At 37.3% G+C, this 56,634-nt stretch carries 58 protein-coding genes, 1 tRNA gene and 1 pseudogene; 16 read left to right on the top strand and 44 right to left on the bottom strand.

Features of this window, described 5'->3' with window-relative positions; translation table 11 throughout:
- Positions 1 to 75 precede the first annotated feature (75 nt).
- Positions 76 to 2,442, bottom strand: coding sequence for a hypothetical protein (locus tag ACK4R1_RS07960; protein WP_409685545.1), 2,367 nt, complete (start codon positions 2,440 to 2,442; stop codon positions 76 to 78).
- 350 nt (positions 2,443 to 2,792) lie between these two features.
- Entirely contained in the window at positions 2,793 to 3,590 is a 798-nt protein-coding gene (locus ACK4R1_RS07955; RefSeq protein WP_409685542.1) for a hypothetical protein, read from the bottom strand.
- A 350-nt stretch (positions 3,591 to 3,940) separates the two neighbouring features.
- Here ACK4R1_RS07955 and ACK4R1_RS07950 point away from each other — a divergent pair, with 350 nt between their 5' ends.
- Entirely contained in the window at positions 3,941 to 4,129 is a 189-nt protein-coding gene (locus ACK4R1_RS07950; RefSeq protein ID WP_187660885.1) for a hypothetical protein, read from the top strand.
- 309 nt (positions 4,130 to 4,438) lie between these two features.
- On the opposite strand, the gene ACK4R1_RS07945 is transcribed toward ACK4R1_RS07950, so the two are convergent.
- From ACK4R1_RS07945 to tpx, 8 genes and pseudogenes are all read right to left on the bottom strand, one after another.
- Positions 4,439 to 4,768: a YegP family protein gene (locus ACK4R1_RS07945; RefSeq protein WP_409685539.1), complete on the bottom strand. Its 330-nt coding sequence runs from the start codon at positions 4,766 to 4,768 to the stop codon at positions 4,439 to 4,441.
- A 527-nt stretch (positions 4,769 to 5,295) separates the two neighbouring features.
- Positions 5,296 to 5,380: transfer RNA gene (locus ACK4R1_RS07940), tRNA-Ser, on the bottom strand.
- A 232-nt stretch (positions 5,381 to 5,612) separates the two neighbouring features.
- A complete protein-coding gene (ribB, locus tag ACK4R1_RS07935; protein ID WP_409685536.1) occupies positions 5,613 to 6,755 on the bottom strand; it encodes a 3,4-dihydroxy-2-butanone-4-phosphate synthase in 1,143 nt (380 codons plus the stop codon).
- A 476-nt stretch (positions 6,756 to 7,231) separates the two neighbouring features.
- Positions 7,232 to 8,641, bottom strand: a pseudogene (locus ACK4R1_RS07930) (LptF/LptG family permease); the annotation flags it as partial.
- Positions 8,642 to 8,648: 7 nt separating this feature from the next.
- On the bottom strand, positions 8,649 to 9,290 hold the full coding sequence (locus tag ACK4R1_RS07925; protein WP_409685533.1) for a LolA family protein: 642 nt from the start codon (positions 9,288 to 9,290) through the stop codon (positions 8,649 to 8,651).
- 1 nt (position 9,291) lies between these two features.
- Entirely contained in the window at positions 9,292 to 11,673 is a 2,382-nt protein-coding gene (locus ACK4R1_RS07920; protein ID WP_409685979.1) for a DNA translocase FtsK, read from the bottom strand.
- Positions 11,674 to 11,806: 133 nt separating this feature from the next.
- Positions 11,807 to 12,181, bottom strand: coding sequence for a diacylglycerol kinase (locus ACK4R1_RS07915; protein ID WP_409685530.1), 375 nt, complete (start codon positions 12,179 to 12,181; stop codon positions 11,807 to 11,809).
- Positions 12,182 to 12,190: 9 nt separating this feature from the next.
- On the bottom strand, positions 12,191 to 12,688 hold the full coding sequence (gene tpx / locus ACK4R1_RS07910; RefSeq protein WP_409685527.1) for a thiol peroxidase: 498 nt from the start codon (positions 12,686 to 12,688) through the stop codon (positions 12,191 to 12,193).
- Positions 12,689 to 12,837: 149 nt separating this feature from the next.
- On the opposite strand from tpx, the gene ACK4R1_RS07905 reads away from it, so the two are divergent.
- From ACK4R1_RS07905 to ACK4R1_RS07865, 9 genes are all read left to right on the top strand, one after another.
- Positions 12,838 to 13,161 (top strand): ArsR/SmtB family transcription factor, encoded by a 324-nt coding sequence (locus tag ACK4R1_RS07905; RefSeq protein WP_409685524.1) that lies wholly within the window; start codon positions 12,838 to 12,840, stop codon positions 13,159 to 13,161.
- Between the two features lie 68 nt (positions 13,162 to 13,229).
- On the top strand, positions 13,230 to 13,706 hold the full coding sequence (locus ACK4R1_RS07900; protein WP_409685522.1) for a DUF6428 family protein: 477 nt from the start codon (positions 13,230 to 13,232) through the stop codon (positions 13,704 to 13,706).
- A gap of 25 nt (positions 13,707 to 13,731) precedes the next feature.
- Positions 13,732 to 14,163 carry a DoxX family protein gene (locus ACK4R1_RS07895; RefSeq protein WP_409685519.1) on the top strand — a complete coding sequence of 144 codons (432 nt, stop codon included), beginning with the start codon at positions 13,732 to 13,734 and terminating at the stop codon, positions 14,161 to 14,163.
- Positions 14,153 to 15,283, top strand: coding sequence for a chromate efflux transporter (chrA, locus tag ACK4R1_RS07890; protein ID WP_409685516.1), 1,131 nt, complete (start codon positions 14,153 to 14,155; stop codon positions 15,281 to 15,283). The genes ACK4R1_RS07895 and chrA overlap by 11 nt, the downstream gene beginning before the upstream one ends.
- A 4-nt stretch (positions 15,284 to 15,287) precedes the next feature.
- Positions 15,288 to 15,896, top strand: coding sequence for a protein-tyrosine-phosphatase (locus ACK4R1_RS07885; protein WP_409685513.1), 609 nt, complete (start codon positions 15,288 to 15,290; stop codon positions 15,894 to 15,896).
- Between the two features lie 15 nt (positions 15,897 to 15,911).
- Positions 15,912 to 16,370, top strand: a complete 459-nt coding sequence (locus ACK4R1_RS07880) for a DinB family protein (protein WP_409685510.1) — start codon at positions 15,912 to 15,914, stop codon at positions 16,368 to 16,370.
- Between the two features lie 33 nt (positions 16,371 to 16,403).
- A complete protein-coding gene (gene arsB / locus ACK4R1_RS07875) occupies positions 16,404 to 17,444 on the top strand; it encodes an ACR3 family arsenite efflux transporter (RefSeq protein WP_409685507.1) in 1,041 nt (346 codons plus the stop codon).
- Positions 17,445 to 17,449: 5 nt separating this feature from the next.
- The gene (locus ACK4R1_RS07870) at positions 17,450 to 18,061 is read left to right on the top strand and encodes a class I SAM-dependent methyltransferase (RefSeq protein WP_409685504.1); all 612 of its coding nucleotides are present in this window, start codon (positions 17,450 to 17,452) and stop codon (positions 18,059 to 18,061) included.
- A gap of 2 nt (positions 18,062 to 18,063) precedes the next feature.
- Positions 18,064 to 18,483, top strand: a complete 420-nt coding sequence (locus ACK4R1_RS07865; protein ID WP_409685501.1) for an arsenate reductase ArsC — start codon at positions 18,064 to 18,066, stop codon at positions 18,481 to 18,483.
- A gap of 51 nt (positions 18,484 to 18,534) precedes the next feature.
- Here ACK4R1_RS07865 and lpdA read toward each other — a convergent pair whose 3' ends face one another.
- The 4 genes from lpdA to ACK4R1_RS07845 all read right to left on the bottom strand — a co-directional run bounded on the left by lpdA (position 18,535) and on the right by ACK4R1_RS07845 (position 21,048).
- Positions 18,535 to 19,938, bottom strand: a complete 1,404-nt coding sequence (gene lpdA, locus ACK4R1_RS07860) for a dihydrolipoyl dehydrogenase (protein WP_409685498.1) — start codon at positions 19,936 to 19,938, stop codon at positions 18,535 to 18,537.
- An 82-nt stretch (positions 19,939 to 20,020) separates the two neighbouring features.
- Positions 20,021 to 20,311 (bottom strand): type II toxin-antitoxin system RelE/ParE family toxin, encoded by a 291-nt coding sequence (locus ACK4R1_RS07855; protein ID WP_409685496.1) that lies wholly within the window; start codon positions 20,309 to 20,311, stop codon positions 20,021 to 20,023.
- Positions 20,301 to 20,546 (bottom strand): hypothetical protein, encoded by a 246-nt coding sequence (locus ACK4R1_RS07850; protein ID WP_409685493.1) that lies wholly within the window; start codon positions 20,544 to 20,546, stop codon positions 20,301 to 20,303. Before ACK4R1_RS07850 ends, ACK4R1_RS07855 begins: the two co-directional genes overlap by 11 nt.
- 43 nt (positions 20,547 to 20,589) lie before the next feature.
- Positions 20,590 to 21,048, bottom strand: coding sequence for an Lrp/AsnC family transcriptional regulator (locus tag ACK4R1_RS07845; RefSeq protein WP_409685490.1), 459 nt, complete (start codon positions 21,046 to 21,048; stop codon positions 20,590 to 20,592).
- A 225-nt stretch (positions 21,049 to 21,273) separates the two neighbouring features.
- On the opposite strand from ACK4R1_RS07845, the gene ACK4R1_RS07840 reads away from it, so the two are divergent.
- Positions 21,274 to 22,497, top strand: a complete 1,224-nt coding sequence (locus ACK4R1_RS07840) for an aminotransferase class I/II-fold pyridoxal phosphate-dependent enzyme (RefSeq protein WP_409685487.1) — start codon at positions 21,274 to 21,276, stop codon at positions 22,495 to 22,497.
- A gap of 64 nt (positions 22,498 to 22,561) precedes the next feature.
- On the opposite strand, the gene ACK4R1_RS07835 is transcribed toward ACK4R1_RS07840, so the two are convergent.
- Both ACK4R1_RS07835 and ACK4R1_RS07830 read right to left on the bottom strand, forming a co-directional pair.
- A complete protein-coding gene (locus ACK4R1_RS07835; protein WP_409685484.1) occupies positions 22,562 to 23,005 on the bottom strand; it encodes an SRPBCC domain-containing protein in 444 nt (147 codons plus the stop codon).
- A gap of 4 nt (positions 23,006 to 23,009) precedes the next feature.
- Positions 23,010 to 23,321: an ArsR/SmtB family transcription factor gene (locus ACK4R1_RS07830; protein WP_409685481.1), complete on the bottom strand. Its 312-nt coding sequence runs from the start codon at positions 23,319 to 23,321 to the stop codon at positions 23,010 to 23,012.
- Positions 23,322 to 23,487: 166 nt separating this feature from the next.
- On the opposite strand from ACK4R1_RS07830, the gene ACK4R1_RS07825 reads away from it, so the two are divergent.
- Positions 23,488 to 24,414, top strand: coding sequence for a T9SS type A sorting domain-containing protein (locus ACK4R1_RS07825; RefSeq protein WP_409685478.1), 927 nt, complete (start codon positions 23,488 to 23,490; stop codon positions 24,412 to 24,414).
- A 12-nt stretch (positions 24,415 to 24,426) separates the two neighbouring features.
- Complete coding sequence (locus ACK4R1_RS07820) at positions 24,427 to 25,776, top strand: M28 family peptidase (RefSeq protein ID WP_409685475.1); 1,350 nt, start codon at positions 24,427 to 24,429, stop codon at positions 25,774 to 25,776.
- A gap of 3 nt (positions 25,777 to 25,779) precedes the next feature.
- Here the strand turns inward: ACK4R1_RS07820 and ACK4R1_RS07815 are convergent, their stop codons facing one another.
- Positions 25,780 to 26,808 carry a hypothetical protein gene (locus ACK4R1_RS07815; RefSeq protein WP_409685473.1) on the bottom strand — a complete coding sequence of 343 codons (1,029 nt, stop codon included), beginning with the start codon at positions 26,806 to 26,808 and terminating at the stop codon, positions 25,780 to 25,782.
- 227 nt (positions 26,809 to 27,035) lie between these two features.
- On the opposite strand from ACK4R1_RS07815, the gene ACK4R1_RS07810 reads away from it, so the two are divergent.
- The 3 genes from ACK4R1_RS07810 to ACK4R1_RS07800 all read left to right on the top strand — a co-directional run bounded on the left by ACK4R1_RS07810 (position 27,036) and on the right by ACK4R1_RS07800 (position 30,003).
- Positions 27,036 to 27,308: a DUF4242 domain-containing protein gene (locus ACK4R1_RS07810; RefSeq protein ID WP_409685470.1), complete on the top strand. Its 273-nt coding sequence runs from the start codon at positions 27,036 to 27,038 to the stop codon at positions 27,306 to 27,308.
- A gap of 242 nt (positions 27,309 to 27,550) precedes the next feature.
- Positions 27,551 to 28,585 carry a hypothetical protein gene (locus ACK4R1_RS07805; protein ID WP_409685467.1) on the top strand — a complete coding sequence of 345 codons (1,035 nt, stop codon included), beginning with the start codon at positions 27,551 to 27,553 and terminating at the stop codon, positions 28,583 to 28,585.
- 2 nt (positions 28,586 to 28,587) lie between these two features.
- Entirely contained in the window at positions 28,588 to 30,003 is a 1,416-nt protein-coding gene (locus ACK4R1_RS07800) for an MBOAT family O-acyltransferase (RefSeq protein ID WP_409685464.1), read from the top strand.
- A gap of 290 nt (positions 30,004 to 30,293) precedes the next feature.
- Here ACK4R1_RS07800 and ACK4R1_RS07795 read toward each other — a convergent pair whose 3' ends face one another.
- From ACK4R1_RS07795 to ACK4R1_RS07665, 27 genes are all read right to left on the bottom strand, one after another.
- A complete protein-coding gene (locus ACK4R1_RS07795) occupies positions 30,294 to 30,707 on the bottom strand; it encodes an OsmC family protein (RefSeq protein ID WP_409685461.1) in 414 nt (137 codons plus the stop codon).
- A gap of 64 nt (positions 30,708 to 30,771) precedes the next feature.
- Positions 30,772 to 31,002 carry a 4a-hydroxytetrahydrobiopterin dehydratase gene (locus ACK4R1_RS07790; protein WP_409685458.1) on the bottom strand — a complete coding sequence of 77 codons (231 nt, stop codon included), beginning with the start codon at positions 31,000 to 31,002 and terminating at the stop codon, positions 30,772 to 30,774.
- 226 nt (positions 31,003 to 31,228) lie between these two features.
- Entirely contained in the window at positions 31,229 to 31,981 is a 753-nt protein-coding gene (locus tag ACK4R1_RS07785; RefSeq protein WP_409685455.1) for an Asp/Glu racemase, read from the bottom strand.
- Positions 31,982 to 32,102: 121 nt separating this feature from the next.
- Entirely contained in the window at positions 32,103 to 33,017 is a 915-nt protein-coding gene (locus ACK4R1_RS07780; protein ID WP_409685452.1) for a fumarylacetoacetate hydrolase family protein, read from the bottom strand.
- Positions 33,014 to 34,207: a retropepsin-like aspartic protease gene (locus tag ACK4R1_RS07775; RefSeq protein WP_409685449.1), complete on the bottom strand. Its 1,194-nt coding sequence runs from the start codon at positions 34,205 to 34,207 to the stop codon at positions 33,014 to 33,016. The genes ACK4R1_RS07780 and ACK4R1_RS07775 overlap by 4 nt, the downstream gene beginning before the upstream one ends.
- A gap of 27 nt (positions 34,208 to 34,234) precedes the next feature.
- Entirely contained in the window at positions 34,235 to 34,408 is a 174-nt protein-coding gene (locus ACK4R1_RS07770) for a hypothetical protein (RefSeq protein ID WP_409685446.1), read from the bottom strand.
- 133 nt (positions 34,409 to 34,541) lie between these two features.
- Positions 34,542 to 35,645, bottom strand: a complete 1,104-nt coding sequence (locus tag ACK4R1_RS07765) for a cupin domain-containing protein (protein ID WP_409685443.1) — start codon at positions 35,643 to 35,645, stop codon at positions 34,542 to 34,544.
- 32 nt (positions 35,646 to 35,677) lie between these two features.
- Positions 35,678 to 36,664, bottom strand: coding sequence for a carbon-nitrogen hydrolase family protein (locus ACK4R1_RS07760; RefSeq protein ID WP_409685440.1), 987 nt, complete (start codon positions 36,662 to 36,664; stop codon positions 35,678 to 35,680).
- The gene (locus ACK4R1_RS07755) at positions 36,661 to 37,104 is read right to left on the bottom strand and encodes an acyl-CoA thioesterase (RefSeq protein WP_409685438.1); all 444 of its coding nucleotides are present in this window, start codon (positions 37,102 to 37,104) and stop codon (positions 36,661 to 36,663) included. The genes ACK4R1_RS07760 and ACK4R1_RS07755 overlap by 4 nt, the downstream gene beginning before the upstream one ends.
- A 57-nt stretch (positions 37,105 to 37,161) precedes the next feature.
- Entirely contained in the window at positions 37,162 to 38,751 is a 1,590-nt protein-coding gene (locus ACK4R1_RS07750) for an AMP-binding protein (protein ID WP_409685436.1), read from the bottom strand.
- 41 nt (positions 38,752 to 38,792) lie between these two features.
- Complete coding sequence (locus ACK4R1_RS07745) at positions 38,793 to 41,120, bottom strand: bifunctional salicylyl-CoA 5-hydroxylase/oxidoreductase (RefSeq protein WP_409685433.1); 2,328 nt, start codon at positions 41,118 to 41,120, stop codon at positions 38,793 to 38,795.
- Between the two features lie 91 nt (positions 41,121 to 41,211).
- Positions 41,212 to 41,817 (bottom strand): flavin reductase family protein, encoded by a 606-nt coding sequence (locus ACK4R1_RS07740; RefSeq protein ID WP_409685430.1) that lies wholly within the window; start codon positions 41,815 to 41,817, stop codon positions 41,212 to 41,214.
- Between the two features lie 177 nt (positions 41,818 to 41,994).
- Entirely contained in the window at positions 41,995 to 42,651 is a 657-nt protein-coding gene (locus tag ACK4R1_RS07735) for a DUF2238 domain-containing protein (protein WP_409685428.1), read from the bottom strand.
- Positions 42,652 to 42,717: 66 nt separating this feature from the next.
- Complete coding sequence (locus ACK4R1_RS07730; RefSeq protein WP_409685426.1) at positions 42,718 to 43,281, bottom strand: DUF4256 domain-containing protein; 564 nt, start codon at positions 43,279 to 43,281, stop codon at positions 42,718 to 42,720.
- A gap of 203 nt (positions 43,282 to 43,484) precedes the next feature.
- The gene (locus ACK4R1_RS07725; RefSeq protein ID WP_409685423.1) at positions 43,485 to 45,275 is read right to left on the bottom strand and encodes an acyl-CoA dehydrogenase family protein; all 1,791 of its coding nucleotides are present in this window, start codon (positions 45,273 to 45,275) and stop codon (positions 43,485 to 43,487) included.
- Between the two features lie 61 nt (positions 45,276 to 45,336).
- On the bottom strand, positions 45,337 to 45,687 hold the full coding sequence (locus ACK4R1_RS07720) for a four helix bundle protein (protein WP_409685420.1): 351 nt from the start codon (positions 45,685 to 45,687) through the stop codon (positions 45,337 to 45,339).
- Between the two features lie 26 nt (positions 45,688 to 45,713).
- A complete protein-coding gene (locus tag ACK4R1_RS07715) occupies positions 45,714 to 46,895 on the bottom strand; it encodes an acetyl-CoA C-acyltransferase (RefSeq protein WP_409685417.1) in 1,182 nt (393 codons plus the stop codon).
- 84 nt (positions 46,896 to 46,979) lie between these two features.
- Positions 46,980 to 49,370, bottom strand: a complete 2,391-nt coding sequence (locus tag ACK4R1_RS07710; RefSeq protein ID WP_409685414.1) for a 3-hydroxyacyl-CoA dehydrogenase NAD-binding domain-containing protein — start codon at positions 49,368 to 49,370, stop codon at positions 46,980 to 46,982.
- Positions 49,371 to 49,435: 65 nt separating this feature from the next.
- Complete coding sequence (locus ACK4R1_RS07705; RefSeq protein ID WP_409685412.1) at positions 49,436 to 49,867, bottom strand: MarR family winged helix-turn-helix transcriptional regulator; 432 nt, start codon at positions 49,865 to 49,867, stop codon at positions 49,436 to 49,438.
- Positions 49,868 to 50,098: 231 nt separating this feature from the next.
- Positions 50,099 to 50,785 (bottom strand): hypothetical protein, encoded by a 687-nt coding sequence (locus tag ACK4R1_RS07700; protein WP_409685409.1) that lies wholly within the window; start codon positions 50,783 to 50,785, stop codon positions 50,099 to 50,101.
- Positions 50,786 to 50,941: 156 nt separating this feature from the next.
- Positions 50,942 to 51,361, bottom strand: coding sequence for an IS30 family transposase (locus tag ACK4R1_RS07695; RefSeq protein WP_409685978.1), 420 nt, complete (start codon positions 51,359 to 51,361; stop codon positions 50,942 to 50,944).
- Between the two features lie 26 nt (positions 51,362 to 51,387).
- The gene (locus ACK4R1_RS07690) at positions 51,388 to 51,942 is read right to left on the bottom strand and encodes a transposase (protein ID WP_409685406.1); all 555 of its coding nucleotides are present in this window, start codon (positions 51,940 to 51,942) and stop codon (positions 51,388 to 51,390) included.
- A 202-nt stretch (positions 51,943 to 52,144) separates the two neighbouring features.
- On the bottom strand, positions 52,145 to 52,735 hold the full coding sequence (locus ACK4R1_RS07685; protein ID WP_409685403.1) for a hypothetical protein: 591 nt from the start codon (positions 52,733 to 52,735) through the stop codon (positions 52,145 to 52,147).
- A 142-nt stretch (positions 52,736 to 52,877) separates the two neighbouring features.
- Positions 52,878 to 53,438, bottom strand: a complete 561-nt coding sequence (locus ACK4R1_RS07680) for a hypothetical protein (protein ID WP_409685401.1) — start codon at positions 53,436 to 53,438, stop codon at positions 52,878 to 52,880.
- 719 nt (positions 53,439 to 54,157) lie between these two features.
- Complete coding sequence (locus tag ACK4R1_RS07675) at positions 54,158 to 54,538, bottom strand: hypothetical protein (RefSeq protein WP_409685398.1); 381 nt, start codon at positions 54,536 to 54,538, stop codon at positions 54,158 to 54,160.
- Positions 54,539 to 55,127: 589 nt separating this feature from the next.
- A complete protein-coding gene (locus tag ACK4R1_RS07670; protein WP_409685395.1) occupies positions 55,128 to 55,592 on the bottom strand; it encodes a hypothetical protein in 465 nt (154 codons plus the stop codon).
- A 237-nt stretch (positions 55,593 to 55,829) separates the two neighbouring features.
- The gene (locus ACK4R1_RS07665; RefSeq protein WP_409685392.1) at positions 55,830 to 56,489 is read right to left on the bottom strand and encodes a hypothetical protein; all 660 of its coding nucleotides are present in this window, start codon (positions 56,487 to 56,489) and stop codon (positions 55,830 to 55,832) included.
- Positions 56,490 to 56,634: the final 145 nt, after the last annotated feature.

Here is a 56,634-nt window from a genome sequence, read left to right as displayed (position 1 = left end):
TCAGTAGTTATTCTTACCGAGAATCATATTTAGATATAAAATAAGCGCGGAGATTTTCCGCGCTTTTAAATTTCATTATTTTTTAAACTTATTTACAAATGATGACAGATTCGTAGCGTATCCCACCAATACTTGTGGGAAAAAATCTTTAGCACCTAAATGATAAAAACCACCCAGTCTCGCATAAATTCCATCATTTGATTTATCTGGATTTAATTTTGTGTACAAGTTAACTTGAAGTCTTAAAACACTTTTGTCATCGTTGTCATTATCTGCATTAAATATTATTGGAATATTTTCTGTAGAACCTCGAGCATTAAGCCAATTGAAAGCAAAATTAATATCGGCACCAAAATTTAATTGAGGTCTTATTTCTAAATTAGTACTCAACTCATGGGTTAAAGCATTAAGTTGGTAGTCTTTTAAAATATCACCACCATCTTTTTCATAGGTATATCTTAATCCTGCTCTGTAATATCTAATGCCATATGCAAAACTCCATTCCGTGGACAAGCCTTTTAATTCTAAATTAAAAAAGCTAACACCAACTCCGGCATTAAAATTATTGTATTTTATATAATCAAAATTGTTAATAGTCAATGACGTAACTGTTTCAGATGTATTATTGTTGATAGGAGTTATTAACCTGCTTTTTTCATCTAAACCATTATAAATAGATACATTAACATCAGCATTTAAAGAATGAATAAAAGCATACTTTCCAAAACTATAGATCCACAAAGGAACTTTAATTCTTGCTTCAGCTTGTACCAAGCTATTGGCTTTGTCATTATTTAGCCCTAAAACATCCGAGAAAATAACTCCCGTAAAGAAATCCATTAAACTGCGTTGTTCTAATTTTTTTGCTTTCCCTGGTTCAACACTGTACTCTTTATTTTTTACCGAATAGTTCCAACTTTTATCAGCATTATCATAATCAAATAAATCATTAATATTGATGTAATATCCTCCGGCATCATTATCATTTGGAGATATTGGCAAAAAATGTTTACTGTTATTAAACGATCGTAAGGTAAAACTATTGCTTACATTCATTATTCTGAATTTTTGAGTAGTATTATTACTTAGATGACCTTTTATTAGAATGTCCTTTACTTTGTTATTAAAAAAACGGATGTAAGTAGTAGTATCAGTGACTACAAATCTAACATCTTCTATTTTTTTATAATGCCAATTTTCTTGGAGTTGTTTATTATCTTTTTTTGAGGTTTCTTTAAACGCTTTTTTTTCTGTTGAGGTTAAAAATTGATAAACAGGAATTTCTTTATTCAGTTTCAATATTCCGGAATATTGTATTTCTAAGTTTTCAATTTTCTCAATTAAATCTGCAATTTGTTTTTTGTCTTCTTTTGTCTTTTCTGCTATTGTTCTATTCTCATTATCATTTCTTACTTTAACATATAAGGTTGCCAAATCCTCAGCTTTCATTTCATAATTAGTGTCCAATAAAGTTTGTTTGATGAAGTTGTTGATTTTAGTAGCGAATTCAGATTTATCAATATCATAAGGCATTTTCGGAGTGATTTTACAGTTATAATCCTTATCACAGAACTTTAATAAAAAGAAGTTTTGTTCGAAATTTTGTTTGATATTAACCGCAAAATCTTTTGTTGTGTCGTCAGTATGTTTAATATCAAAGTTGTTTATAAACGTGTAGTCGTTTTTTTCTGAGACTTGTTTGTAAATCTCATCCAACTTTAAAGTGTTTGAATCAATATTAAAATCTGTTGTTTTAACTATTCTGTTATATTCTTCAAAAGGTAATAATGTTGATTTTATAATTTCAAGGTTAGCATTTGTATGATAAGAAGCATAAAATTTTTTATAAAAGTCATCTTCGCTTTTTATATCTAAAATAGAGGTAACAGAATTGCCATCATATAAATCAATTTTATTGTCTGAAACTCTTTTAAACTTGAAATTTATATTAGTTGTAAAAATTTTAATTTCTTCGTTTTGATTGGTGATTTTTTTTATGTAGTCTTCAAATTTTATGGTTGGAGAGGTGCTATTAAAAATAGTTTTACTTTTTAAAAGCTTTATAAAGTCAGCTTCACTCATATTGTTGTCACTCATAGCTGTTGCAAAAATGTCATGAGTCAATGAAGTCAAATTGCTTTTAGCAATTTTCAATACAACATCAGTTTTTTCTAATTTAAAATAATAATTCTCAGTCGTACTTTTGATTTTATTAAATACCTCAGTTGCAAATTTATATGATGTATCATCTTTTTTAATAACAACTTTTTGTAAAACATTATTGTTCTTTGAATCAGTTATGAAAACATCAATCCCATCATTGGTATTCTTTTCTGCTTTAATTTCAAATTCATTTTTAAGATTAGGGAGGGTAAGCTTAGTGGTCTGGCTAATCCCTTTCAAACAAATAAATAACACTAATAAAAATAATCTCGTTCTCATACCTATATAGTTTTAAAAGTTACACTACTATAAGTCACAGCCGGTAACCCCAAAAGAGTTACTCGCTTTAGCTTCCCAATAAAATCAGGGTGGTATTTGAATGGTTGAAAAGGGTAATTAAAAATAAGGAAACAAGGTTAAAGTTGGTACTTTAACGATAGAATTTTACACTTAATCGATGTTTTGTGTTCTTAATCGAGAAAACTCAGCCACTGTCATTCCTGCGAAGGCGGGAATAGCCACAGTCAATCCTGAGAAACCGCAGATTGTCATTCCCGTGAAAACGGGAACTCCCCGCCATGTCACCACAGCGAGGAGCCTGCAATCTAATAATCTAACGGTCTAACAATCTAAATCACTTCAATCACCTGCAATACACTATAATCCTCATTTTTTAAGGAATATTGCACCCCGTTAAACTCCTGAAAAAAGGAAACACCTAGCAGGAATAGCGTAACACCGGTAGTGGTAGGAACACTCGGAGGCGTCAAGGTAACGGAGGTAGGAGTAAGGTCAACCGGAACGTTTTCCATATTACTTAGCACTAGCTCCGAGGCTTCCGTCTCAAAATCAATCGCCAAGACCGCCGATTGGAAACTCACATGAGTCGCCCCTTCGGGATAACGAATCTGCTCCTGAGGAACAAGGTTGGGAATCGTAACCACACCCGTCGCTGTGTCCAAGTCATAAATCGAAAATAGCACGGTGCTCAGAGGCGCATTGATGTTAAAATCAAATCCGTTCAACATCATCTTACCGTCAGGAGTCCCCAAACCGTTATACACTTGGCGTTGTCCCCTCACCGAAGTCGTGTCATACCTTTTAACATCCGACATGGTCTTCACAAGTCGACTGGTCATTTTACTGTCTTTGGCCTTAAAAATAAGACTACCCAAAGCCATACGAAGCATTTTTCCCGCTCCGGCAGCGGTCGAAAACTCGCTGTTGTTTTCTCGAGTTCTTAAATAATTTGGATCATTCTCAATTCTCTCTTTAGAAACACCACCTTTACGACGAACATAACTTTCACCGTCTTTTTTGTAGAAGGTTAAATTTTCAATAGTACCTTCAATTTTTAAAATTCCATTTGATTTTGCCATAATAATAAATATTAGGGTTAATAAATAAATTTTTGCAATCCTCAGCAATCATAATCGTGATTTGTGTCTTGTAAATAAAAGTTATAAATCACAGAATGTTAAGAGCTTACAACTATAAAACTCTAAATGTTTTGGTTTAGTATATACCCCTAGGTCATAACCGACCCTTATTGCCGTCTTTTACCAAAACTGCCGTTTTTGCCCTAAAAGGAATGTTAAAATTTATAGGCACGCATAATAATTTGCCTATTATTGCGTTATATTACAATCAAGATTGCTCCTTAAGTCATTGTAACGCCATAGTAACGTCATGTTAACGTCATATAAACGTCATATAAACGTTATGGAAAGCCTACTAAAGTATGTGAGAGATTATCCAATACTTAAACCAGTAACCAATGAAAAGAATTTGTATTTATCCAAAAGATGTTCAAGCCATAACAGGCAAAGGCGAAAGGCAATCAAGGAACATCGTTCTTGAAATCAAGAAAAAACACAACAAAGAAAAACACCAACCCATAACCATCCACGAATTCTGCGACTACATGAACTTCGACCTGGAGAAAGTAACCCCCTTAATAAGATAAGTGACATAAAACTACAATCCCAATAATTCGCACAATGGCTATCTTAAACCTTCCCCTCCTTTGAAGGGGTGCCCAAAGGGCGGGGTGGCTAACGGTATAAGTCACTTGCCACTAACCCCTATAGCTTTAACATTGTTAGTCTGTCCCGAGGCTTCGGGAGTCGAAGACCCTCGCTAAGCACTATACATTGTCACCTAAGCCTGCCTTTCCTGAGGATGCCGAGAGGTCGAAGGGTCGAAAGGCTACCAATAAAAAAGCCCTGTCGTTTAAAACAACAGGGCTATAATACTATCTGTGCAACTAAGCCACTCAACTCAAATCCTCCACATCAGCCTCAGGGGCATTCTTTTTCACCGATTCAATACCGTTCTCACGAGCTGCCGTGCTTTCATACATCTCACTGCTACCTATAATTTGACCGTTAGACGCCGTTAAGTTAAAATAGTCTTTCCCGTTAGAAGATGTTTTTCGCTCATAACGCGCATCATCAGGGGCATTCTTTTTCACTGATTCCACACCATTCTCACAACTCGCTTTAGTCGAATACCCTTGACTGGTTAAAATCACCTGCCCGTTACCGGCTTTTAAGTTAAACTGAAAGTCACCATTAGTTCTTTTGGTAATCACAAATTTTCCCATAGTATACTATTTAAAGGTTTTAATTATTAAGTGAGACTTACACAAATTTAGGAAAGAATTTAATTCAAAATAGGAATTTAACTTTAAATAGTATCAACAAAAACTTTGCGTCTTAGAACTTCAGAGAGGGATTAGCTTCGCTGTTTCTTGGCAGGAATCCCGGGCAAAGGAAAACCCGAAACTTGCGTTTCGGGTTTTCCTTTGCATTTGATATTAAGAGGAGGAAGCCCGGTGGGCTTCAGATTTGATATTAAGAGGAGGACTGCCAGTGGCAGTCAGGTTTAAAAGTCTTTAGACTTTTAAACAACCTTAGCGCCTCAGCACCTCAGCACCTCTAATCGGGATTAGCTTTGCTGTTCCCAGAGGGTTACCGGAGCAAAAGAAAACCAAAACGGCTTGAAAAGCCGTTTGTTTTTTTATTTCACAGCCACTTACACACGAGCGAAGCGACTGCCGGAGGAAAAGCTAGCTTTTGACGCGGCTATAAAATAAGAAAACCGATTAGTTTCCTAATCGGTTTTCTTTTGCGGAAGAAGAGGGATTCGAACCCCCGGACCTGTTACAGTCAACAGTTTTCAAGACTGCCGCAATCGACCACTCTGCCATTCTTCCAATAAGTCGGGCATTAATTTCTCAATGCGGTTGCAAATATAGCAACCTTTTTCATTTTGCAAAAAGATTTACCCTAAAAAATACACTTATTTTTTCGTAATAATGCTATTTGTTTCACTAGCTGATAATTAGTCACTAAAATAACTTTTTCCGGCTTATAAACTTTTACTTCAAATTTCGTATTCCAAACTCCCAACTCCAAACTCCAAACTCCAAACTCCCGACTCCAAACTCAATACGCCACATACTCCGTTATCTCCAATCCATACCCAATCATTCCCACGCGCTTGGTTTGCGTTGTGTTAGAAATCAATCGAATCTTTGCAATGTCGATATCGTGTAATATTTGGGCACCAATACCAAAGTCTTTGATGTCCATTTTAATTTGAGGGGCTTTTAAAATCCCTTCGGCTTGTAGTTGTTTTAGCTCGGTTAATCGGTTTAACAAGTCGGAAGAGTCTTTTTCTTGGTTGATGAACAACACTGCACCTTTGTTTTCTTGGATGATTCGGTTAAACACGTCATCTAGTTTTTTATCCGGGCAATCCGTTAAACAATTTAGGATGTCGTTGTTGGCTTGGGTCGAAATGATGCGCGTTAAGATTGGCTCGCCGGTATTCCAACTGCCTTTGGTCAACGCCAAGTGTACTTGTTTGTTAGTCGTTTGCTGATAAGCTCTTAAACGGAACGACCCAAAACGGGTTTCTACCTCAAAGTCTTCTTTTTTGACAATCAGACTGTCGTGTTGCATTCTGTAAGCCACCAAGTCTTCTATGGAAACGAGTTTCAAATCAAATTTTTTAGCCACTTCTACCAATTCCGGTAAACGTGCCATGCTGCCGTCTTCGTTCATAATTTCGACAATCACACCGGCGGGTTTAAATCCGGCGAGTCTGGCAAAGTCGATAGCCGCTTCGGTATGACCGGTTCTTCTTAAAACGCCACCTTGTTTCGCCGTTAATGGGAAAATGTGTCCAGGACGTGCTAAATCATGCGGTTTGGTGTCTTCATTGACTAAAGCCAAGATGGTTTTAGCCCTGTCGGCTGCCGAAATTCCGGTGGTAACACCATGCCCTTTTAAATCTACCGAAACAGTAAACGCGGTTTCCATGTGGTCGGTATTGTTTTTCACCATTGAGTGTAGTTCCAATTCGTTGCAACGACGCTCAGTAAGTGGTGCACAAATTAAGCCGCGACCGTGGGTAGCCATGAAGTTAATCATTTCGGGCGTTACCTTTTCGGCGGCAGCCAAAAAATCGCCTTCATTCTCACGGTCTTCATCATCAACCACGATGATAACTTTGCCTTGACGAATGTCTTCAATGGCTTCTTCTATAGTGTTGAGTTGTATTTTGGTTGTAGTTGCTGTGTCCATTAGACCCTAGTATTAGATTCTGAAATAAGTTGGTTGACAAAAACCTTATTGTAAATAAAAAACAGGAAGTAAAACGGAAACCCTGCCAATAAGAGTACAAAAAGCGGAATGTCAATATTTTTAGTAGCACGAACGCCCAAAGCTGTTAAAGCTTGTTGTGATTTATATAAGCTAAAGAATAACGTAATAGCTAGTATTGAAGCGATAATAATCATTGCCAAAGTATCGGGTTTGCCTAAGAAAAAGACGCCAATTAAAAGGAAGTTACTTGCTAAAGCGATCAAACTAAACAGGTTGTATTGTTGGGTTATCACTTCCAAAGTCCGATTATCGGTTGGAATTATTTTCTTTTCCATTATATTTTTCGGCACACTGTCTTCGGGCAAAGTATTCAAGTACTGTTGGACTTCTTCCACATCGATGGCCAAATCAGGGGTTACTGTAGCAGTAGTCAGTTCGGGTTTGGTCTTATCGGGAAAAATGCGATTGAAGAAATTGGTCAACCAATCAAAGTTCATACTGAAACCTTTGTCATCAGTTGCTCTTTTGGTCAACAAAATAGCAAAAGGCGTCAAGACAAACGAAGACATCCAGGAGCCTAAGAAAGGCGAGAGCTCATCTTGCTGTGCTACTTTTTTACCGAAAGTATTGATGAAGTGGAAGATGATAAAAATGAGGATGGCAAATACAATAGGCAATCCCAAACCACCTTTGCGAATAATGGCGCCGAGTGGTGCCCCGATAAAGAACATGAGCAAACAAGCATAGGCAATGACGAACTTGTCGTACAAGGCAATCCAGTGTTGGTTGATGTTTTTTTGTTTGTCTTGCAAATCGTATTTAGAGCTTTCTAATGAAAAGTTAATCCCGTCTATATTACTACTTGCAACTCTTAGGATTTGTGTTTTTTCACTTTGAGAATAAGTTCGCAACAAATCAGTAATGTTTAGTGCAGGCGCTACCGTATCTCTATTGATGTCAACCGATGTCATATTAGCACGTTGGTTGATGTTTTCGGTATAGGAAACGATTTCTTTTTTGTAGTTCTTTTGTAGTGAGTCGAGTGTGTATTTCAGTTCGCCTACATTCAACATGGTGTTGGTGTTGGTGATTTTTTCTTCTTCTAAGCTCGAACTGTTTAGTCTAGACAAATCGATGTTGATGACATAGCGTTGGAATTCACTTTTGGCAAAAGGCATTTTGTGGCGTTCTTCATATTTCTTCGGAACAATGTCTTCATAATAATTCCCGTCTTTCAGTACTAATTTCAAGGTGTTGGAATCTTCGCTGCTAACCAATTCGCCTTTTTTGGCTTTGATAACGGTATTACTGGCCGAACCCATACTTGATTTTTTGTGAATAGTAACACCACTAAGGTATTTACCGTTTTCACCCGATTTCTTTTCGACCTTGATGTTGTAGTTCCCAACTTCACTAAACTGTCCTTCGGCTATGGCCATAGCGGGCTTTACTTGTGCAATGTTTCTTCGGAAGTTGATGAACTTGTATTCGGCAAACGGAATAACATTATTGGCAAAGAAAAAAGCAACGATACTCAATAATAAGATAAAAACCGTAAGACTTCGCATGGCGCGTTGCAAAGAGATTCCGGAAGATTTCATCGCGGCAAACTCATAGTTCTCGGCCAAACTACCAAAGGTCATGATAGAAGCCAACAACACAGAAAGCGGTAATACTAAAGGAATGATACTCGGCATTTTGAAAAGTAAGAACTTAAGAATCATAAAGATGTCTAAGTCTTTTCCGGCCAATTCAGAGATAAAAAGCCAAACTACTTGCAATACGAATATAAAAAACAAGATTACAAATACCGTAGTAAATGTAATCAGGAAAGATTTTAATAAGTACCTGTCAAGTATTTTCACCTCGGGCTTAATCTATTTTGTTGATGTAGTAATTTGGATATTTACTCGGCACAAAGGTAAACTGATTTTTTGATAAAGGTTGGTTGGTTTTAAAAGAATTAACAGTCAAAGTGGTTTTAGTTCCGTTTTTGCCTATTTCAATCACATTATAAATGTTTTTGGTTTGGGAATCGATGCCTAATAACACTTCTTTGCGTTGGTCTTTGGTATTGGTTGGTACTAGTTTGATGTATTGAATTTTACGGCCTTTTACGTCTTGAAGAATGTCCCAGTAATATTTATAACCACTATTGAAAAAGGTAAGCATTTTAGAAGGTGTAATGGCGTTCTCATCTTTGTCATCCACACTCGAGATAGTCACTTCTTCATCTTCGGGAACAATAGTATAGCTTTTTTTGCCGTCGTATATTTTGGTTACGCCCAAGAAGTTTAAGACATATTTGTCACCTTCTAACAACAAGTTGCCTTTGCTTTCTTTGTTGATGTTTTCTTTGCTATTGTAAAGTGCGTATTTAAAATCGATAGAGATATTCTTATAGGTTTTTACCTTAGCGGTAACTTGGTCGAGCAAGTCTTTGGCTTTTTTATCTTGTGCATTAGTGGTCAAACTAATGAATAGTAGTAATGCAATAGATAGTAATTTGTTCATTTTAATGGTTATTTTGTTCATTGCTAAAAAATTGGTCTAACGAAGTCAAGTCGGGGATGTTTACACTTCTCGCTTTACTTCCTTCAAACGGACCTACAATTCCGGCGGCTTCGAGCTGATCTATCAGTCTTCCGGCACGGTTGTAGCCCAGTTTCAATTTTCTTTGCAATAATGATGCCGAACCTTGTTGGGCGGTCACGATTATTTCTGCAGCTTCTCTGAACATGCTGTCTCTTTCAGAGATGTCAAATTCTAAGTTTACACTGCTGCCGTCTTCGCCAACGTATTCAGGCAACAGGTAAGCGCTGGCATAAGCTTTTTGGGAACCAATATAATCTACAATCTTTTCTACTTCGGGCGTATCTACAAAAGCACATTGTACACGCACTAAATCATTTCCGTTAGAGAACAACAAATCCCCACGACCAATCAACTGGTCAGCACCACCGGAATCTAAGATGGTTCTCGAATCAATTTTAGACGTTACTCTAAAGGCGATACGCGCCGGGAAATTGGCTTTGATCATACCGGTAATTACATTCACCGAAGGTCTTTGTGTAGCGATAATCAAATGAATACCAATAGCACGGGCTAATTGCGCCAATCGAGCGATAGGGGTTTCTACTTCTTTACCGGCTGTCATAATCAAATCGGCAAACTCATCGACTACCAAAACAATATAGGGTAAGAATCGGTGACCGTTTTCCGGATTCAGTTTGCGACTTTTGAACTTTTCATTGTATTCCTTAATGTTACGCACCATGGCGTCTTTCAGCAAAGAATAGCGGTTGTCCATTTCCAAACAAAGCGAATTTAGCGTATTGATTACTTTGTTATTGTCGGTAATAATCGCATCTTCTGTATCGGGTAATTTTGCCAAATAATGACGTTCTATTTTGTTGAATAAAGTCAGCTCTACTTTCTTCGGATCTACCAAAACAAATTTTACTTCTGCAGGATGTTTTTTGTATAACAACGAAGTTAGTACCGCATTCAATCCAACCGATTTTCCTTGTCCGGTAGCACCTGCCATCAACAAGTGTGGCATTTTGGCTAAGTCGACTACAAAGGTTTCATTCGAAATGGTTTTTCCCAAAGCGATAGGCAATTCCATTTCTGCTTCTTGGAATTTAGCCGAAGAAATTACGCTCTTCATTGGCACCATCGTTGGGTTTTTATTCGGCACCTCGATACCTATAGTTCCTTTTCCGGGAATAGGTGCGATGATACGAATGCCTAAGGCCGAAAGTGATAACGCAATATCGTCTTCTAAACTTTTGATTTTAGAAATACGGATACCGGCTTCGGGCACAATTTCATATAAAGTTACTGATGGTCCGACAGTGGCTTTGATTTGGGCAATGTCGATTTTGTAATTGCGAAGCGTTTCTACAATGCGGTTTTTATTTTCTTCTAACTCTTCCTGATTGATGGTGATGCCTACGGAAGCATATTCTTTCAGCAAGTCAATCGTTGGGAATTTGTAGTTGGATAACTCTAAAGTTGGGTCAAACAAACCAAAATCGGCTACTAATTTAGCCGCCAGGTTTTCATCCATAACATCTTCTTCTTCCGCTTTTTCAATCACAAAAGCTTCATCGTTGGTCTCAATGATTTGCTTTACCGGTTCTACATAAATTGGTTCTTCCGGAGTTGGAGTAACCGCCATTTTGATAGTTGGTTCCAAATTGATTTCGGAAGCATTTTCAATGGTAGGTTTTAATGTTTCTTTGTTGATTTCGAATTGGGAAGGTTTGAGCGTTGGTTCTTCAATAAGTTCTTCTTCCGTTTCACTTACAGCAAATTCTTCTAAGTTGTAATCTACGCCTTTGTCATTGGAACCTACAATACTGCTTAAATCTTCTTTGATGTCTTTGTGTTTCTTTTCGAAGAAAGACTTTATTGCATCAGGAGAGATTTTTATTTTGAAGATTAGGTAAATGATGATAGAGAAAACCAATACCAAACCGGTTCCGGTTTTGCCGATGTAATCTTGCAGGAATAAATTCATTTCAAAACCGATGGTTCCGCCTAATTCCGGTAAAGTGTAGGCAAAGAAACCAAACAGGATAGACAATACCACTAAGGCAAACAAATCCCAAAACCAAGTGTTTTTTAATTTCTTAACCGGTAAGTCTAAAACCAAAAAAGCACCGCTTAAAAAGAATAACTTAACGAATAGGAAGGAAGCGACACCAAAACCGCGGTAGATGAATAAATCGGCCAAGTAGGCACCAAATTTACCCAACCAGTTTTGCACCGGTTCGTTGCGATCAGTTAATGCATTAACAGCACTTTGGTCGGCTTGACCATGTAAAAAGAAAGAAATAAAGGATACCAAAAAGGCCACAGAAAGCAAAACCAATACGAATCCGAACAGCATTCGGTATTGTTTTTTAGTCTTGAGTATTTTGAGTTCCAGATTGGGATCTTTCTCCTTTGCTTTAGTTTCCTTTTTTACTGTTTTTGCCATTGGTTAAGTATAACGCTATAAAAATAGAAATTTAATCGACTATTTATAAAAATTTTGGAACATAAATGAGCAAACCTATCGCTACTGCGGCTAAGGCGGCAAACATTACGGCACCGGCGGCAATATCTTTGATAAAACCAATTCGGTCATGAAACTCCGGATGTACAAAGTCGGCTATTTTCTCTACAGCAGTATTCAAACTTTCGATTCCCAGCACCAATCCAAATGCCAGTATTTGCATCATCCATTCATAACGGTCGATGTCAAAATAAAACCCGGCAATAATCATGATGATGGCCAAAGTAAATTGTACCATTACACTGTGTTCGGTAGTGACGAGTTTGAAAGCACCTTTCACGGCGTAGCCAACGCTTTTGAGTCTTCCGGTGATGAAAGAGTTGTCTTTTTCGAATGCCATAAGCTTATTTTATAGTGCTGCTAAAGCCGATTCGTAGTTAGGCTCGTTAGCAATTTCGGAAACCAGTTCAGTGTGTTTTACCGTGCCATTTTCGTCAATTACAACGACCGCTCTGGCGTGTAAACCTGAGAAAGCACCTTCTGTGATTTCTAAACCATAGTCTTTTCCAAAGTTTCCGGTATTGAAATCAGAAAGATTAATCACGTTGTCTAAACCTTCGGCACCACAAAAACGTTTTTGGGCAAAAGGCAAGTCTCTTGAGATGCACAAAACTTTAGTATTTTCTAAAGTACTCGCTTTGGCATTAAAAGTTCTGACTGAAGTCGCACAAGTATTGGTGTCAATGCTTGGGAATATATTTAAAACCACTTTGCTTCCGGCAAAATCTGCCAGAGTAGTAATGCCTAAATCTTGTTTTACTAATTGAAATTCAGGGGCTTTTGATCCCACTTTTGGTAACTCACCGTTGGTGTTTATTGGATTTCCGCCCAAAGTAATTGCTGCCATTTGTTTGCTTTTTTTGAATGCCAAAAGTAGTGAAAATATTGGGAATTACGAATTATGAATTACGAATAGGAAGTTGAGATAAGTTAAAAAATATTTGGTTTGTATTATTGTTTTATCGTAATATTGCAATATAATAATTTAAAGACATCATGGGCGCATCAAAAACCGAATCTTTTTCCATAGAACAAAACGAAATGGCCACCTTGTTCAAAGCCTTGTCTCATCCGGCGAGAATAGCCATTGTCGATTATTTGTTGACCGTTGACAGTTGCATTTGTGGCGATATTGTAAACGAATTGCCTTTAGCACAACCAACGATTTCTCAACACTTGAAGGAATTAAAGAACGCCAACATCATTAAAGGCACGATTGAAGGAACAGCCATTTGCTATTGCATCAATCCGGATACTATTGATAAAATTGAAAACCATTTTGGCATGATTCGCCATAAGTTAAAAAACAAATGTTGTTAAAGGTCGGATGTTGGATGTCGGATGTTTTTTGTCTTAATACTTAATACTCATATCTTAATACTCAAATTATGAAACTTTCAGAAATTAAAAACGAATTAAAAAGCTTAACCACCATAGCTTTCCAATTGCCTAACGGCGACTTGGTTCCCAATCATTTTCACGTAACCGAAGTCGGTAAAGTGACCAAACATTTTATCGATTGCGGTGGCACCGTGCGCAACGAAGAAGTCGCTAATTTCCAGCTTTGGGAAGCCAATGATTACGATCATCGTTTGCATCCGGAAAAATTGGTTCATATTATTGAACTTTCCGAAAAAGTATTGGGCTTGCCCGATTTGGAGATTGAAGTCGAATACCAAATGAAAGACACCATAGGGAAATTCAGCTTGGATTTTGACGGAACCAATTTCTTGTTGACTTCTAAAGAAACCAATTGCTTGGCCAAAGACCATTGCGGTATTCCGCCTGAGAAAATGAAAGTTAAAATAGGCGAGTGGAAACAAAAAGAAACTTCTTGTTGTGCGCCTGATTCGGGTTGTTGTTAATGATTTGAATTTATAAGAAGAAAATATGCTAAAGCGAATAATCAACACTGATGATTCTAAAACCACCATAATTATCCGACTAATCGTTGGTGTCGTATTTTTATCAGAAGGAATTCAAAAATGGTTATTCCCTGAACTTCGAGGCGCCGGTCGATTTGAGAAAATTGGTTTGCCTTCTCCTGAATTTTTAGGAAACTTTGTTGGTTTTTTTGAAATTCTTTGCGGTTTGCTGTTACTAATCGGACTATTTTCAAGGTTAGCCAGTATTCCTTTGATCATAATTATGGTTGTGGCTTTTGCAACGACAAAATCTGAAGTTTATTCAGAAAAAGGATTTTGGGAATTGCTTCACGGCAGCAGAACCGATTTGGCTATGTTTTTAGGAAGTATTTTTCTTTTAATTAAAGGCAGCAGTAATTGGTCGGTTGACAAAAGATTGATGAAAAATGGAAAGTAATGTTGCGCTAAAAGACATCGCCAAACTTTTTCTAAAACTAGGCATAATCGGTTTTGGCGGTCCTGCCGCACATATTGCCATGATGCAAGAAGAAGTGGTGGTAAAGCGAAAGTGGCTGACCGAACAACATTTTTTAGATTTGCTAGGCGCAACCAACTTGATTCCGGGACCAAACAGCACCGAAATGGCCATACACATCGGTCATGAAAAAGGCGGTTGGAAAGGATTAATTGTAGCCGGACTTTGCTTCATACTTCCGGCGGTTTTAATCACCGGTTTTTTGGCTTGGCTTTACAAACAATATGGGCAATTACCCGAAGTGCAACCTTTTGTTTACGGGATAAAACCGGCCATCATAGCCATTATATTGGGCGCTATTTTTCCTTTGGCTAAAAAGTCATTAAAATCAGTTGAATTAGCGGTCATAGCAGTTTTGGTTTTGCTTTTTTCGTTGCTCAATTTCAATGAGATTTACTTGCTGTTTGGCGCCGGTTTTCTGGCTTTGTTTTTGGCTTCCGTCAGAAACAGAAACACTACTATAAACAGTGTTTTTCCATTGACCTTTTTGCAAATCACCAATACTACCATACTCTCAGCCACCAATAGCAACTTGTTTTGGATATTTCTGAAAATTGGCGCTATACTATACGGTAGTGGTTATGTCTTGTTTGCTTTTCTCGACACCGAACTGGTGGCCACCGGATTGTTATCACGCCAAGCTCTAATAGATGCTATAGCTGTGGGACAATTCACGCCCGGACCGGTTTTTTCTTCCGTGACTTTTATAGGCTATCAAATTAACGGATTAAGCGGAGCTGTGTTTTCGACCATCGCTATATTTTTGCCGTCATTTGTTTTTGTGGCTTTGTTGAACCCAATAGTGAAGAAAATGCGCAATTCAAAGCTATTCTCTGCTTTTCTCGATGCAGTAAATGTAGCTTCGGTGGCTATTATTGTTACGGTTTGTTTCGAAATGGGAAAAGAAACCATTACCGATTGGCGAACCGTGCTGATTGCCGTTTTAAGTATTGCAATAGCCTTTGGATACCAAAAAATCAATAGTGCTTTTGTGGTTTTAGGCGGTTCTTTGTTAGGTTATTTATTATTCATTATAAAATAAAAATATGTTAGAAAATTTATCAAAAACGATAGCGTTGAGTTCAACAATGACTGTTTCCGAAGAGCGAAAAACAGTGTTACTACCTTTAGTAGATTACATTCAAGACAAAGTGAATGCTAAGCAAGAAATTCGGTTGAATTTTATTTGTACCCACAATTCTCGCCGAAGTCATTTGTCTCAAATTTGGGCGCAAACCATGGCGTTTCATTTTGGTATTTCAAATGTCTTTTGCTATTCGGGCGGAACCGAAGCTACGGCGATGTTTCCCAAAGTAGGTGAAACATTAACTAACCAAGGATTTCAGATTCAGCAATTGAGTCAGGAACAAAATCCGGTTTATGCTGTTAAGTTTGCTGACAACCAACATCCGATAGTTTGTTTTTCTAAAACGTATTTCGATGATTTCAATCCGAAGAACCATTTCGGAGCCATCATGACTTGTAACAATGCCGATGAAGGTTGTCCGATGGTTTTTGGAGCCGAAGCACGATTCCCCATAAAATACGATGATCCGAAAGCTTTTGACGGTACCGATTTGATGGATGAAAAATATGCGGAGCGCAGTTTGCAAATTGCGAGTGAACTGTTTTTTGTGTTTTCGAATATCAAATAATTTAACTCTTTCAATATGACAACAACAGCAATATTACTTCAATTGTGGATGGAGTCCAGAACTCGTTTTACCAACCAATTGGCTATTTTAACAGAATCTGATTTGGTTAAAAAATTACCGCCTTCCACCAATAGTGTAGGTTTTTTGATTAGGCATATTGGAGAGGTGGAATTACTCTTTGCTAAAAATGTTTTTGGTTCTATTGAGGCCAAAGTGATTGCTAAAACAGTGATTGAAAAAAGAGATACCGGTGAGTGGACAAACCTGGATGAGCTGAAAGCTTATGTTGATTATTCATTTGAAATTTTAAAGAAAATTGTAGAACAACAGACAGAAGAAGATTGGAATACAAAAGTCGAAACCAAAGAGTTTGGGGTCAAAACCAAAGCCGAAGCTTTCGGGAGAATAGTTTCTCATACCGCATACCATGCCGGCCAAATGGCAATTATTATCAAATATGGCAATGCTCAATAAATAATAAATTTACTGTAGATAATAGATTTTACTATGAAAAAAAGACTTGGATTTTTAGACCGATTTTTAACGCTGTGGATTTTTCTGGCGATGTTACTTGGAGTTGGAATAGGCTATTTTATTCCGAATTCAGCTGATTTTATCAATTCATTTTCCTCCGGAACGACTAATGTGCCTTTGGCGATTGGGTTGATTTTGATGATGTATCCGCCATTGACTAAAATCGATTTTTCGAAAGTGCCACAAATGTTCAAACAGCCAAAATTACTCACGGCTTCTTTTTTCATCACTTGGATAGTCGGGCCGTTTTTGATGTTTTTATTGGCGACCTTTTTTCTGGAAGACTATCCCGAATACATGACCGGATTGATTATTATCGGCATTGCACCTTGTATTGCGATGGTGATTGTTTGGAACGAATTGGCCGAAGGCAACCGCGAATTAACCGCCGGTTTGATTGGCATCAACAGTTTGCTACAAGTTTTCTTTTTCAGTTTGTATGCCTACTTTTATTTGGAAATCATGTTGCCGTTATTCGGAATAAAAGGCTTGGAATTGAATATTACCATTGCCGAAATTGCCCAAACGGTTGGAATTTACTTAGGCATTCCGTTTGCTTTAGCCGTAATTAGTCGATTGGCCATAAAGCAATATTTAGGCGATAAATTTTTCAACCAAAAGTTTATTCCGTTTGTTTCTCCGATAACTTTAATTGCGTTGCTTTTTACCATTGTAGTAATGTTTAGCTTGAAAGGCGAAATGATAGTCGATTTGCCTTTGGATGTTATTCGAATAGCTATTCCATTAGTAATTTTCTTTACCATTATGTTCTTCCTGATGTTTTTTGTGTCGAAGAAAATTGGTGCAAATTATCGCGATGCCACAGCTTTGTCCTTTACCGCTTCGGGGAATAATTTCGAGTTAGCGATAGCGGTTTCCATCGGTGTTTTCGGGATTAATAGCGGACAAGCCTTTGCCGGTGTCATTGGTCCTTTGGTAGAAGTTCCAGCCTTGATTATATTAGTGAATGTAGCCTTTTGGTTGAGAAAAAAATATTTTACCAAAAACATTTAAATTTGATGGAAAGAAAAGAACACTGGGAAAACGTATTTTCCACTAAAACCGAAAAAGAGGTGAGTTGGTACCAAGAATATCCCACAACCTCGGTCGATTTTATAACCGCATTGTCTTTGCCTTTAGATGCCAAAATTATCGATATTGGCGGAGGCGACAGTTATTTGATGGATGCTTTGCTCGATTTGGGTTACACCAATTTGACGTTGCTCGATATTTCGGAGAAAGCCATTGAAAGAATCATGAATAGGTTAGGCGAGAAAGCTTCCAAAGTGACATTTATTGTTTCGGACATTTTAGATTTTAAGCCAACAGAGCCATATGATTTTTGGCACGACCGAGCTTGTTTTCACTTTTTGACCCGAACTTTCGATGTTGAAAAATATTCGAAAATTGTTAGTCAGGCTATAGCCAATGAAGGAAAGCTTTTCATCGGTACTTTCTCGGATAACGGACCCAAAAAATGCAGCGGTCTGGAAATTTCGCAATACACTATGGAAAGCTTACGATTGGTATTTGAAAAAGATTTTGAATTAAGCGGTTGTTTCACAGAAGAACATCCAACGCCTTTTGGCACAACGCAAAATTTTCTTTTTTGTGGATTTAAAAGAAAATAAAGATGAAAAATATATTAGTGCTTTGTACAGGTAACAGTTGTCGCAGTCAAATGGCGCACGGCTATTTGTCGCATTTTACCAATCCTGAGCAAGTTACTGTGTACTCGGCCGGAGTGGAAACATATGGTCTAAATTCTTTGGCTGTGGCCATTATGCAGGAAGATGGTGTAAACATTGCCAAACATACTTCTAACAATGTTGAAGAGTATTTCGATATTACTTTTGATTATTTGATTACGGTTTGTGACAATGCCAAAGAACTTTGTCCGTTTTTTCCAACTAATGCTGTCAAGTTGCACCATAATTTTCCCGATCCTTCTAAAGTAAAAGGATCTACTATAGAAGTTATTGAAGAGTTTAGAAGGGTAAGGCAAATGATAAAAGAGTTTTGTAGAGACTTTGTTACAACCAATAATCTATAAATAAAAACGTCCCGACAGCTTCGGGACGTTTTTTATGGTCTAATAATCTAATTAAACGTGTAAAGCTCTGTTATCCGTAGCAGCTAAAGCGGCTTCTTTAATAGCTTCCGCAAAAGTTGGATGCGCATGTGACATTCTTGAAATATCTTCGGCTGAAGCGCGGAATTCCATAGCGGTTACCGCTTCGGCAATCAAATCAGCACAACGCGCGCCAATCATGTGGATTCCTAAAACTTCGTCGGTTTTGGCATCGGCTAAAATCTTAACGAAACCGTCAATATCACCACCGGCACGTGCTCTTCCTAAGGCTTTGAAAGGGAAACTTCCTGCTTTGTAAGCTACGCCGGCTTCTTTTAATTGTTCTTCGGTTTTACCTACAGCCGCTACTTCAGGCCAAGTGTAAACCACACCCGGAATCAAGTTGTAATCGATGTGTGGTTTTTGTCCGGCCATTATTTCTGCGACCAAAACACCTTCTTCTTCGGCTTTGTGGGCCAACATCGCACCACGAACTACATCGCCAATTGCATAGATGTTCGGAACGTTGGTTTGTAGATGGTCATTGACATCAATCATGCCTCTTTCGGTCACTTTTACACCGGCTTTTTCAGCATTCAATCCGTCAGTGTAAGGACGACGACCAACCGCTACTAAGCAGTAATCACCTTCAAAAGTTACGGTATTGCCTTTGGCATCATCGGCTTGAACCGTTACGTTTTTACCTTTTCGGGTTACTTCTTTTACTTTGTGTGAAGTGTAGAATTTCATCCCTTGTTTTTTCAAGACTTTGGTTAATTCTTTCGATAAACCGGCGTCCATACCCGGAATGATTCGGTCTAAATATTCAACTACAGAAACTTGAGCACCTAATCTTAAATAGACTTGTCCTAATTCGATACCGATAACGCCACCACCAATGATGATTAAGTGTTTTGGTACTTCGGGTAATTTCAAAGCTTCAGTAGAAGTGATGATTCTTTCTTTGTCGATTTTGATAAAAGGCAAAGTCGATGGTTTAGAACCGGTTGCTATTACAATATTTTTGCCTTCGATTACTTCTGCTGAACCGTCGGCTTTAGTAACTTTCACATGAGTAGCATCTTCAAAAGAACCTAATCCTTCGAAAACAGTGATTTTGTTTTTGTCCATTAAGAACTTAACACCGCCCGAAGTTTGGTCAACCACCGCTTGCTTACGGGCAATCATTTTTTCTAAATTGACTTTTACTTCGCCGGAAACCTCGATACCGTGGTCGGCAAAGTGTTGCAATTCTTCATAATGATGCGAAGAAGCTAAAAGTGCTTTAGACGGAATGCAACCTACATTTAAGCAAGTTCCTCCTAAAGTACTGTATTTTTCAATGATTGCGGTTTTGAAACCTAATTGGGCACAACGAATAGCGGAAACATATCCGCCCGGACCTGAACCTATGATGACAACGTCAAATGAACTCATAATTATGTTTGTGGTTTATTGTTTGTAGTTAAAAATGAACTTTAAATTGCGATTGCAAAAGTAAGCAATTTCAAAAAGTTAATTATGGTTTTTTTTCAGGATTTCTATTGGTATTAAAAACAGAATATATGATGACATCATTATTTTGTATTTCATAAATGACAACAAAGGGAAATTTCTTCAATGATAACTCTCTAAAGCAAGGTTCTTTTTTTATACCAAAAAACTCAGGATTAGTTTTGAGGACATTAATGTATCCTTGTAGATATCTGAAGAATTGAATGCCTAAACCATTTTGTCTGTTTTCGTAAAAATCAATAGAGTCTTTTATTTCCGTAGAAGCTAGACGAGAAATGATGATTTTATAAGTCATATTTCTTAATCAACTCTTTTTCAAAATCATCCCATGACATTGCAGTTTCGCTGTTGGATAAATATTGCGCTCTGCTTTCTGCTACTTTAATGTAATGATCATCAGAAACCATGGAGTCTTTGGATTCTTTATTTAGCGCATCAAAAATACCTTCTAAAACATTGAGTTTAGAATCATCTTCTAATAGTTTTCCAAAATCAACTATTAGTTTTTGTCTCATGGCTTTTGTAGTCATAATTTGAATTGTTATTGAGACTCAAATTTAAGAATAAATTGTTTCACAAAGTAAAAGCCGTTGTGTTTTTGACTTCACCAATCATAAATGTGCTGTGAGTACTACCAATGTGTTGAAGCGTAGTTAATTTAGTTACCATAAATTCTCGGTAAGCTTCCATGTCCTTGACGCAGATTTTGAGAATATAATCGTAATCACCGCTGACATGAAAACATTCTAAGACTTCTTCTAGTTTAACGACTTGGTGTTCGAAAGTGGTGAGGAATTCTTTGGTATGCTGGATGAGTTTGATGTGACAAAACACCACAAAACTTTTGTCTATTTTAGTTCGATTCAACAAGGCAACATATTGGTCAATAATACCTTCGCGTTCCAGTTTCTTAATGCGTTCATAAACAGCTGTTACGGAAAGATTGAGTTTTACTGAAAGTTCTTTGGTAGTTTTCTTGGTGTCTTTTTGGAGTAGGGCGAGGAGTTTTTTGTCGGTTGTATCCAAGTTCATGGTTTCATGGTTTAAAATTGTTTAAAAGTTTAAAAGGTTTGAGATGGTCTAGAATTTAAGTTTTTTGGTTTTTAGAGGTTATTTTTCTTTTTGTTAGTTTTATAAACTATTTAAGTTTAAATTAATAGAATTAAAATCTAAATTTTTTCAAAAGTATTGATTTTTAATTTAATATAAGGGAATTTTGAACCACATTAAACAAGTTTAAACTCTTAAACCCAAAACATGAATTCTATTCCCCAAACCTTAAACTCTTTTCATCCAGCCGATAAAATCCAAGATTTACAATACTTTGGCGAATTTGGAGGTGTGAATCCTTCCATTTCTGATAGCTCGACTTATACTTTTCTTTCAGCCAAAACCATGTTTGACACTTTTGAAGGCAACGCCGAGGGTTGTTATTTGTACTCGCGCCATTCTTCGCCTATGAATTTATATTTAGGCCAAGCTTTAGCCGCTATGGAAGGTACCGAAAGCGCCAATGTTTCTGCATCCGGTATGGGTGCCATTACGCCTGTTTTGCTCCAGTTGTGTGCTGCCGGAGATGAAATTGTCTCCAGCCGCACCATTTATGGCGGAACGTATGCTTTTATGAAAAACATGTTGCCGAAATGGAACATCAAAACCCGTTTTGTCGACATTACGAAATTAGACCAAGTAGCCGCAGCGATTACGCCCAACACCAAAGTGCTGTATTGCGAAACAGTAAGCAATCCGTTGTTGGAAGTAGCTGATATAGAAGCTCTGGCGGTTATTGCCAAAATGCACAATATTAAATTAGTGGTAGACAATACCTTTTCGCCTTTATCAGTAGCACCGGCCAAATTAGGAGCTGATGTAGTAATTCACAGTTTGACTAAGTTTATCAATGGAAGTAGTGATACGGTTGGTGGTGTAGTTTGTGCTTCTCAAGATTTCATCAATGATTTAAAGAATGTGAATGATGGTGCGAGCATGCTTTTAGGTCCTACGATGGACAGTTTAAGAGCAGCCAGCATTTTGAAAAACCTACGTACTTTACATATTCGAATGAAACAGCACAGTCATAACGCCCTGTATTTGGCTCAAAAATTCGAAGCCGATGGGTTAAAAGTGGTCTATCCGGGATTGCCGAGTCATCCGAGCCATGAATTGTATTCGAAAATGATTAATCCGGAATATGGTTTTGGCGGTATGATGACCATCGATGTCGGAACTTTGGACAAAGCCAATGAATTAATGGAATTGATGCAACACCGAAACTTGGGCTACTTGGCCGTGAGTTTAGGTTTTTATAAAACACTGTTTAGTGCTCCGGGAACATCGACTTCGAGTGAAATTCCTCTGGAAGAACAACAGGAAATGGGTTTAACCGACGGATTGATTCGTTTTTCTATCGGTTTAGACAATGATATTGAGCGCACTTATCAGATGATGAAGCAGTGCATGAAGGAACTGAACGTTTTTTAAGTTTTTATAAATTGATTTTTAAAGTCCGTTAGAATGCCATATCTAACGGACTTTTATTTTTAAATTATATTTTTTCAAGGTGTTCCACCAAGGAAATGTTGAGAATGTGATTCCAACCCATTTCGAAGTTTTCTCTTTTGAATGCCGGTTCGTTTGCATCAAACGGAATAGTGAATACGTGACTGAAATGCAATTCCGTTGTATTTTCATCTAGGGGATGCAATTCCCAAGTAACGACAGAAGTTCCGGGGGAGCCTACATATTCCCAACTGTGAACTAGTTTTTTATTGGGAATAATTTCGATCATCACGCCTCGGTGTTGCCATTCTTTACAATCATCATCGGTTCCGTACCAATCAAATTGTTGGCCTACTTTTAGTTGCCAATCTTCGGTAAATTCAAAGTACCATTGTTTTAAATGCTCTCTTTCTGTAATTACTTTCCAAAGAGTTGCTGCGGATGCCTTATAGACTTTTTTAAGACTAAGGCTGTTGTCTGTTTTTTCCATATTGTTATTCTTTAAGTTTTTCAATATATTTTTCCAAAGCATCGAGTTTGCTTTCCCAGAACTGCTTGTATTGTTCTATCCATACTGATACCTCATTGAGTTTTTCGAGTTTGGCTTCGCAATAGCGCTCCCGACCTTTATCGGTGATTTCTATTAAGCCGCATTCGTTTAGTATTTTAATATGTTTGGAAATCGCCGGACGACTGATATCAAAGTTTTCGGCTACAGCATTGAGCGTTAAAGTTTGTACTGCTAAAAGGCTAAGAATGGCTCTCCGAGTTGGATCGGCAATGGCCTGAAATACATCTCTTCTCATGGTTAATAATTTAATTGGTAACTAATCGGTTACAAATTTATACGTAACTATTTGGTTACGCAAATAAAATAAGAATTATTTTTAGTTTCAAAGTGTTAATTTCTAATTTGTAATTAAATACTTGTAATTTTTTTGGTAAATTTATATGCTATAAACTATTATTGTCATGATAAAAAAATACTTTTTTTGGTTTTGTATCTTATTTGGATTAAGTACTCAAGCACAGATAATCAATATTCCTGATGCGAATTTCAAGAACGCCTTAGTGAATACTCTTTGTGTTGACAACAATTCTTTTTATGGTGGAGATGTTGATGCGGATACTAACAATGATGGTGAAATCCAGATTAGTGAAGCTTTGTTAGTCACGAAATTGATTTTAAATAACTATAATATTTCCTCATTGACAGGTATTGAATACTTTACCAATTTAGTCTCTTTGGAAGTTGGTGGTAATCCTCTGATAACTTTAAATTTGCAAATACCATCATTAAAAAAACTGACTTGCCACAATGCCCAGTTGACAGAGCTTATTGTTGATGGATTGCCTAATTTAGAAGAAATTTTTTGTGGAGGTAATTTGATAACTTATCTCGATTTGAGCAGCACAAATGTTTTTCAATTAAATGTTAGTAGCAATCCTAATTTAGTTTGGGTTAATATTAAAAACGGTGTTCTGAACGGTTGTGTAATTCTATTGATGCCAGGTGTTGATTACACATGCGCTGATTATTTGGATTGTCCGGCTTTGCGATTTATTTGTTTGGATGATGAAGAAGCTAACAGCCAATCTTTTTATTCCAGTTACCCTCAAAACGAAGTTCAATTTGTTACCGATTGCACTCTAGCAGTGAGGGACAAAGTGATAAATACATTTTTCACCCTTTATCCCAATCCAACTAACGGTATATTGAATTTGGCATTATCTCCTGAAACAATTGTTAAAGAAGTTTATATTTATAATATGGTAGGTCAAAAAGTAGTAACTTTCAATTCTGTTGCTTTTGATGTAAGTTTTCTATCTCAAGGAACTTATTTCATTACTTTGGAAACCGACAAAGGAAAGGCAACCCAACCTTTTGTGAAATTATAATAGAAAAACCGAATGAAAAAGTACTTTGTGCTCTTAACACTGATTGGAACGATGTCGGTAACTGCTCAAACGGACAGTCGCATGTATGATATAATTGAGGCTGTTTCAGCCCAAAGATTAGAAAAAGACATTCGCACTTTAGCCGATTTTGGTACCCGAAATACTTTTAGCGACACCGTATCAACCACCAGAGGAATTGGAGCAGCACGACGTTGGATTAAAGCGGAGTTTGATAAGATAGACAAAGACTGTAAAAATTGTTTAGAAGTTTTTTACCAAAAGGATTTAGTTACTCCAAAAGACGGTAATAGAATACCCAAAGAGGCTTATGTAGTGAATGTTGTCGCTATTCAAAAGGGAACCAAATACCCGAATCGTTATATCATTATGACGGGCGATATTGATAGTCGTAATTCAGACACCATGGATTATACCAATGATGCTCCGGGCGCCAATGATAACGCTTCAGGCATGGCAGGAACTATCGAAGCAGCTAGAGTGTTGTCTAAATACAGTTTTGAAAATAGTATTATTTATTTAGGCCTTTCAGGAGAAGAACAAGGCTTGTTTGGCGGAAAAGGTTTTGCTGAATATGCCAAAAAGAACAATTGGGAAATCATAGGTGTTTTGAACAATGACATGATAGGCAATATTGAAGGCGTAGATGGTGTAATTGACAATAGAGCTTTCAGAATATTTTCAGAGCCAACTCCGGTTACAGAAACCGAGAAGGAAAGAAACCAACGCCGTTTTTATGGTGGTGAAGTCGATGGTATTTCCCGTCAATTAGCACGTTATATTCACAAATCTGTAACGACTTATATGCCTGAAATGAATCCGATGATGGTTTATCGTTTGGACCGATTTGGTCGTGGCGGTCACCATCGTCCGTTCAACGATTTAGGATATGCCGGAGTTCGTATTATGGAAGCCCATGAAAATTACAACCGTCAACATCAAAACACTAGAGTAGAAAACGGAATCAAGTATGGCGATGTTATCGAAGGCGTTAATTTTGAGTATGCCAAAAAACTAACAGCTGTCAATGCGATTATATTGGCGGGATTAGGTTGGTCACCGCAGGAACCTAAAAATGTTACTATCGGTGGTGTTGTAGAACCGAATACCAAACTTAAGTGGGGCAAAGTTCAGGATGATTCCATTATTGGCTATAAAATTTATTGGAGATTAACCACTTCGCCACAATGGGAAAACAGTCGTTTTGTTGGTAATGTTGATGCCTTTGAATTAAAAGGAATAGTGATTGATAATTACTATTTTGGTGTAGCCAGTGTGCACAAAAACGGCCAAGAAAGTGTAGTGGTCTTTCCTTCAGCAGTGATGAGAAGTACGAGTAAGTAAATTTTATCGGTTCAAATAATACTCCAGTTTTTCTTTAATGTTATTCAACGGTGTAGCAATCGCATTTACATATTGAAAATTGCCGTCTCTTTTGTTATCAATGGATAATTGAATCGGACAAGCTTCACTTTGAATAGCATTGGCTTTAAATTCATTTTGTTTTGCATCATAAACTAAATAAGGCGCGCCCGAAGAACCAAATCGGAAGTAGCCTTTAATTAAATAACGCAAACCTTCTAAAATATAATTGCCGCCAACGCGTTCCTGAAAAATGGCAAAATGCTCTGTGAATCCTTCTATTTGAGCTTTGTTGAGCAGCTTTCCAACTTCGCTGGTTGGTGAGCTTTGCAAACAATAATAATGTTCTTGCTCATCACTCAAAATGGAATAATCTATAGTAACAATCGGCATGGCGTTTATAATTTCTTTTGCTGTGTTCACTATTCGATATAGCGCAATATCATTATCATAAAAAGCTTCTACGAGTTCCACTTCGACTAAAAAGGTATGCCGATTGATTGCCGGTTCTGCAAAATAGGTTGAGGAAGTAAAATGCTTTGAAAGTTCAGTATTATTATAAAAAAGGTTGTTTTTAAACTGAATTATCAAATGCGCTTGACAAATCTTTTTCTCTAAAAAAGTAACCCAACGTGTATCAAAATTAATTTGTTTTAAAGCCTCTATAGCGAATTGGTAGTCATTTGGATTAGTGCTGTTCCAATATCTTTTTTGCACCCTTGTATCCAATAAAAAGCAATTTTGAAACAATTGTTTTTGGGCATCATTCAAATAAGGCAAAATATCATTGGTAAAAATATTTTCGTCAATCGATTTAAAGATTCTGGCTTCGGATTTTAAATTGTGTGCGACCGAAAGAATATAACCTTTGCCAATATGAAAGGCACAAATGTTATTTTCAAAATGCCTTCTGTTTGGCTCATTAATATTCTGTGTCCACATGATGCGAAACAGTGGAGATGTTTGTTCGTTAGTGAGTTCGAGTTGCTTTTTAAGGCGATTTTTGTTTGACATAGGAAGTTTTCCGTTTGATTGAATCAAATATACCAAAGATATTGTAATGGTAATCTTTTAAAACTATTAAGGTGTAAGATGTTGATTGTTAGGTTTCCAATCGTTTAATTCAAATATTATGACTAAATTGCATTGCCCAAATTTGACTAGTGGAGACCAGAAACCACTGAAATCAACGGGGCAAAACCGAAAAGCCATAGAGTAGGAATTTATAAAATGAAATACTTATGCCAAAATTCGTAATTGAAAGAGAAATTCCGGGAGCCGGCGATTTAACTGCCGACCAACTAAAAGCAATTTCACAAACCTCTTGTGGTGTTTTGAATAAAATGGGATCCGAAATTCAATGGATTGAAAGTTTTGTTACTGGCGATAAAATTTATTGTGTATACATTGCGCCTAATGAAGAAATGATTCTAGAGCATGCTCAAAAGGGCGGTTTCCCGGCCAACAAGATCTGTAAAGTGGTTAATACTATCAGTCCGGTTACTGCTGAGTAAATTAAAGAAACAGCCATTATTAATGATAAAGATTGCTGTTTTTTTATGTCGATTTAAAACTTATTAACAGGAAATTCGTTAATAAAAAGAATGAGTGTAGTTTTTGTCGCCTGTATTATTGTTTATTTTTGAAATAGAATATCCCGAAATCGCAACCCATTATTTTCCCCAAATTCATATTAAAGTATTTCTGATGAAGAAATTGTATTGATTATTAGTCTAACCAATTAATTAAAAAATAGATGAATTTGAAAAAGTCATTTTTTGTGGCTGTACTTTTAAGTGCGGTTAGCCTAGGAGCTTGGGAACTCTACTGGCGGTCAAAAGGTTTTTATCCCAATATAGATGATAACAAAGATTTATGGGCTGTGCAAAGAGCAAAAGTCGGACACTTAACCAATGACGATGTTATTTTAATAGGTTCATCAAGAGTGCTTTTTGATATTCAACTAGACGAATGGGAAGAACAAACCGGAAGAAAACCGATACAATTGGCTTCACCGGGTTCTTCTCCCTTGCCAATATTTAGTGATTTGGTCAATAATACCGATTTTAAAGGAACTATTTTAGTAGGCGTGACACCGGGACTTTTCTTTTCAACTACTTTTCCTGAAGCTTCACCTTGGAAGAGGGCGCAGACCAAAGTTGATCATTTTCACAATCGCACTTATGCCCAACAATTGAATCATTATATTTCATTGCCATTGCAAAGTTCATTGGTCATGATGTCGGGCAGTGAAGAGGAATGGTCGGATGATATTGATTTAAAAGCTTTGTTGGGGCGAATTTCTATTGGCAACCGAACCGGTGAACCTGCGTTTCCGCCATTTTATAATTTTAATGATACTCGCGTAGATAGAAATACTGAGATGACGGCACGAACGGCTAGTGATACTGCTTTTGCCAATACCATCAAAAGGGTTTGGGGTTTTTTTGGTAAAAATGCGCCACCGCCGGATAAAAAATCTACTATGGATTTCTTTTTAAAAGATTTAAAAAAATTTAAGGCTAAAGGGGGAAAGGTAATTTTACTGAGATGTCCATCGAGTGGCGGTCTAAAGATAGGTGAAGACATGGCAATGCCTAGAGCTAAGTTTTGGGATGATTTAGTGCAACAAGCTCAAGTCAAAAGCTATTATTTTGAGGACTACAAACAATTGCAATTTGATTGCCCGGAATGGTCTCATTTATCAGCCGCTGATGCCAGAAAGTTTACCGTTGAGTTGGTGAAAATTATGAAAGCAGAGGGTACTATGTTTAATACTAAAACCAATTAATCATGTTATTCAATTCCTTAAGTTTTGTAGTGTTTTTGGTAATAGTATTGGCCTTGTATTATGCTAATGTATTGAGTTGGACTTCAAGAAAGCGCATGTTGCTTTTGGCTAGTTATGTTTTTTACGGATTGTGGAATCCGCCGCTAGTGATTTTGTTGTGGATTTCTACCGTGATTGATTGGATTACCGGAAAACAGTTGGCCGTAGAAGAAAATAAACGAAAAAGACTGTTTTGGCTATTGCTGAGTATGTTTGTCAACTTAGGCTTTTTGTTCTTCTTTAAATATGGTAACTTTTTGTTGGAGAATTTCACTTTACTGATGAATTCCATTGGAATAGAATACAAAGCTTTACCGATGGATATTATTCTTCCGATGGGAATTTCATTTTATACTTTTCAAACCATGTCTTATACGATTGATATGTATTGGCGTAAAACCGAAAGAGCCAAAACGTTCTTGGATTTTGCGTTGTATGTAACGTTTTTTCCGCAGTTAGTTGCCGGTCCAATCGTTAGAGCAGGCGATTTGATTACGCAGTTTTATGAAGAAAAAAGAGCGACTGCTAACCAGTTTATTTGGGGATTGTTTTTGCTGACTTTGGGATTGTTCCAAAAAGTGGTTTTGGCCGATACTTTATTGTCAAAGACTTCAGATGCAGTTTTTAATTCGGATAAAGTGCTTAATACTTGGGATGCTTGGACGGGAACGTTAGCATTTTCGGGGCAGATATTCTTTGACTTTGCGGGTTATTCAACCTGTGCGATTGGGATTGCTTTGATGCTAGGGTTTTATTTAACGGATAATTTTAAATATCCTTATGCGGCAATTGGATTTTCGGATTTGTGGCGCAGGTGGCATATTTCGCTATCGACTTGGTTAAGGGATTATTTATACATCCCGTTAGGCGGAAACCAGAAAGGTGTGGTGAGAATGTATGTGGCTTTGATGGTTACTATGTTACTCGGCGGTTTATGGCATGGCGCGGCTTGGACTTTCGTGATTTGGGGTGCTTTGCACGGGATTTTCCTGGTGGTTGAACGATTGTTGAAATCGTTTGTTTCTATTAAAATTACGGCTTGGAACGGCATTATATTGGCTTTGGCGACTTATACTTGTGTCAATTTTACTTGGGTTTTCTTTAGAGCCAGAAAGTTTGAAACGGCTCAAAATATGATTGAATCAATGTTGTTTATGAATGGTGATGGCGCAAAAATATTAGACACTTTTTCTATTGTTAAAGTATTTACGTTGATTTCATTAACCTTTATTTGCCACTGGATAATGAGAAATACTTCGTTGGAATCGGTGGCAAAAACGAAATCTCCTTTATTGCTGGGAGTGGTATGGGCTGTACTTTTTTTCTTGATTGCAATTGCTCAGGGAAGCGGAGAACAGTTCATTTATTTCCAGTTTTAATTGCGTTTTTTTGGATGGAAAAGCCGCTTTTTAGCGGCTTTTTCTTTTTGGGGTATACAAAAAAAAAGGAGGCCTTTTACCGGCCTCCAATTGTTTGATTTTGATTTATCATTATTAACTTGCACCACTTGATGCATCTAACTATTGAATTCTCTCTTCGAGACTTTCAAGTAATTAATCAAAATCATATTCAAATTTACCTTTTTTTAAAATGCAACTATGTTAAAATTAGTACTTTAACACCAGTTTAACTTTGCTTTAGTAGTGCAAATTGTATGCGTTTTTTAAGACTATACATTAAGCGTATAGCTGACGCTGATTTTGGTGTTCAATAACTTTGAAATGGGACAATTGGCTTCGGCATCTTTTACCAATTCTTCAAATTTAGCATCGTCTATGCCCTCTACTTTTGCTACCAAGGTTAGGTTAGAAGCTACGATAACACCATCTTCAAAAACAATCTCCGCATCGGTTTTTAATTCGGTTGCGGTGAAACCTGCAGCTTGTAAATTGAAAGCCAATTTCATCGAGAAACATCCGGCATGTGCTGCACCTACTAATTCTTCAGGATTGGTACCGATGCCTTCTTCAAAACGAGAACCAAAGGAATATTGTGTCTGATTTAAAACAGTGCTTTGCGTAGTTAAATGTCCTTTGCCGTCTTTTCCTGAGCCGCTCCAAACGGCAGTTGCTTTTCTTTTCATACCTATAATTATTTATGTTGTTATTTGGAAACCTCTAATTTACTAAAAAATACCAATCTAAAATTTATAGTTTTGAAATATAATCTGCCAATTGATAGTCTAATTCGGTGATGGCTTTTTTGTCGTAAGTAAACAAGGTGATTTCAACCATAAAAGCTTTGAAAATTGTGTAGTCGGGATGGTGATTCATTTCATCTGCTTGTTTGGCTATTTTCAATACAAATTCAGCTAATTCCGTTTGAGATTTAAATTCAAATGTATTGACTAGTTTTCCGTCTTTTGTAATCCACTCCATGATTTTAGTTTTACGATTTAAAGATAGCCTAACAAAAAGTAGATAATGATAAAAACGATAATGGTGCCAAGGCATCCGCCACCTAATTTTTTGGCACTATAGCCGGCAATTAATGTTTTGAATAGTCCGTTCATAAGCTTTTAAGTTTGATTTAATTGTATTACCATAAAGGTAATTAAGCTTATAATGAAATAGTTACAGAATTACGACTAAAATTTTTATAATTCTAGTACTTCCCATTCAACAATTCACCACCAATAGCTGATTTGGCCTCGATACCTAATTTTTTCATCATTTCGTAAGTGGTACAAACCGCTGCAGAAGTCACCGGAATGCCACATTCTTTTTGGATTAAATCAATCGCTTCTAAAGAAGGCATTTGCACACAAGCCGAAGCGACTAAAACATCAACATCTGTCAAATCCAATTGCTTATAGATTTCCAATAAATTCATCGGATTTTGCGCGGCAACTTCTAAGTTATCCGGAATTTCGAGTGCAATACTTTGCTTCACTTTGATGCCTTGGTGTTCAATATAATCAACTACCATATCGGTTAACGGACGCATATAAGGCGTGATAATTGAAATTTGTTTGGCACCCAAAACTTTCAATCCGTTAATCAAAGCACCGGCAGATGTCACGATAGGTGTAGGGAAATCATTCGCCACGGTTTCTTGGTGTAAATTCACTTCCGATACGCAATGGTAACCGCGTCCCATACTCATAATCGCCACCAAACAGGCATAACCCATCACATCAACGTGAGCATCAGACAATTCCTGAGCACATTTTAAACTCATCGCATCCATGGCTTCGAGTTCTTCTTTGGTGACTTTTTTCATGCGCATGCGGCTGCTGTGAAACGTAAAACGTTCCGGCAATATCGTTTCTCTGGCTCTGAAAATGGCCGGAATTTCGGTTTCCATCGTTACGTTGGATGATGGCACTATTTGTCCAATTCTAAATTTTTTGTTCATTTTGTTTCAAGTTTAAAGTTCCAAGTTGGTTACTGAGAACTAAAATATTTGGGCGTTTCCCTATCGGGTCAGGCTTTCCGAAGTACACGGTACTTGCTCCAATCCTTAACGCGGTCTGTTCTTATCTGGAAATCTCCTTTACTGTATTCACTATCGTTCCTATACCTTCCACAGTAGCTTCTACTACATCGCCGTCATATAACCATTCTTGCGGATCGCGTCCTGCGCCAACACCAGCCGGTGTTCCGGTAGCAATGATATCACCCGGTTCCAAAGTAAACACGATGCTTAGATCTTCAATCAAATCGTTGATGTTGAACAATAGAAATTTTGTGTTAGAATTTTGTTTTTCTACACCGTTTACTTTTAAAGATAAATTCAAGTTGTGTGGGTTGTCGATTTCGTCTTTGGTAACCAAAATGGGTCCCATCGGCGCAAAAGTGTCTTGTCCTTTAGAAACAATCCATTGACCTTCTCTTCGACAATCGCGTGCCGAAATATCATTAATTACTGTATAACCAAAAACATAATCCATGGCATCGGTTTTAGAAACATATTTTCCTTTTTTGCCTATAACTACGGCCAATTCCACTTCCCAATCGAGTTGTGAAGTCAGTTTGGTGTTTTTAATGATTTCAGTATTCGGACCGGTAACAGTGGTTGGCGGTTTTGAAAAGATAATTGGTTTTTGCGGTAATTTGCCGGTCGTATCCAAAGTTCTGGCACTTTCCGAAACATGTTCAGTATAATTTAAGCCAATACCAATGATATTTTTTCTTGGTTTTTGAATAGGAGCGAGGATAGTCACTTCGTCTAGCGAATAGGCGATTTCTTCAAAAAAGTTTTCCGGTGTATCGGCCACCATATCGTTTAATTCTTCCACCAATTCGATGCCCATGTCAATTAAATCGAGCATGTCACTTGGTAAAGGGAAATTTGAGATTTCGCCAAAGTCTTCCATATCGATGACTTGGTTGTTATGTAGGAAGCCTAATCTTGGCTCGGTGTCTTGTGTTTGGTAGGTGAGTAGTTTCATTTGTGTTCTATTTTAATTGTTGTTGTTTGGTTGTCATTGGTTCGTACTTCTAATTCATAATCTTTTTTAGGGTCACGGTTTTTTTTCAGCTTAATGATGTCACAGAAATCCATTTCACTCAGTATGTGATTGTCAATTCTAATGATTTCATCTCCAAATTTCAATCGGTCTTGATAGTTTTTGTCCCATACATGGCCTATAACAAATTTTTGTTCTAAAACTGTTGGCGAATAAATTGGTGCTTTATGGTCTAAGTTTATTAATTTTTCAGATTCAAAATAGAATTTCTTATTTTTAAAGTCAATTATAATGTCACCATATTTGAGTATGTCTAAGCCTAATCTTGAATTATTATCATCGGTAGTATTGGTGATTAAGTTTTCGAAAGTAGTATCGTTTATTTGTAGTTTAGAGGGTTTGACCAATATTTGCTCTTTCACAGGCGCTGCGCCAAACAAACCAATATTTGAAGTGCCTTTGCTTTTAGAGAGTTCTTCAAAAATATTTTCTTTGGAAAAGACGGAATAAGCTCGATTAGAAATCTCATAAAAGCCGTCCATTCCAGTATCAACTAAGACATCTTCATAGCCTTTTTCCTGGTTGTTACCGGTTAAGTTGATTTTGATGTAAGGTGATTTTTGATCCCCAAATAAGGTAAGTTTTGTTGGCTTTGATTTAGGGTGTAACTTCTTAATATCGTCAGTTATGATTATTTTTTTGTCTTTGAGACTTATTTTCAGTATTGATTTTTTAAATAAATTACTGCCGATGAATCCATCAATTTTGTAGCATTTTAAGATGAAATGATGGTCTAAGTCGGTGGCCAAAACCACATTGTTTTCAAAGTTGAGGTTCTTTAATTTAATTGATTTAACAGCGATCATTTCAAGCGTATCCACTTGATTATTCGCGTCGGAAACCGGAATTCGTTTTAGGCTTTGGATGCTGATTTCGTCTTTTAAGCGTTTGGTAATCAGGTTTGGGGCACCGGTGTCAAGAAGAAACTTATAGGTTTTATCATTGATAGTTACCGGAATGATGATTTTATCATTTACGATTTCAAAATCGATTTCTTCATAATAATTTTTTCCTTTAATGTTTCCTTGATCAAAAGATAATTCTTGTGCACAAAGGTGAACAGTTAAAAAAAGCAAGACCAGCAAGCTATTTAGCTTTACATTACTTTTCATTATGTAGCAAAGTTGCCTCATTTATTCTTATTTCTTTTTTAGCATTTTAGTTACAGAAAAAATGATGATTCCTGAGAAAAAAATGATATTGGCATAACCAATTATAATAGCATTTTGGTCTTCTTTTTGAATTAAATATATTCCGAGCCCTACAAAAAATAGCGCGATTCCAATTCCCATTAAATGTTTTATAGTATTCACTTTATTTTGGTTTTACTGAAACAGATTCGTTGTTTTTAGCCCTGATGGAGCCATTGTTGGAGCTCGTTCGCAAAGCGGACAGCGACTGGCGAGAGCAGGAGCAGTAGTCTGAAATTGCAGTTTGCTACTGCTTCTAAATTTGATGTCCATTATTTTCTGAATATTCTCTGCTTTGAAATAAGCCCAAGCCTTCAATCACCGGTAAATCGTTAAAGTTGAACAAACACGCATCTTCAGTATCCGAAGCATTGTGATGTTCGTGCCAAGCCCATGACGGAACGCAGAAAATATCGCGCTCTTTCCAATCAAAACGCTTGCCGTTGATGATGGTGTAACCGCTTCCTTTGGCGCATTGGTACACAAATGAACCGGTATGTTTGTGGGCTTTTCCGTGAAAACCAGCCGGTAACAATTGCATCGCTGCACCCATAGTTTGCATCACATGGCCACCGGTGAGCGGATTAGAATATTGCATTAAGAAACCATCAAACGGATTGATTTCATTGACTTTGGCAACTTCTAACAGCGTTGGGTAAACTTTATTCCAAGAGTATTTAAACAAAGGGGAATAGGGTTTGTCCCAAGTTTGATCGGCCGGAATTAAGCCTGCGCCACCATAGGTCATGGGAGAATGGTTAATAGCTGAAATCAAAGATTGCTTGCCATCATAAACCGCGTAATCATTGGCTTCTAAAGCATTCACTAACGGAATATCCAAACCGTCTTGCCAAATGCAGGTTTGCCCATCAGCTTCAACACCGTGTTCGTGCCAAGTGGAATTGGGTGTAATCACAAAGTCGTTGACTTCGAGCATGATTTTATTACCATCAACCACCGTGTAACCTTTGGAACCTTCCATGATAAAACGTAGGGCAGAAGCTTTGTGTCTGTGTGCCGAAGTGCTTTCGCCCGGACGGGTAACTTGGATTCCGGTATACAACCAACCTACGGCTGCCGAAACGTCTTTTCTTTTATCGTTTACCAAATAAACGACACGTCTTCCGGCTTGTTCCGGTGTTACGAGTTCGGAAGATTTTAAGACCAAACTTCTCAAGTCGTCATATTTCCACAACATCGGTACCGAATTGGCTCGTGGTTCCCAAGGTTCTATATCGTTGGCAACTGTCCACAAAGCACCGGCTCCAAGGACTTCGAGTTCTTTATAGTACGCTTCTAATTCCGGGGTGTCTTGTACTCTGGCACGGCCGATTACGTCGTCTGAATGTTTTGCTTCCATAGTTTTACTGCTTAATTCTGGCTATCTTACTACTATTTTTTATTAAACTCCTCGTGATTATCTACAAAGGTAATCTTTCTTGTTGGAGCTACATTTACTCTTAAATCAAAAATATCAAATCGGTTGTAATGTCCGAGTATGTCGTGCATTTGCTTGGGTTGGATGCATTTTTCTAAATCGATATCGGCGTATACAATTCCTTCGTCATCAATCAGCGGCGTGCCAATTACAGCGCCATTCGGACCGATAAATCCGGAGAAAGCCGAGCTTTTGCGTGACAACAATTCGTCTACATTCGGTACATCTTCGCGCAAAGCATCTTTAATTTCCTGTGAAATGGTTGAACAAGAAACAATCGTAAACAATTTCCCTTCGAAAGAATGGGCAGCGGCTCGAATCTTAATGGCTTCTGCCATGTCATAATCCGGTGGTGCTACCGGTAGCGAAATGTAATTGGCAATGTGTACCAATTCACCTTGCGATAACAAGGTAAAACGCGCCAAGGTATTCGTGTTTTCACCACAAGCTAAGGTTCCAATCGGACCAACTTCAGTATCATACACTTTCAAGGATGAACCGTCGCCTGAGGTCCATGTCAGTTTTTCAGCCCAAGTTGGGACCAACTTGCGGTGTTTACCGATTAAGTTTCCTTGGTTGTCGATAATCAGGTTGGTGTTGTAAATTTCGCCATAACTGTCGCCACGTTCGTTGATGCCTATGACAATATGCATGTTATGGTCTTTGGCCGCTTGGAACAAAGGTTTCATGCTTTCGTCAGTAATGGCCACTGAGTTTTTGTACAATTGCTCGTACCATTTGCTACCTTGTACCGGAGTCATAATCCAGTTCCAATAAGGATAGCCGGCTATGAATACTTCCGGGAAAGCGATGAGTTGGGCGCCATTGTCTCCGGCTTCTTTCATAAAGGAAATAACCTTTTCTATCGTTTTTTCAACGTTTAGAAAAACAGGTGATGTTTGTACGGTGGCGGCTTTGAATTTTTTAAAATGTATACTCATAATTCGTAATTCGTAATTCGTAATTCGTAATTCTTGATTTTTTCTTTAATTTCCTCCGAAAAAGGTTCTGCTTTGATAGCATCTCTTCCATTGCTGATGCCTACGTTGACCAAAGTGACTTCGCCTTCTAAGCAGGTGTTGCCTTGTTCGTCTTCAAAACGGAAACCGCAATTTACGGAAGCACCGCCGAGTTTGATAACCCAAAGTTTTTTGGTTAATACTTCTCCAATACGGGCTGCTTTTTTGAATTGGACTTTTAAATCCACAGTTGGGATGCCATTAGTTTCGTGTATTTTGGAAAATGGTCGGTCTAAGGCTTCTTCAAACCAGTCTTCGACTAAGTCGTTTAGCATTTCCAGAAAACGCGGATAAAAAACGATACCGGCGTAATCGACGTGTTTGAAACGTATTTTTTCTTGTTTGGTAAAGGGTTGGTTCATTGTTTTTTATTATTAACCGCAAAGCTCGCAAAGTGTTACGCAAAGTTCGCAAAGTTTCTATTTCAATTTAAAGCGTTGAATTTTTCCGGTCTCTGTTTTAGGCAAAGCTTCGGTAAAATAAATCACTCTCGGATATTTATATGGTGCTGCTACTTCTTTGAACCAGTGTTGAATGTGGTTTTTCATATTGTCGGTAGCTTTACTTTGTTCTTTCAATACTATGTGTGCACAAACCAGCATGCCTCGTTCTTCATCGGGTAAACCTACCACAGCGCATTCTAAAATTTCTTCGTGTGTTAACAATACGCTTTCTACTTCAATTGCAGCAATATTATAGCCTGAAGAAATAATCATATCATCGCCACGCGCTACAAACCAAAAACAACCGTCTTTGTCTTGGCGGAAAATATCTCCGGTGAAGTTCCAGCCGTTTTGGACGTATTCTCTTTGTTTGTCTTCTCGGTTTAAATATTTGCAACCGGTAATGCCGCGAACCATCAGTTTTCCGGGTTCGTTGACGGCTGCTTGGTTTCCTTCTGAATCTACAATTTTAGCTTCATAACCCGTAATGGCAACGCCTGTGGCTCCGGGTTTCATGTTCGCTTCATTTGAAGATATAAAGATATGCAACATTTCGGTAGCACCAATACCGTCTATGATTTTTAAGCCGGTGGCATCGTACCAATCTTGCCAAACTTTAATCGGCAGAGTTTCTCCGGCAGACACACATTTGCGCAAGCTGGAAATGTCAAAATCGGCTACTTTGGTCGTGATGATTCTCCAGGCCGTTGGCGCCGTAAAACAAATCGTGATTTTATAATCCTGAATGGCTTGCAAAAGCATATCAGGTGTTGGTTTTTCGAGTAAGAAAGTCGAAGCACCAAAATACATTGGGAACAAAACTAATCCACCGAGACCAAAGGTAAATCCTAGTGGCGGACTGCCGGTAAAAATATCATTTGGAGTGGGTTGCAAGGAATACTGCGGAAACGCTTCGCAAATGTTTACTATGTCTTTGTGAAAATGCGAGGTCATTTTGGGCAATCCAGTCGTTCCGGAAGTAAAGCCGATTAAGGCAACACTGTCTGATTTTGTATGGTAATTGGTGAAGGTTTTGGGTTTGTTTGCCATCAATTCCTCTAATTGTGAATTACTGTAAAAACAAACTGATTGCAGATGATCGGATTTGACCAAATGCATTTCATCTGCTAAACTATGGTCGCAAAAAGCATGACTGATTTCGGCACAATCGATTATGGTTGTGAGTTCTTTAGCACGCAGCAAAGGCATAGTCGCCACAACGATGCCACCGGCTTTTAAAATAGCAAACCAGCAAGCGACCATCATTGGATTGTTAGCCGAACGAATTAATACGCGATTGCCCGATTTTAATCCTAAATCTTCGACCAATACATGGGCAATTTGATTGGCCTTTTCGTATAGGTCTTGGTATGTCCAAGTCGTTTCAAAAGTGCGGATGCAAGTGTTATCGCCGCGACCTTCTTTGATATGGTTGTCCAAAAGCACTTCCACACAATTCAGCATTTCCGGTCGGTTGAACTGCGGTAAGTCTAGGAAAACATAGTCGGGTTGCAAGTCTGGACTTGGTAAATTATCGTGAGCGAAATCGTCTTGGTAATGTTTCATGTTCAATATTTTCTCGCAAAGGCACAAAGGCGCAGAGTTTTTTATTTCTTATTGCTTTTTGGTTTTAACGCTTTTTTCATGCTTTCGGTTTGTTTTCTTTCTGCTGCTTTTAGCGGATACAAATGCGAACTTCCGGCTTTGTATTGGTTTGGAATGTCTATAGCTTCAAATTGTTCGTAGGCTTGTGCATTGCGAACGAAATGGGCATCGGCTAGTAATGGTCGGCCTAGCGCCACTAAATCGGCTCTGCCATTTAAAATAATGGTGTTGATTTGGTCGATGTCTTGAATATAACCGGCTGTAATGGTTGGCACATGAACTGTGTTTCTCACCGCATCGGCAAAAGGCGTTTGCCACATGCGTCCGACTTGCGGTTTCTGATGAACTAATGTATTTCCGGTAGAAACGTTGATGATATCGGCACCGGCATTTTTGAAGGCTGTTGCAATTGTCATCACTTCTTCTTCAGTGATTCCGTTTTCAGCCCAATCAGAAGCGGAGATTCTAACGGACATTGGTTTATGTTTTGGAAAAGCATTTCGCATTTCGTTGAAAACCCTTAATGGGAATTTTAATCGGTTTTCGATGCTTCCGCCAAATTCGTCTGTTCTGAGATTCGTCAAAGGCGATAGAAAAGAAGCCAACAGGAATCCGTGGTGCGCTTGTAATTCGATTAAATCAAATCCGGCATGATTCGCATTTTCCGTGGCTTGTACAAATTGGGTAACGATTACATCCATATCTTTGGAAGTCATTTCCCTTGGAATCGGAAGTTTGTCATTGAAGGCAATTGGCGAAGCCGAAAGTAAATCCCAAGGCAAATCGACAGGTTCGTTTACACCTTCCCAAGGTTTTTTGGTTGCGCCTTTGCGACCGGAATGACCCAATTGAATTCCGATTTTGGTTTGGGTGTTTTGATGGATAAAATCGGTTACTTTTTTCCATTCAAGGAGTTGCTCTTGAGTATAAATACCGGCACAACCTAAAGTGATACGTCCTGTTTTTGATACTGCTGTCATTTCGGTAATAATCAATCCGACACCACCAGTGGCTCTGCTGCCGTAATGGACTAAATGCCAATCGGAAACTTTTCCGTCGATGGCTGAATATTGACCCATAGCCGACATAACGATTCGGTTTTGCAACTCTAAATCGCGAAGTTTGAATTTGGTGAAAGCCGCCGGCAAAATTTGATTATTGCCATTGTTATTGCCATTGTCATTGTCATTGGTATTGAAACGGTCATTGAACTCTTTTAAAACTTTATCCGTAAATGATTTATCGCGGAGTCTGAGGTTTTCAAACGTTACTTTTTTGGAACGTGTCATGCAGCCAAAGGCGAATTGGTAGAAAGGATGTTGGTTGTTTCTATCCATATTTTCAAACCAATCGAGCGAGACCAAAGCGGCATACTGGATCATTTCAACCGTGTTTCTTCGGGTTTTTTCGTATTGTTCGAAAGCGGCTTGAACGTTATTCGGATTAGCGATTACTGCGTCGGATAAACCGATGGCGCAATCCATAGCCAATTTGGTTCCCGAACCGATAGAGTAGTGCGCTGTGGCTTTGGCATCGCCTAACAAAACGATATTGTTATGAAACCATTTTTCATTGGTTACGTGCGGAAATTGGCGCCAATGTGATTTGTTCGAAATCAATGGATGTCCGTCGAGTTCTTCTTTGAAAATTTCTGAAATCTTAGCCATGGTATCGGCTTCATTGGTCACTTCGAAGCCGTGTTTTTGCCAAGTTTCGTCGCTGCATTCAAATATCCATGTGCTCATCCCTTCTTCATATTGGTAGGAATGGGCTACCATTACGCCGTGTGGTGTCGTTCTGAAGAAATAGGTAAAAGCATCTAACGGTTTGGTTGAACCCAACCATACAAAGCGGTTTTTCTTTAAGGTGATTTTGGTACCGAATTCTTTTTCGTATTGCGTTCTGATGCCGCTGGCAATTCCATCGGAAGCTAAGATGATGTCAGCGTTTTGGTATTGGTTTAAATCATCAATATTTTGTTCGAAATGGAGGTTAACGCCTTCTTCACGGCAACGTTGGTGTAATAACTTAAGTAAAGTTTTTCGGGAACAGCCGCAAAAACCGTTTCCGGCGATGCTGACTTCTTGTCCGTCACGCGCCACAATAATATCGTCCCAATAAGCAAATTTACTTCGAATTAACTCGTAGGATTGCATGTCGCGTTTGAGGAATTCGCCCAAAGTTTCATCGGAGAAGACAACGCCAAATCCAAAACTGTCGTCGGGTTTGTTGCGTTCGTAAACGTCGATTTGGCAATGAGGCATTGCTTTTTTGGTTAAGATGGAAAAGTAAAGTCCGCCCGGACCGCCGCCTATAACTGCTATTTTCATTTTTTTGTTTTAAACATTAAGGAGTTAAGTTTAGTTAAGATTTTCATTAAGGCTTAATGTGACTTTTTTTCTTAACTTCTTAACGGTAAATTTAACCTCTTTTAATGGAGAAAAGTTCTCCTAATTTGGCATAATTTGAACCGGCTAATCTGGAGATTGGCTTATAGGTTTCTAAATTGATTTTGTAATTGTCTAATAATACTTCATCGTCAAAATGCATCATTACGATGCGCCCGATTACAATACAAGCACCGCCATTTTTATGATCTTCTAAGAAATAATGGTGAACCAATTCACATTCGAAAGTGATTTTACTTTCTTTGACGCGCATGGGTTTTACTTTTACGGATGCGATAGGAGTAACGCCCGCCAATTCAAACTCGTCAACCTCCGACGGAACCGATTGTGCCGTGGTGTTCATTTGCTCGGCCAATTCTTCGGTGACCATATTCACAACGAATTGCTTGGTTGCTAAAACATTATTTAAAGTGTCTTTGTTGGTATTATTGCCTCTTCCGGTGGAGAACATTACGTGAGGCGGATCTTCACCAACCGCATTGAAATAGGAGAAAGGCGCGAGGTTGTTGATTCCGTCTTCGCTTACGGAAGAAATCCATCCGATAGGTCTTGGGATAATAGCACCGGTTAATAGTTTGTATACGGCCGAGTACTCGAGCTCTTTAGGATCAAATAGCATAGTGTTGTTTGTTTACTACAAATTAAAGCTATTTTTTTGATAATTTTTAGGGGATTGCTAATTTCGAAACTCAAAAATTGGGAATATCTTATTTTTAAATGTTATTTATTTGAAAGTTTGTTTTAAAGACTTACTATTTCAATCTTTACGAAATAGAATTATTCGCATTAATCGTTATTATGCATTCTTAGTTTCGTGAATTTTAAAAGCTTTTTTGACCAAAGACACTATTGTAGTGGCAATAATGGCACCTAGAAAAGCCAAGAAAATATCTTTTTGGGCGTCCCAAATATCGCCTTGTGTTCCCAAATAAGCAACACCTTGTGCCGGAAAAAACAAATCGGCTACAGCCCATTCAATTAATTCGTAGAAACCGCTTATGGATAAGGTGATTTCGATGGGTAAAATCCAGGCTACCATGGTTGGATATTTGATCCATTTTAAGAATAATTCTCTCATGGGATAAGCCAATAAGAATCCGAAACTGAAATGTACAATTCGGTCGTAATGGTTTCGTTCCCAACCCATATAATCTTTGAGCCAGTAACCAAAAGGATTTTCGGCATAAGTATATTTGGCACCATAAACATGCAAACACAGATAAACGCAAATAAGCAAATAGGAAAGGTCGCTGAATTGGTATTTTTTATAGGTAATCAATAGAAAAATAAAGAACAAAACGGTCAAAGTGTTTTCGAGTAACCAGTTGTTCATGTCGTTGGTTCCGATTAAGGTGCTAATCCAGATGATGGTAAATACACTCAGAAAAATCCACAACCATGGATTTTTATTAAACGGTGTTCTTTCTTTAGAAATGGCGATAGTGAATGGCATAACTTATTGGATTAGGTATCGAAGATAGGAAAATAAATGGTTTTGTTTTATTTGGTAAAAAGAAATTTAGACCCTTAATGACCCACGAAATCCTCGCGCAGCATAGTAAGATTCAGCCCCATTATGATACACAAAGACATTGCCATAGCGAAAATCACAAAAGAGTGCACCACTTAATTTTCTGATTTCGTCCGGTGTTTTTATCCAGCTGGATGTTTTGGTGTCGAAATTTCCCAATTGCTGTAATTTGCGGTATTGTTCTTCTGTTAATAGATCAATACCCATGTCAGTTGCAGCATCAATAACATTGTTTTGAGGTTTGTGTTCTTTTCTTGACTCCAATGCTTGACGATCGTAGCAAAGACTTCTCCGGCCTTTTGGACTTTCCAGTGAGCAATCATAAAAAATGTATTCGTTTGTTTCTTTATCATAACCAATGACATCCGGTTCGCCTTCGGTTCTTTCCATTTCATAGAGCGACCAAAGTTTTTCGGGATTGGCTTCTAGCTTAGCTTGTATTTTAGCCCAATCCAAATTTGGATGGCGGTTAGTGTTTTTCTCAAAACGGATCTTTAATATATTGAGTAGTTCATCACTTTTTTCTGCAGACAAGGTGTTTTTGTTTTCCATCGGTTTACTGTTTTTTTAGTGTGTTTTTATTATTTTTATTTTCAGTATATGTGAATACAGTTAGGCTAAATTACTTTTTTTTCAAAAGCTTTAGTTATTTCTTTAGATTGTTCAACGGTTATTTTGAAGTTTTTTTGACACTCAAAAAAAAAACCATCTGAATATCACAGATGGTCTTTCAAAACAATTAACGTAACTAAAATTTAGAAACAATAGCTATTTTCCGCCACTAACTTGGTGGTAATAGTTTCTCTCAATCCAACAATGTTGGGCATGTTGGTGTATTTGGTAAATCGACGTAATCCCATCAACATCATGCGTTGTTCATCGCCTTCGGCAAAAGAGATAATGCTTTCTTTTCCTTTTTGGGTAACTACGTCAACGGCTTTATATAAGTATAACTTAGCCATGGCAATTTGCTCGGTTGCTTTAGCTTCGCCTTCTTTCTTGGCCAATTTTTCGGTTCTTAGGATAGTACTTTCAGCGATATAAATTTCGATTAGCATATCAGCGGCTGCCATTAATAATTGTTGGTGAGCGTCTAAATCCATACCGTATTTTTGAACCGCAGCTCCGGCAACCATTAAGAAGGCTTTTTTCAATTTAGCGACCATTTCTTTTTCTTCCGAAAATAATTCCGAATAGTCAGGTGTTTCGAAGGATGGAATACCCATTAATTCTTCTTGGACTTTCATGGCCGGACCTAATAAATCCACATGGCCTTTCATCGCTTTTTTAATTAACATTCCTACCGATAACATACGATTGATTTCATTGGTTCCTTCGTAAATACGAGCGATACGGGCATCACGCCAAGCACTTTCCATCGGTGTATCTTCTGAGAATCCCATTCCTCCATAGATTTGGATGCCTTCATCGGCACAGTTTTGAACATCTTCTGAAACGGCCACTTTTAGAATAGAACATTCGATAGCGAATTCTTCTACACCTTTTAATTCGGCTTCTTGGTGAGTCGCACCTTCAGCTTCGCGAATTTTGATACGGTTTTCAATGTCTTTGGCTGCACGATAGGTGGCACTTTCTCCGGCATAGGCTGAAGTGGCCATTTCGGCTAATTTATAACGAATCGCTCCAAAACTTGATATTGGTGTATTGAACTGAATTCTTTCATTGGCATAATTCACGGCATTGGAAGTCACGCGACGTTGGGCATCCAAACAAGCAGCTGCTAATTTGATACGACCAACATTCAGTGCATTCATCGCGATTTTGAAACCTTCTCCGCGACCGGCCAACATATTTTCAACCGGGACTTTAGTATCGGCAAAGAAAACTTGGCGCGTAGAGGAAGCTCTAATTCCGAGTTTGTGTTCTTCTTCGTTCATTGTGATTCCGTTGCTTGGGTCATTTTCTACAATGAAACCAGTAATGTTTTTATCGTCTTCGATACGTGCGAAAACAATGAATAACGAACAGAAACCTGCATTGGAAATCCACATTTTTTGTCCGGTGATTTTATAATGTGTTCCGTCTTCAGAGAGTACGGCTTTGGTTTTTCCGGAGTTCGCATCCGAACCGGCGCCGGGTTCAGTCAAACAATAAGCACCAAACCATTCACCTGAAGCTAGTTTAGGTACGTATTTTTGTTTTTGTTCTTCCGTGCCGTACAAAGTAATCGGCATGGTTCCAATTCCGGTGTGCGCACCAAAAGCTGTTGAAAACGAACCGGTTGCGCCCGAAATATAATCGCATACCAAACAGGTATCTACGAATCCCATTCCCATTCCGCCATAAGCTTCAGGAACGGCAACGCTTAAAAAGCCCATTTCTCCGGCTTTGCGCATCATTTCTTCTGTAAACGCATAATCTTTGTGCTCGAAACGGTCTTTGTTAGGCCAAATTTCTTTGTCGACGAATTCCTTAACAGAATCACGCATCATAAGTTGCTCTTCTGAGAAATCTTCCGGAGTGAAGATGTCTTCGTATTTGGTTTCTTTTACTAGGAATTGACCTCCTCTTGTTATATCTCTCATTTTATTATGTTTTTAGAGAAAAGAAAATAGAACATAGAACATAGAAAATAGAGAATATACTCTATTTTAATCCATTCTGGAAAGACATAGTCATTCTTTGAAATTCTTCTATTTTAGTTTCTAATTGGTTAAAAATTATTTCGTTTATATATTTTCTGTGTTTTGCAACTATAAGTTGTGTAATTAACTCAAATGAAGAACCTAGTGAAATGTCAATAAAGTGGCTGAACGATTTATCTGTTCTTGAAGAACCTTCAGCAATATTACTAGCTATAGAGACTGAACATCTACTCAATTGTGAACTTAAATCATATCTCTCATGTTTGGGAAATTCTAATAAAATGTCTGAAATATCATTAGCAATTTCAATCCCAAGTTGCCATATTTTTAAGTTCTTATAGTTATGTCTCATTTCTATGTTCTATACTCTATATTCTTTTATAGAAGTTCATAAACTCCCGCCGCACCTTGTCCGGTTCCGACACACATGGATACGATTCCGTATTTGTCACCTCGGCGTTTCATTTCGTCAAATAATTGCACTGAAAGTTTAGCTCCTGTACAGCCTAATGGATGACCTAATGCAATGGCTCCACCATTTACATTTACGATATCCGGATTGATGCCTAATTCGCGGGTAACGGCTAAAGCTTGAGAAGCAAAGGCTTCGTTTAATTCAATTAAATTGATATCGTTTAAAGTCAAGCCTGCTTGTTTTAAAGCTTTCGGAATGGCTTTCACCGGACCAATTCCCATAATTCTTGGTTCAACACCGGCAGCGGCATAACTTACCATTCTGGCGATAGGCGTAAGGTTTAATTCTTTGACCATTTCTTCACTCATGATTAGGACAAAAGCGGCTCCGTCACTCATTTGCGAAGAGTTACCGGCGGTTACACTTCCATCGGCTGCGAAAACAGGACGCAGTTTACTTAAAGCCGAAGCATTGGTATCAGCTCTTGGTCCTTCGTCTTTGGTTACCGTGTATGACTTGGTTTCTTTTTTACCATTTTCATTGATAAATGTTTGTTCGATGGTAATCGGTACAATTTGTTTGTCGAATTTACCTTCGGTTTGTGCTTTTATGGCTTTTAGATGCGAGTTTAAAGCAAATTCATCTTGATCTTCACGAGAGACATTGAATTGCTTGGCCACGGCTTCTGCGGTTAATCCCATTCCCCAATAATAATCTTCGTTGCCTTCTTTGGCTACTGCGTAATCTGGTGTTGGTTTATAACCGCCCATTGGGATAAAACTCATGCTTTCGGCACCGCCGGCGATGATGCAATCGGCCATGCCGCTTTGTATTTTAGAAGTCGCCATCGCAATGGTTTCCAATCCGGAAGCACAATAACGATTCACGGTTACACCCGGAACATCGGTTACTTTTAATCCCATTAACGAAATCAAACGCGCCACGTTTAATCCTTGTTCGGCTTCGGGCATGGCGTTTCCGACCATGACGTCGTCAATTCTTGTTTTGTCAAAATCAGGCAGTTCATTCATCATGAATTGAATGGTTTCGGCAGCCAATTCATCGGGACGTTTAAAACGGAAAACTCCTTTTGGGGCTTTACCTACGGCGGTTCTGTATGCTTTTACTATGTATGCTGTTTTCATATTTTTAATTTTAAGATTAAAGAAAATAGAGTATAGAGAATAGACTATTTTGTAATTCAGAGTCTATATTCTATGTTCTATTTTCTAATTTCTCAACGGTTTTCCTTTGGTTAGCATGAATTGGATTCTTTCTAAAGTCTTGCGTTCTGTACACAAGCTTAAAAATGCTTCTCTTTCAATATCCAATAAGTATTGTTCAGAGACCAAAGTTGGTTCGGATAAATCGCCTCCTGCCATTACGTAAGCTAGTTTATTGGCGATTTTTTGATCGTGTTCCGAAATGTATTTTCCGGCTACCATTTGGTCGGTTCCGACTAAAAACATTCCCAAAGCTTGTTTACCTAAAACTTTGACATCTTTTCTTTGGATAGGTTGCGTATAACCGGCTTCTGCCATCAATAGAGCATGTTTTTTGGCTTCTGCTATTTGACGATCTTTATTGACCACTACGATGTCTTTTCCTTTTTGCAATACGCCCATGTCAAATGCTTCATAGGCAGAAGTGGCTACTTTGGCCATGGCTACCGTTAGGAAGTATTCTTGAAGAACATTTAGTTCTACGTCGTTTTTACGGAATAGGTCAGAGGCGCGTAACGTCATCTCTTTAGAACCGCCACCTCCTGGAATCACCCCGACACCAAATTCGACCAGACCAATATAAGTTTCTGCTGCAGCAACTACTTTATCGGCATGCATCGTCATTTCACAACCACCGCCAAGTGTCATGCCGTGTGGCGCAACGACAACCGGAATCGAGGAGTAGCGGCAACGCATCATGGTGTCTTGGAACATTTTGATGGCCATGTTTAGTTCATCATATTCTTGTTCGACAGCCATCATGAAAATCATTCCGATATTGGCACCGACAGAGAAATTAGTTCCTTGGTTACCAATCACTAATCCGTTGTATTGTTTTTCGGCTAAGTCGATGGCTTTGTTGATTCCGACTAAAACATCACCACCAATGGTATTCATTTTACTCTGGAATTCAAGATTTAAGATACCATCACCTAAATTATGAATTACAGCGCCACTGTTGCTCCAAACCTTCTTGCTTTCGCGAATGTTGTTTAGGATAATGAAACTGTCTTGTCCAGGAACTTTGGTTTGTGATTTGGTTTGGATATCATAGTAGTACGTTGCTCCTTCTTTTACAGTATAGAAACTCGTGCTTCCTGATGCCAACATTTCGGTTACCCAAGCAGCAGGTTGATAGCCTTCGGCTTGCATTAATTCGATTCCTTTGGCTACGCCGATAGCATCCCATATTTCGAATGGTCCGTTTTCCCAACCGAAGCCGGCTTTCATGGCGTCGTCTATTTTGTAGAAATCGACTGTGATTTCAGGAACTCTATTGGAACAGTAAGCAAACATTGCCGAGAAGTTCTTTCTGTAGAATTCCCCTGCTTTGTCTTTGCCTTTTACTAAAACTTTGAATCTATCGATAGGTTTATCAATCGTTTTTGTCAATTCTAAAGTACCGAATGAAGCTTTTTTGGCGGCTCTGTATTCAAGTGTATTTAAATCGAGTGACAGAATTTCTTTGCCTTCTTTTTTGTAGAATCCTTGTCCGGTTTTACTACCGAGCCATTTGTTTTCCATCATTTTATTGATAAAATCCGGAAGTTTGAATAGCTCATGTGCTTCGTCATCAGGACAACCTTCGTATAAACCTTTGGCTACGTGAACTAAAGTATCTAATCCAACTACGTCAACGGTTCTGAAAGTCGCTGATTTTGGACGACCGATTACCGGACCGGTTAACTTGTCAACTTCTTCAATGGTTAAGTCCATTTCTTTGACCAAATGGAATAAGCTTTGGATGCCGAAAATACCGATACGGTTTCCAATGAACGCCGGAGTATCTTTGGCTACGACCGAAGTTTTTCCTAAAAATTTTGAACCATAGTCAAACAAGAAGTCTAATACTTCAGGAGATGTTTTTGGTCCCGGAATAATTTCGAATAACTTTAAATAACGTGCCGGATTGAAGAAGTGCGTTCCGCAAAAATGGGCTTGAAAATCATCGCTTCGGCCTTCGCTCATAAATTTGATTGGAATACCCGAAGTGTTCGAGGTTACTAAGGTTCCTGGTTTGCGGTACTGGTCGATTTGCTCGAACACCAATTTCTTGATGTCTAAACGCTCTACTACGACCTCGATGATCCAATCGTAGTTGGCAATCTTAGCCATATCATCAGTAGTATTTCCCGTTGTGATTCTACTGGCAAACTTCTGGTTGTAAATAGGCGATGGGTTTGACTTCAAAGCATTGGTCAAGTGATCGTTTACTAAACGGTTGCGAACGACTTTACTTTCGAGCGTCAATCCTTTCTTTTCTTCGGCTTCCGTTAAGGCATTTGGCACAATGTCCAAAAGCAAAACTTCTACACCAATGTTAGCAAAATGGCAAGCAATTCCTGAACCCATGATTCCGGAACCTACGACTGCCACTTTTTTAATTGTTCGTTTCATAATTTATTTGTTGTCTGTTATCGGTTGTCAGTTGTTAGTTAAAAGATTAGCTCAAAAGACATAGATTAAAATATTTTTTTCTCTGAAATCAGATCATTAATAGTATCAGCAACTTCAATAAAGTGCTGTAATTTTTCTTCTGAGATATTTTGTTTTATGACTTCATTGAATTTTAGAACAGTTGTTTTTGATTGTTCTCTCATTTGTTTTCCTAAGTCGGTCAGGTAAATCAATACACCACGACCGTCATCGGGATTTTTTTTACGAATGATTAGTCCTTTTTCTTCTAAGGTTCTTAAAGTTCGGGTTAAGCTCGTGGCTTCCATTCCCATTCGGGAACTGATAAAAGTTGATGGTGTTCCTTCTTCTTTATCGATACTCAATAGTGCAAATCCTATCGCCATTGAGCCTTCAAATTTTGAAGCTTCTTCGTTGTACATGCGGGCAACGGCTTGCCAAGTAGCTCGAAGTATATAGTCTATAGTTTTATCTTTCATACCTAAAAATGCTAAAACGTTTTCGTTCTGAATTCAAAGATAAGAAAAATATATTATGCATGCATACTATTTGAAAAAAAATAATTATTTAGTTTTTATGTTTCATATTGCAACAGTATTGATGGATATTTACTAATCATTCCAAATATATAACTACTTTTTGCTTTTAAGTTTCGGGATTAGAGAAAATTCGGGGAGAAACCCAAGCTTAGCAATTGTTGCAAACTGCTGTTATAAGCCGTTCCTTTTTAGAAACTTTTCAAACTTTGCTAAACTGTGAAATTCACAACCAGCATCGATAATCGTGTCAGTTCTATCGTTAAGGATAAAAATTATTTCATGTGAAGTCGAGCACCAACCATAATCAAGTTGCCTTACACTATTCTCTAAATTTACAAGATATCTTGTTTGTTTCTCGTCTAATACTTTCGATACATTATTTCGACTGACTTCAATTTGATTGTTTTTCTTCAAGATATGGAACGAACTTTCTCCTCCTGAAAAACAACCTCTAAATTTCAGTTTTATTTCCGCACTTTCACCGTCTTTTAGATTCGGAATAATATTTTTTTTTGAAAACTTTTTAGTCACATCTGGATAAATATTTAAATGATAAATTTTGGATTCGTCAATAGTCACATTTTGCTTGATGAGTTTGCCATACATGTCAGGATAAACAAATGTATAATTGCCTTTTGCCAAACTGTCTATTTTTACTTTCTGAGGAAGACGAACTGGAAATTCATTTTTCGAAAATTCCCTGTAAAATATTGAGTCTCTATATAGTTTGGAAGGATGTTGAAATATTTCAGTTTCAACAGTACTATCTCCAGGCTTAATGTCTACGATTAAAGTAGCTGAAATTTCTTTTTGACAGCTAGTGAATAAAATGAAAAGCAGTAACAATAAGTGTCTCATTTGCAGATAGTTTATGGTAGTTTCAAGTTTCTAGCGCAATTTTTGGGTTTGTAAATTTACCGTTTTATTTCCCGTATTTTTGCACCAAATTTTGAATGATTTGGCTTCAAAATTCGAGAATAAAACTACGTTATTTTTTTGAATATTGGTCATTGCTTAAATAAAATTTTGGGTCATATACAATCTTGAAATTGTATTTAAAGGCGATTCATATTCGAGTGTCTTTCTAGGTCTTTCGTTTAGCTGATTTTGGACATCTACAATGTCTTTTTTAGAAAGCAGATTAAAGTCAGTTCCTTTTGGAAAATAGTCTCTGATAAGTCCGTTTGTGTTTTCATTTGTTGGTCTTTCCCAAGGCGAATATGGATGGGCAAAATAGACTTTTACTTTGGAGTTTTTGGTGAATAATTTGTGCTGCGCCATTTCAGTTCCGTTGTCATAGGTCAAAGATAATTTTAAGTGTTTAGGAATGTTAGAAAATGCTTTTTCAAAAGCTTTTCTAACCGATGTTGCATCTTTCTTTTTCAGCGGCACCATTATTAAAAATCTGGAAGTTCTTTCCACGAGAGTTCCGATAGCTGATTCTCTGTTCTTTCCCAGTATTAGGTCGCCTTCCCAGTGTCTGGCACTTCTCTGGTAAGCACGTTTTCTGGTCTTTCATCAATACGAATAGGATCTTTAATAGTTGTTCTTTTATCCGTTCCACGACGTACATTTCCTCTGTAATTTCTCTTTTGTCTGAGTTGTGAAATGAGTAGTTTTCCGACCTCTTTTTTAGGTTGAACATAGATGTGAAAATAGATGCTTTCGTGTGATATTTGCATGGTTGAATCAAACGGATAAAATTGTTTTAGCGCATTGGAAATTTGTTGTGGTGACCAATGTAATTTGAGATGTGAATATACAAAATTTTTGAGTTTTGGATTGTTGTCAATTTTGGTTTTTCCAAGTCTTTTGACCATCAGATTATGGATATAATCAACTTCTGCTTTTAGGTTTTGATAAGCGCCCTTTTTGACACGTTTTAATTCACGATTTATTGTACTGGGATGAACCGATAGAGCAGAGGCAATCTGCTTTTGATTTTTACCAAGAGCAATTAGTTTTTCAATCTCGATTCTGTGGTTTCGATTTAGTCTTTTGTAAGCTGTTTTCATAACACAATTTTAAGTCATTTTTTGTCTTAAAAATTGCGTTAGATTCTTGAGTCTGCGGTGGCATGGTGCATAATGTATTGCCGCTTGGCTTTCGTGGCGATGCTAGCGAACTGATTAATTTCTGCTAAAGATAAAGTTTTTTCGTGAAGAAAAAACGTCAAGGTAACAAAGCAATCCAGCCATGAAGCCAAACGGCTGTTAGCTACAGTACCAATTTGTTCCAAAAGTTATCCCTAATAATTTCTTTATTATTCAGTTTTCGATGATTCACTTCAAAAATATCCATTGCAAGACCTTTACATAAATTCTCAGACCAATATACAATATCATTCATAATTGATACTACAATTTCTTTTTGTTCCAAGATTAAATATCTATTCCCATAATATGGAAAAATATTTGGGACAAATTCGTTGCTTATATTTGCTTCAAAACTTTCGAAAACACTTTCCACCGAATTTTTGATATCATTTATACTTTCAGGATATTTTGCCATACATATACCAAATTCTGGATCACCTGAATAACTGTTTATATCGATTTCCAGCTTATCAAGTCCATTCATCGTTTTAAAATAGTTTTTCAAAGAAGGTGTGAATTCAATTCCTAGTTTCTTTTGAAAATCTTTTAAGTCGTTTTCTGACAATCCTTTATTCCATTTAGTTCCTGGTTGGATTTGTAATCCGTCGCAACATTCTAATTCTACATTAACCCAATATTTTTGACTTTCAGTCTTAAAAAGTTCAAAGCTGTATATTGAAGTTGTTAATTTGTTTATGTTGTTTTCTGTCATCGGTGAAGGTATTGTAGCTAACGTGCCGTAGCTTGAAATAGTTGCGAAGCCAGCGAACTGATTATTTTCTGTTAAAGATAAAAGTTTTTCGTGAAAAAAGGATTTCTATTTCCACTAAACTAGCAATTATTTCAAACTGCTGTTATATGCTGCCTTTGCTCTCACGATAAAAATAATGCGGAAAGATTGAATCTTTCTCAATTTCGTTAACTTTTTTTATCCATTCTGGGAAATTATATTTGACTTTTATGACTGAATCATTCACCAAACTATATTCACAAAAGGCATCACCATTTTTTGGATATTTTTTTACTCCATTTGAATTTTTTATCGACTTCAGTTCATACAAACAATCGGTCTTATACGTCCAAAGAAGTTCTATTTTATCTGCTCCAGTATAATAGTGATTTGTAAAAAACCAATAATAACATTGTCCATGAAATTGATAAATTAAAAATTCTTTTTGAAAAACTAACCTTGGATAATAACTATTTGGATCTGCATGTTTTCCAATCCAAGGATAATCTTCAACATCAGACATGTATTCGCCTATTCTCTTTGGTTTTTTTTCAAGTTTCTTTTGTGTCGTTTCCTTTTCAGTAGTTTTCTGCACTTTTTTTGGATAAGATTTTTTAGAAGAATCCTCATTCTTACAGCTAAGAAGAACTAAAAATGAAATCACTAAAAGCACTAATTTCTTCATTTGTGGTTTTTAAAGGTTGCATATAACGTGCCGCGGCTTCGCGTCTGTTGCGATTCCAGCGAACTGCGTACTTTCTGCTAAGATAAAATATTTTTCGTGAAGAAAGAAGTTCAATTCAAGAAAAACCAGCAATAGCGCGAAACCGCTGTTAGCAGTAGTGACATTTAACTACGCTCTTGATTTAAAATTCCAATTATACTCAAAATTGAAATAATCATAATTGGGATTGTTGTTCCTAATAGCTTATTTGGATTATCAGCGGTAGGAATCACATCAACCAAAAAATAAATTTGACAAATAATAGCTCCAAATATTAAAAGCGAACTAAAATATTTTAGCACGATCCAACTTCTTGTATCATCTGGTATTTTGTAAAAACTAATAATACTTCCGACTGTTAATAAGCAATAAAGTATAGGAATAACGAGGTCATTATTTATTGTGTTAGTGATTCCATCAAATAAGCTTCCTATTAGAAGTAATCCAATAGTAAATGTGCAAGCTAACAAGCAGTAAATTATTAATGATATAAAATAAAGTCGTTTCATGAAATTAATTCGAGTGTTCCTAAGTCATTACTGCTAACGTTTCGTGGCTTCGCGTCTGTTGCGATTCCAGCGAACTGCGTACTTTCTGCTAAGATAAAATATTTTCGTGAAGAAAGTAGTTCAATTCAAGAAAAACCAGCAATAGCGCGAAACCGCTGTTACCAGCCGTTTTTATTCTATTTCACTTTTACTGAATCCAGCTTTCAAAATTTCTAAAGTGTCAATTACTTCTTGGTCAAAAAAAGCTTTGATATGATTTTCATATTTAGTAGAATATTGAATTCTATAAAATTTTCCAATGTTATTTTCAAAACCTTTTGAAACTCTACCACCATTTCCTTCGTGTTTAATTCCATCAACATAATAAATCAAATTATTTACTTCACCTTTTCCCCAACTATTACGTGAAACATATTTTCCTATTGAAGCTTTTCCATTAATTTCAATGTCGAACTTTATTCGATAACCGTATATAATCATTCCTAAAGCACCAATAATAAATGCTATAACAAAAACTTTTGATATTTTTTCTGTAACTCTATTTGATTCCATTATCTTTTTTAAGCGGTCGTGAGAAATGGCTGGTAACGTTTTGCCGCTTCTCGTCAGTTGCGAACTGCGGAACTGCGTACTTTCTGCTAAGATAAAAATTAATGCGGAAACTGAACTTGAACTTACCGTAAATTTCGCAATTGCGAGAAACGGCTGTTATAAATCCGGCGTTTTATGTTGAATTACATTAGCACGCAAAGTAACCACAAACATTTTCAGATTCCACTTTCCATTTTCCATTTCAGCGCAAACAACTCCGGCTTCATTTCCAGCACTTTTTACACAAACCTTTTTTTTGCGTTTTCTATTTTAGCGCAAACTTTTTCAGCAATATTTTCTAAATTCAAGAATCTAACGCAACAAATTCCATTCAGAATTTCCATCTCTGATTAAGCAAACTTGGAAATAGGAGTGAAGTTTAAACCGAAAGTTCTATCGATGGAAAACGCTGGTTTATAACGTATCGCCGCTTGGCTTTCGTGGCGACAATTTAATAAATAAGTCGAAAGATAAACAAAATTTGACTTACCTGATTATTTTCCAAGAAAGATAAACCAGCCATGAAGCCAAACGGCTGTTAGCAAACGTTTTATTTTTTAGTACAGAGTTTATAAACAAAACTCTTTCTGCTTATGTTTATATTGAAATAATCTTGATTTTTATCATAAAAACCTTGGTTTCCCAGAAGTATCATTTCTTTCCAATGTTCAAAATACTTTTCTGCCTTTTTTTTGTCAGCAAAATTTAAAACACCGACGTAAATTATTGTATCGTTTGCCTTGTTGATAAATCCAGCATATTGGCGATTGTATTTGTGAAATTTCTTTAAAACATTTTTAGGGTTTTTGAATTTCTTGTCAATTCTGTATTTGGTTATTTTAAAGCTATCAAGTATGTTTTGTTTATATTCATAATAATTTACCGCAATAAATTCTTCAACTTTTTCTATGTCTTTAATTTTCGGCGAATAAGGTTTTACGTAATCTTTTTCAATCCAAGGATAATGTGCAGTTTCGTCAAAAATAACACCTTCGCCAGAATAGTACTTTTCCATACGAATTGTTGGAAATTCAGCTGCAAAAAATAATACTAATAAAACGCAAGTTAATAGTTTCATAGGTGTTGTCTTTCTAGCAGGATTTTAAAATGTTTGCTAACGTTCCGCGGCTTCGCGTCTGTTGCGATTCCAGCGAACTGCGTACTTTCTGCTAAGATAAAAGTTTTTCGTGAAGAAAGAAGTTCAATTCAAGAAAAACCAGCAATAGCGCGAAACCGCTGTTATGAGCTGGTTTTATCTTCTTAACACTTTTATCATTCCATCTGCGCCACGTTTTCCATACATTTTTGGAGCTTCTTCTTTGGATATAATTTGAATGTCTTTAATATTCATTTTTTCAAGAGTTTCAAAAAGCTGATTTGGTTCGTAATCTGTCAATGTGTAATCAAGATATAAAAGTGGATTTGGACCAATTACTCCATTTTTAATTTTCTCTTCAAGAAAAGATTTTACATCATAACTTTTTTCACCTTTCTCGTTTATTAAGTAGTTGCTATCTTCACTTACATTCAGTTTGTTTTCTCGGATAACTTTCCAAAACTTCCCTGACCATTGTCCATTATCCCAAACTGCTTTTTTAGAGTTAAGAATATTTTCTATAATTGCTTTATCTGTTTTTTGTTCAATTAGAAACTTTAATAAGAAATGCATGTCCATTGGCCATTTTGTAGCTTCCATTTTTTTTATAAAATTTTCATTGAACGGTTTTAAATCTTTTTTATAATCATCTTTAAGTACTTTTAGAAAATTCCACAAATCTCCTGATTCTAATTTTACAATACTATCTGCTACAGATTTTTCAAATTCCACTTTCGAAAGTTTATTCAATTTACTATAGTCGTCTTCTTGACAAAAACAAAACAGCGGAAGTAATAAAAAAAACAGTATTCTCATATTTTGCAGATTTTTCAGAAACTAGCTCATAACGTCTTGCGGCTTGAAATAGTTGCGAAGCCAGCGACCTGATTATTTTCTGTTAAAGATAAACGTTTTTCGTGAAAAGTGAATTTCCTTTTTCAACTAAACTAGCAATTGTTTC

Source organism: Flavobacterium sp., from assembly GCF_046293665.1.
In the GTDB taxonomy this organism is placed as follows: Bacteria; Bacteroidota; Bacteroidia; order Flavobacteriales; family Flavobacteriaceae; genus Flavobacterium.
The sequence above is the reverse complement of the archived record's forward strand: the minus strand, read 5'-3'. Positions and strand labels throughout refer to the sequence as shown.

What these genes read in the sequence shown, in the direction of transcription:
- ACK4R1_RS07750 (WP_409685436.1), bottom strand. Translation starts at nt 38,751, where the DNA reads ATGAAACATTACCAAGACGATTTCGCTCACGATAATTTACCAAGTCCA.
- ACK4R1_RS07665 (WP_409685392.1), bottom strand. Translation starts at nt 56,489, where the DNA reads ATGAGAATACTGTTTTTTTTATTACTTCCGCTGTTTTGTTTTTGTCAA.
- ACK4R1_RS07865 (WP_409685501.1), top strand. Translation starts at nt 18,064, where the DNA reads ATGAAAAATATATTAGTGCTTTGTACAGGTAACAGTTGTCGCAGTCAA.
- chrA (WP_409685516.1), top strand. Translation starts at nt 14,153, where the DNA reads ATGGAAAGTAATGTTGCGCTAAAAGACATCGCCAAACTTTTTCTAAAA.
- ACK4R1_RS07730 (WP_409685426.1), bottom strand. Translation starts at nt 43,281, where the DNA reads ATGGAAAACAAAAACACCTTGTCTGCAGAAAAAAGTGATGAACTACTC.
- ACK4R1_RS07850 (WP_409685493.1), bottom strand. Translation starts at nt 20,546, where the DNA reads ATGACTACAAAAGCCATGAGACAAAAACTAATAGTTGATTTTGGAAAA.
- ACK4R1_RS07680 (WP_409685401.1), bottom strand. Translation starts at nt 53,438, where the DNA reads ATGAAGAAATTAGTGCTTTTAGTGATTTCATTTTTAGTTCTTCTTAGC.
- ACK4R1_RS07760 (WP_409685440.1), bottom strand. Translation starts at nt 36,664, where the DNA reads ATGAGTATACATTTTAAAAAATTCAAAGCCGCCACCGTACAAACATCA.
- ACK4R1_RS07905 (WP_409685524.1), top strand. Translation starts at nt 12,838, where the DNA reads ATGGGCGCATCAAAAACCGAATCTTTTTCCATAGAACAAAACGAAATG.
- ACK4R1_RS07800 (WP_409685464.1), top strand. Translation starts at nt 28,588, where the DNA reads ATGTTATTCAATTCCTTAAGTTTTGTAGTGTTTTTGGTAATAGTATTG.
- ACK4R1_RS07915 (WP_409685530.1), bottom strand. Translation starts at nt 12,181, where the DNA reads ATGGCATTCGAAAAAGACAACTCTTTCATCACCGGAAGACTCAAAAGC.
- ACK4R1_RS07685 (WP_409685403.1), bottom strand. Translation starts at nt 52,735, where the DNA reads ATGACAGAAAACAACATAAACAAATTAACAACTTCAATATACAGCTTT.
- ACK4R1_RS07790 (WP_409685458.1), bottom strand. Translation starts at nt 31,002, where the DNA reads ATGGAGTGGATTACAAAAGACGGAAAACTAGTCAATACATTTGAATTT.
- ACK4R1_RS07830 (WP_409685481.1), bottom strand. Translation starts at nt 23,321, where the DNA reads ATGAGAAGAGATGTATTTCAGGCCATTGCCGATCCAACTCGGAGAGCC.
- ACK4R1_RS07845 (WP_409685490.1), bottom strand. Translation starts at nt 21,048, where the DNA reads ATGAACTTGGATACAACCGACAAAAAACTCCTCGCCCTACTCCAAAAA.
- ACK4R1_RS07710 (WP_409685414.1), bottom strand. Translation starts at nt 49,370, where the DNA reads ATGAAACGAACAATTAAAAAAGTGGCAGTCGTAGGTTCCGGAATCATG.
- ACK4R1_RS07715 (WP_409685417.1), bottom strand. Translation starts at nt 46,895, where the DNA reads ATGAAAACAGCATACATAGTAAAAGCATACAGAACCGCCGTAGGTAAA.
- ACK4R1_RS07835 (WP_409685484.1), bottom strand. Translation starts at nt 23,005, where the DNA reads ATGGAAAAAACAGACAACAGCCTTAGTCTTAAAAAAGTCTATAAGGCA.
- ACK4R1_RS07675 (WP_409685398.1), bottom strand. Translation starts at nt 54,538, where the DNA reads ATGGAATCAAATAGAGTTACAGAAAAAATATCAAAAGTTTTTGTTATA.
- ACK4R1_RS07945 (WP_409685539.1), bottom strand. Translation starts at nt 4,768, where the DNA reads ATGGGAAAATTTGTGATTACCAAAAGAACTAATGGTGACTTTCAGTTT.
- ACK4R1_RS07950 (WP_187660885.1), top strand. Translation starts at nt 3,941, where the DNA reads ATGAAAAGAATTTGTATTTATCCAAAAGATGTTCAAGCCATAACAGGC.
- ACK4R1_RS07825 (WP_409685478.1), top strand. Translation starts at nt 23,488, where the DNA reads ATGATAAAAAAATACTTTTTTTGGTTTTGTATCTTATTTGGATTAAGT.
- lpdA (WP_409685498.1), bottom strand. Translation starts at nt 19,938, where the DNA reads ATGAGTTCATTTGACGTTGTCATCATAGGTTCAGGTCCGGGCGGATAT.
- ACK4R1_RS07700 (WP_409685409.1), bottom strand. Translation starts at nt 50,785, where the DNA reads ATGAGACACTTATTGTTACTGCTTTTCATTTTATTCACTAGCTGTCAA.
- ACK4R1_RS07810 (WP_409685470.1), top strand. Translation starts at nt 27,036, where the DNA reads ATGCCAAAATTCGTAATTGAAAGAGAAATTCCGGGAGCCGGCGATTTA.
- ACK4R1_RS07735 (WP_409685428.1), bottom strand. Translation starts at nt 42,651, where the DNA reads ATGCCATTCACTATCGCCATTTCTAAAGAAAGAACACCGTTTAATAAA.
- ACK4R1_RS07795 (WP_409685461.1), bottom strand. Translation starts at nt 30,707, where the DNA reads ATGAAAAGAAAAGCAACTGCCGTTTGGAGCGGCTCAGGAAAAGACGGC.
- arsB (WP_409685507.1), top strand. Translation starts at nt 16,404, where the DNA reads ATGAAAAAAAGACTTGGATTTTTAGACCGATTTTTAACGCTGTGGATT.
- ACK4R1_RS07720 (WP_409685420.1), bottom strand. Translation starts at nt 45,687, where the DNA reads ATGAGACATAACTATAAGAACTTAAAAATATGGCAACTTGGGATTGAA.
- ACK4R1_RS07960 (WP_409685545.1), bottom strand. Translation starts at nt 2,442, where the DNA reads ATGAGAACGAGATTATTTTTATTAGTGTTATTTATTTGTTTGAAAGGG.
- ACK4R1_RS07725 (WP_409685423.1), bottom strand. Translation starts at nt 45,275, where the DNA reads ATGAGAGATATAACAAGAGGAGGTCAATTCCTAGTAAAAGAAACCAAA.
- ACK4R1_RS07780 (WP_409685452.1), bottom strand. Translation starts at nt 33,017, where the DNA reads ATGAAACTACTCACCTACCAAACACAAGACACCGAGCCAAGATTAGGC.
- ACK4R1_RS07755 (WP_409685438.1), bottom strand. Translation starts at nt 37,104, where the DNA reads ATGAACCAACCCTTTACCAAACAAGAAAAAATACGTTTCAAACACGTC.
- ACK4R1_RS07920 (WP_409685979.1), bottom strand. Translation starts at nt 11,673, where the DNA reads ATGCTGTTCGGATTCGTATTGGTTTTGCTTTCTGTGGCCTTTTTGGTA.
- ACK4R1_RS07885 (WP_409685513.1), top strand. Translation starts at nt 15,288, where the DNA reads ATGTTAGAAAATTTATCAAAAACGATAGCGTTGAGTTCAACAATGACT.
- tpx (WP_409685527.1), bottom strand. Translation starts at nt 12,688, where the DNA reads ATGGCAGCAATTACTTTGGGCGGAAATCCAATAAACACCAACGGTGAG.
- ACK4R1_RS07775 (WP_409685449.1), bottom strand. Translation starts at nt 34,207, where the DNA reads ATGAAAAGTAATGTAAAGCTAAATAGCTTGCTGGTCTTGCTTTTTTTA.
- ACK4R1_RS07900 (WP_409685522.1), top strand. Translation starts at nt 13,230, where the DNA reads ATGAAACTTTCAGAAATTAAAAACGAATTAAAAAGCTTAACCACCATA.
- ACK4R1_RS07705 (WP_409685412.1), bottom strand. Translation starts at nt 49,867, where the DNA reads ATGAAAGATAAAACTATAGACTATATACTTCGAGCTACTTGGCAAGCC.
- ACK4R1_RS07745 (WP_409685433.1), bottom strand. Translation starts at nt 41,120, where the DNA reads ATGAAAATAGCAGTTATAGGCGGCGGTCCGGGCGGACTTTACTTTTCC.
- ribB (WP_409685536.1), bottom strand. Translation starts at nt 6,755, where the DNA reads ATGGACACAGCAACTACAACCAAAATACAACTCAACACTATAGAAGAA.
- ACK4R1_RS07840 (WP_409685487.1), top strand. Translation starts at nt 21,274, where the DNA reads ATGAATTCTATTCCCCAAACCTTAAACTCTTTTCATCCAGCCGATAAA.
- ACK4R1_RS07805 (WP_409685467.1), top strand. Translation starts at nt 27,551, where the DNA reads ATGAATTTGAAAAAGTCATTTTTTGTGGCTGTACTTTTAAGTGCGGTT.
- ACK4R1_RS07895 (WP_409685519.1), top strand. Translation starts at nt 13,732, where the DNA reads ATGCTAAAGCGAATAATCAACACTGATGATTCTAAAACCACCATAATT.
- ACK4R1_RS07870 (WP_409685504.1), top strand. Translation starts at nt 17,450, where the DNA reads ATGGAAAGAAAAGAACACTGGGAAAACGTATTTTCCACTAAAACCGAA.
- ACK4R1_RS07880 (WP_409685510.1), top strand. Translation starts at nt 15,912, where the DNA reads ATGACAACAACAGCAATATTACTTCAATTGTGGATGGAGTCCAGAACT.
- ACK4R1_RS07690 (WP_409685406.1), bottom strand. Translation starts at nt 51,942, where the DNA reads ATGAAAACAGCTTACAAAAGACTAAATCGAAACCACAGAATCGAGATT.
- ACK4R1_RS07670 (WP_409685395.1), bottom strand. Translation starts at nt 55,592, where the DNA reads ATGGAAAAGTACTATTCTGGCGAAGGTGTTATTTTTGACGAAACTGCA.
- ACK4R1_RS07815 (WP_409685473.1), bottom strand. Translation starts at nt 26,808, where the DNA reads ATGTCAAACAAAAATCGCCTTAAAAAGCAACTCGAACTCACTAACGAA.
- ACK4R1_RS07855 (WP_409685496.1), bottom strand. Translation starts at nt 20,311, where the DNA reads ATGACTTATAAAATCATCATTTCTCGTCTAGCTTCTACGGAAATAAAA.
- ACK4R1_RS07785 (WP_409685455.1), bottom strand. Translation starts at nt 31,981, where the DNA reads ATGAACAAAAAATTTAGAATTGGACAAATAGTGCCATCATCCAACGTA.
- ACK4R1_RS07740 (WP_409685430.1), bottom strand. Translation starts at nt 41,817, where the DNA reads ATGCTATTTGATCCTAAAGAGCTCGAGTACTCGGCCGTATACAAACTA.
- ACK4R1_RS07925 (WP_409685533.1), bottom strand. Translation starts at nt 9,290, where the DNA reads ATGAACAAATTACTATCTATTGCATTACTACTATTCATTAGTTTGACC.
- ACK4R1_RS07765 (WP_409685443.1), bottom strand. Translation starts at nt 35,645, where the DNA reads ATGGAAGCAAAACATTCAGACGACGTAATCGGCCGTGCCAGAGTACAA.
- ACK4R1_RS07820 (WP_409685475.1), top strand. Translation starts at nt 24,427, where the DNA reads ATGAAAAAGTACTTTGTGCTCTTAACACTGATTGGAACGATGTCGGTA.